Raw genomic sequence first — 54561 nt, 5'->3', positions numbered from 1 at the left:
GCCCGGAACACCTGCCAAGGATCTCCTCGACCGAACACTCGGGACCAACGATCCATGCGATGTGGCTGGAGGTCCGCTTTAGCGGCGAGGATGACGAGGACGTGAAGGCGAGGGCGACGCTAGGCGGAGATCGCGGAGCGGTCGCGGGCGATGCCGCAGGGCGAGGGACGGCAGCAAATCGCGCGCGGGAAGCGATGTCAAAGCAGGTGCCGGCAAATTTAAGCCTGGAGGTCGGACGGCGTTCAGCGCCGGGCCCAGTCTTAGTCGAGTGCATCGCGATCACCAGCGCCCAAAAGAAAAGCCCCCGGCACCGATCCTTGGCACCAGGGGCGTTCGATCGTTGAGCGCCCGCGCTTGGCCGCGGGCGTTGCTGACAAGCCTTACTGCTTGATTTCGAAGGTCACGTTGACCGTCACGTTGTAGCTGTTTTCGCCGGTTGCGACCGGAACGGCGTCGGCGGCATATTCCTTGGCCATGCCGGCGCGCATCATCGGCACCGGCTCGGGGCGGAAGCCCTGCTCGGAGATGTTGACGATCTTGCCGACCGAGACGCCGGCCGCTTCGGCCAGCACCTTGGCCTTCTCAACCGCATCGGCAACGGCTGCCTTGCGCGCTTCGGTGATCACGGCTTCCGGCTTGTCGTTGGTGAACTGTACGCCGCCACCTTGGTTGACGCCGAGCGAAACCGACTTGTCGATCACTTCGCCGAGCTTGGCGAGATCGCGAACGCGGACGCTGACGCCGTTCGTCACCTGGTAGCCGATCAGCTCCGGCGCGCGGTTGCTGCCGTCGGTGTTGGTCGGGTAGCTGTATTGCGGGTTGAGCATGAAGCCGCTCGTCTGCAGGTCGCGATCGGCAATGCCACCGTCCTTCAGCGCCTTCAGCACTTCGGCCATGGTCTTGTTGTTGGCGTCCAGCGCTTCACGCGCGGTCTTGCCATCCTTGACGACGCTCAGCTGCAGGACTGCCATGTCCGGCGCGGTCGTCGCGCGGCCTTCGCCGGCAACGACGATGGTGGCCTTGTCCTTGTCCGTCTCCTGCGCCTGAGCGGCGGCAACGCCAGCAAAAGCTGCAGCGAAGGCGGCGATCGAAAGCGTGCGGGCAGTGCGTGTGGAAATCATCTTCAATGTCTCTCCGGTTGTTCCGTCCCAAGCGTCTTCTTGGCTATCGATTGTGTGAGCATTGCGGCAATGGCTTGTCCGCAAAAAGGTTTTCCGCTAGAGCCTTGGCCACCCGCAAACTGCCATTGGTTCGCGGGCCTGGATCACGACGGTGCCACGCCTCGTTCAGAAGCGCAAAGGCCACCGTAGCACTTAAAGTTGCTGCCCCGTGTCTTATCCCTGGACCGTTACGGTTTAAGGACAGGAGCGGATCCAGAGTGGGCCTGTAGCTCAATGGTTAGAGCCGGCGGCTCATAACCGCTTGGTTGGGGGTTCGAGTCCCTCCGGGCCCACCAGTCACTTGCGAACATTGAATTTTCTAGGTTTTCTGGCTGATTTTTGCCCAGATTTGATGTGCGCGCAGGTTTGGGACATTTCCAGCGATTTTGTACGACGCGAAATTGCGCACGGCATGTTCCGCCAACGTCGGATAATCCAACCCTCTCCCTCGTGGTTTCTGCTAGGATGGCCGGCCAGGCAGCAATGGAGAATTTCGATGGCTGGTCCGGGCGCGGAAATGGTGCGAATCGTACGTCGCAACAAGCTGGTTGGCTTTTGGGCGGCGGAGAAACTGGCCCTTGCCGGCGAAAATGCCAAGACCTACTCGGATGGTCTTGCGATGGCGGCGCTGGACGTCGAACGCAGCGACATTCTTGCGATCATTCGAAGAGACTTTGACGCGGCAGGCGTGGTCCAATCCGACGACGACATTCTGGCGGTCATGAACGTTTGCTGGCTGGAGGCGGGAAAACGAACAAAGGGGTCAGACGGCAGCGATGCAGCGCTGGTGCAGATTGCACGTCACCTCATGCAAGGATCGTGAGCGACGGATCCTCTCCGGCGCAACAGCTATTCGGGTGCCACGAACGTCGATGCCGGCAAGCTGCTGGTCAACGGCAACCAGTCGATTGCAACCGGACTGACGACGGTTGGTTCTGGTGCCGTGCCCGGCGGCAGCGGCACGATCGGCGGCAGCGTCGTCCTGAACGACCGCGGCACGCTGGCGCCCGGCAACAGCCCGGGAACGTTGACGATCAATGGCAATCTGTCGCTCGCTGCCGCTTCCTTCCTCGATTTCGAATTCGGCCAGGCCAATGTCGCCGGTGGCGCGCTCAACGATCTTGTCGATGTCGGTGGCAACCTGGTGCTCGACGCCACGCTCAACGTTTCCGTCCCCTCCGGCGGCAGCTTCGGCGCCGGCATCTACCGGGTCTTCAACTGCGGCGGCACGCTGACCAACATTGGTCTACAAAGCGCTCGCCTGTCACGACCGCTTTGTCAGGACATACCCTTTCCGAGGCCACGTTCGCAGTTGTCTCCGCTAACGCGGCCAGATCCTTAGCCGGAAGCGGGGATGGCCCGGGGCTTCATCGTGGCCCTCGGGGTGCTCGAGTTTTCCAGTGCCGAGAGCGCCACGGCGTCCCATTGGGAGAGGATATGTTCGGCGTCGTAGCGTCGGACATTGGCTTCGGCGTTGTCCGCGAGACGGGCGCGCAGGGTCTCGTCGCCCATCAGGTTGGAGAGGGCTTCGGCCAGGGCGTTGATGTCGCCGTTTTCGACGAGGATGCCGTCGTCGCCGTTGGCAATCATGTCGGTCGGGCCCCATTCGCAGGCGAAGGAGACGACGGGGAGGCCTGCGGCCATCGCTTCAAGCAGGGCGATGCCCCAGCCTTCGTAGCGGGATGACAGGACGAAGAGGTCGGCGGTTTCGACCCAGAGGCCGGGTTTCGCGGTGACGCCGGGCATTTCCACCCGGTCGGCCAATCCGAGCGCGTTGCGCTGGGCTTCCAGCGCTTTTCTCGCCTCGCCTTCGCCCCAGATGACGAGCTTCCATTCGGGGTGGTCGCTGGCCGCCTTGGCGAAGGCTTCGAGCAGCAGATCGAAGCCCTTTTGCTCAGTCAGGCGCCCGACGGCGGTGAGCACATTGTTGCCGCGCTTCTTTTGCCAGCCGTCGGGCAGATTGATCGCATTGGCGATCACCCGGCTGGAGCGGCGAACATTCGGCGGGAAATAGTCCAGCGCGCCCTTGGTCATCGTCACCAGCGCAAAGGCGCGCGGGTAGAGACGAAGCTGCAGCCATTTCCAGAAGGGGCCGAAGGGCTGCGCCGCCGGGTTGTTGCGCTCGGACACGATCACCGGGAGCCTGAGGCCTCGCGTTGCGAGCAGCGTCAGCACGTTCGTGCGCGTCAGGAAGCTCAGCACGAAGTCGGGACGGGTGCGGCTGATCGTCGAGCGCAGTCGGTAGAGCCGCCTTGCCACCAGCCAGGCGGCCCGCAGCTTGCCAGCCTTCTGAACCGGCACGTCGAGCCGCTCGATGGTGACGCGCGGATCGAGCCTGTAATAGGGTTCGGAGGTCGGCGCTTCGAGCGTAATCACCGTGACGGTGCAGCCGAGGCGGGCCCAGTGGCTGGCAACGAGACTGACGACGTGCTCGGTGCCGCCGGCGCCGAGTGCAGAAACAATGATGGTTATGCGCGCGCCAGCGATGCCGGCGGCTCCGACGATGTCGGCACCTGTATCTTGATCCAATTTGGATTGCCCCTCGCTCTCCGCTTTCTATTATTAACAACTCCTTAAATTCTCGCAATGGGACTTTCGCAGTGTGGTAAACGCGCTGGCGAACAGCCGATCGCGGCTGGCCGGCGCGCAGTTCGCATGTCCCATCGGCAAGGCAAGACCAGACGTTGGAAGGCCTCAGCCCGTGCAATGGGCGCCGAGGATGGGGCGGGTTGAAGCGGCGCGCGGGGGAAGGTGTCGTCTCTGGGAATACCGGGCGGCTGGTGCTCGCAGGGCTACCGTGCGCGCAAAAAAAATGCCCGCGGGAGGCGGGCAGTTTTGGAGTGGGCGCATACGCTCAAACATGTTGCGCCTCGCTCCAAGGTGGCCGTCAGAGGTCAAGGATCCGTAAATGCGCGATAGCTAAAAATAGCGAATGGCAGCGGCCCGTCGTCCCCGCCAGCCGCCGCCGTCCGGATTCCAGCGGAGAACCGGTGGCTGGGGTCGTTTTTTTGTCCGGGGATATCAGCCGTAGCATCGGCCGGATATTGCCACCGGGCGTGGTGGCGCGGAAGCGGCAGAGACGGGTCGCCGTTCGCCGATGCCGTGATACAGGGGCCGGCAAGCCTTTGCTTTTCCGTATTTGTTTCGCTCATAGCCCACGCCGATGCCTGCGTCCGCCGTCCGCAAGGCGTCGATGTTCGCCAGCGCAAGGCGAAAGCGGCGGCACAACCATGGCGGAATCTCTAAGAAAGGAATTGTTAATTTAAGCAATGAATAATGAAAAAGGGGGTTGAAGATCGCCACCTTTTCGCCCAAAGGAAGCCCCAGGCGGCTGGACCGCTATTCGAAAGGACGTTTATGCGAATCAAAACCGCATGTGCCGGCGTAGGCCGCACCGCCGTTTCGGGTTTCAAGTTTCTCGTACCGACGACATCAGTTCTAAGCCTCCTGCTTCTGTCCGCCGGCTGCTCGTCGACGGTCGTCAGCGAAACGCCGCTGTTTGCATCGGGCCATTCGAGCGCCTATGCGAGCCCTTCGATCAAGGTCCGCAAGGAAGAGAAGCAGCTGAAGATCGCCGAGGCGGATGAAGACATCGTCGAGCCGGCACCGACGCGCAGGCGCACGGCAACCTACCTCGGCCGCGCGCCCTATATCTGCTCGCCGAGCGGCTTCGGGCGCACGTCGCACTGTTTCCTCAGAGCCTCGCTCTAACGGTCTGTCGCGTTCGGGAAGGCAGGCGCAATCGATCATGGAGACGGGGCGGTTGCCAGCCTTGGCGGCGGCCTTTTTGCCATCCGGGCATGACGCCCACGGCCTCGCGATCGCACCGGCTTCCAGCGCGCAGCAAGCCATGTCTGGTTTTATGCGGTGCCAGATGTGGCACGCCGGAGAAAATCGTTGCCTATTGCTGTCCCGAGATCGGTCCTCGGTGCTGGCGCGCTGGCGCTTCTGGCGGTTGCCGGAGTCACGCCGGGCCGCGCGCAGGATTCCGTAGACGGTATCGACCGGTCGCTGACGACCGCCGCCATCACGCCTGAGGCAAGGGAGCGGGAAACACGCACGGTCGAAATCGGCGTTTACGATCCGCATGATGCGGTCGCATCCAGCGACGCGCTGACACTTGAGCATGTCTTCGTCTACTGGCAGAAGCCGGATCGGGCGCAGCTGAAACGGAAGTTCGCAAATGCCGCGCGACAGGGGCGGGCGCTGATGCTTTCAGTCGAGCCCTATACCCATGCCGCCGACTGGCGCGCCGGCGGCAACCGGCTGTTTGCCGATATCGGCAACGGCCGCTTCGATCGCGAGATTACCGATATTTGCACGCGCGCCGCCGACTTCCGCGGGCCGGTCTACGTTCGCTGGGGCCATGAGATGGAAGAGCCCGGCGAGCGCTATCCCTGGGCGCGGCGCGACAGCGAAGGCTACAAGACGGCGTTCCGCTACTTCGTCAGCAAGTGCCGGGAACTCGCGCCGGCCGCCCGCTACGTCTGGTCGCCGAAGGGCCATCGCAATCTCGCGGCCTATTATCCGGGCGACGATGTCGTCGATGCGATCGGCATCCCTGTCTGGGGCCTGCAGAAGATGGACGTCGACTATTGGGGTCGCGAGCGTCGCTTCGGCGAAGCGCTCAAGGAAAAGTACCAGCGCGTTTCGCGTTACGGCAAGCCCGTGATCGTTGCCGAACTCGGGGTCTCCGGCTCGGCCGATTACAAGCGTGCATGGTATGCCGAAATCCTGGATCAGCAGACCTACCGCCAGGCCTTCCCGCTTCTGACGACCGTCGTCTTCTTCAACGACAAGGAGCCGTACAAGTGGCCGCTCGGTTACGGCGCGCCGGACTGGCGGCTCGACAAGGCGGCGCTCAAGGCGCTTGCCGACCGTGGACCGAAGGAAGCGGCCGAACTCGCCGACTGATCACCGCGCGTGGCATGAAATCTTGCTGATCGCAGCTGAGGTGCTTTCGGTCGGGGCGATGCGCCGATCGTCCTTCGGCGCATCGTGAAAGCTTCAAACGCCGAGCCCTTGATATCCCGGATCACCTTTGCGGTTCCGGATCATCCCGGTCGCCCGGATCAGGCCAGCAACAGGCCCGATTCCCGGGCGGCTGCGGCAAAGCAGCGGCTCGCCCGGTCCGTACTCGTCAATCCATCCAGCGCATCCAGGCAGCGCCTGAGGGCTGCGCGATATTCCCGGCCACGACGGCCCGGCCACTGCCTGAGCAGTTCCACGGCTTCGAACACCGTTCTGACCACGGTCTGCCGTCGTGCCGAAAGTTTCAGGGGGATGGGAGTGGGAAAGAGTTTCTCGCTCATTGCATTCCTCGTTCACAGTCTTTTCGAGCGAGAGGGCAACGCGAGAGCAGCGGGATGGTTCCATGTTGTCTACCGATTTTATTCGCGCTGACGGCAGGCGAGTTCTCTCCGGCTTTGCGAACCTGATCTTTTGGTTGCGTCGCTTTTGCCGACGGCGGACGAAGGGAGGTGCGGCGGGGAGCTCCATCGGGCTCGGACCGGTGTTGAAAAGCTTTGAAAATCCAGGCCCGGCGCAGGTGGCGGCACTAGAGTTCCAGCGCTGCCTTGAGGTCGGTCGACTTCAGAACGCGCAGGTCGAGGTCGGCTTCGATATGGTCGATGTGGTGGACCATCAGCCGCGCGGCCGCGTCGATGTCGCCACGCTCGATCGCGTTGACGATCTCGTCGTGTTCGCTGTGGCCGCAGCTCGAAACGGTCGATTGTCCGTAAAGCGCGATGACCAGCGAGGAGCGGGCGACGAGCTCGTCCATGAAGCGGCGCAGAATGGTGTTGCCCGAGAGGTCGGCAAGCGCCAGGTGGAAATCGCCCGATGCCTTGATTTCCGCACGACGGGCCGATTGACCGCGCTGTTCAGTCAGTTGGCGCTCGGCTGCCAGCATGCGCCTGAGTTCGGAAAGCTCCGCCTTGCCGATCTGGGCGGCGGCGGCGCGCACGACGCCGGGTTCGATCAGCCGGCGGGTCGCAAAGATCTGGCGCGCCTCGTCGATCGAAGGGTGCGCAACGAAGGCGCCGCGGTTCTTCTCGACGTTGACGAGGCCCTCATAGGACAGCGCCTGCAGGGCGGCGCGCACCAGCGTTCGGCTGACGTTGAACAGTTCGCCGACGTCGCTTTCCGAAAGCTTCGTGCCAGGCGCAAGCCGCCGCTCGACGATCGCATCGCGCAATGTATCGCGGATGTGCTGACTGCCGGTGTCGGTGGTCGGGTCTGTGGCCAGGTCGGCCTGATGGGGCGTGGTGGTCAAGGACATGAATCGATCCGCGAAGCAACGCGCCATCTTATCGTCGGACGAAGCGAAGGGAAACGACAATCTGACGCGCAAAGGTTGCGGGGGCATCGTCCGGTCTAGCGAGGCTACTTGTCGAGCTCCGGATAGACCCGGTCGAGGAAGCCCGGCCGCAATTTCTCGCCGATCAGGCAATCGGGCGCCGGGAAGGCATCGACATAGCGTATGGTCGGCGGCGGTGGCAGGCCGCTGACTTCGAGCACCAGTTTCTGGCGGATCGCGATGGAGAAATCTTCGGGCTCGTGCACCGGCAGCACGAAGGAGCCGGGGCCGCCGATGACACATTCGGCATAGTATTGGTCAAGCGGGCCGGTCGAAACCGACGGGCGGATGAGGATGGCAAGCCCGTTGATGGTGATGCCGCGCGTGATCGCGATCTCGCGGGCTGGAAGCACCGGCGGGCCGATGTTGTTCGGCCCGTCGCCGGAGATGTCGATGACCCTTCGCACGCCGCTGAACGCGTTGGAATCGATCAGCGCCGTGCCATAGGTGATGGCGTTGGAGATGGAGGTGCCGCGGCGTGTGCCGACCGGCCGCGCTTCGATCAGCTTGGCGAAGGCGTCGGCGTCGGCGGCATTGTCGATGACCTTCCAGGCGACAACGGAGGACTCGTTCACCGTTCCGGCCCATTCGAAATAGCCGATGGCGATCTTGCCCAGCTGGCCGCTTTCGACCGCATCAAGGAAGTCGCGATGCCGGAGTGCCTCGACATAGCCGGCCCGCTGGATGCGGGCCTCGTCGAGATCCATCGAGCCGGACATGTCGACCGCCAGGATCAGTTCGACGTCGACATTCGTCGCCTCGGCGGTCGATGGGCTCGGGCCACCACTCAATGAAAGGAGTAACGCCAACACGCTCAACATCGCTTCAACCAGTCATTGCGCGCGGTCAGATTAGAAGACTGTAACACAAGATTGGATTTCGGCGACCGTTTGGGTGTAGTTGGCCTTCACTAAAGAGTGATTTTGCCGGTTCCTGCATGAGGCCGGATGTCGGACAGGAAAGGCGAAATGCCGCAGCGTACGGAAAATACTGAGCGATTTCAGATTGATCGATTGCAGCAGGCGGCGTTCGGGTATTTCCTCGAACATTCGGATCCGGTCACCGGACTGATCGCCGACACCGCGTTGCCGGGCGCGCCGGCGAGCATCGCTGCGACCGGCTTCGGCCTTTCCTGCTATCCCATCGGCGTCGAGCGCGGCTGGCTCTCGCGCAGCGATGCCGCGCGGCGGGTGGCGACGACGCTGCGCTTCCTTGTCCAAAGCCCGCAGTCCCGCCACCGGCAGGCGACCGGCTATCGCGGCTTCTACCATCACTTCCTCGACATGCGGACCGGCGAGCGCACCTGGCAGAGCGAGCTTTCGACCGTCGATACGGCGCTGCTGATCGCCGGCTGCCTGACCGCCTCTGCATATTTTTCCGGTAGGGATGCGGACGAATGCGAGATCCGCGCTCTTGCCGATCGGCTCTATGCGCGGGTGGACTGGCGCTGGGCGCTCAATCGGGGCGACACGCTGACGATGGGCTGGCGGCCGCCGGGGCGGTTCTTGAAGCATCGCTGGCGGGGTTACAGCGAAGCGCTGCTGCTCTATGTGCTGGCACTCGGCGCGCCCGGCCATTCGATCGAACCGGAGCACTATGCGGCCTTTGCCGAGGGCCATGACTGGATTCCCGTCGACGGCCGGCCGCATCTGCATGCGGCGCCACTCTTCATCCATCTCTTTCCGCAGGCCTGGCTCGATCTGCGCGGGCTTTCCGACCGGCCGATGCGGGAGCGGGGGACGGACTATTTCGAGAATACCCGACGCGCCATCGCCTTGCAGCGGGACCATGCGCGCTCCAATCCCGGCGGTTTCGCCGGATATGGCGAGGACCTGTGGGGCCTGAGCGCCTGCCATGCGCCCCGCGGCCGGCTGCGGCTTGCGGATGGGCGCCAGCAGCGGCTTTTCGGCTATGTGAACCGCGGCGCACCCTACGGCCTTGATGACGGCACGCTCGTGCCCTGGGCGCCGCTTGCCTGCCTGCCGTTCGAGCCGGATGCGGCGCAGGCCTCCCTGGTGCATATGGCAGACAGTTATCCGGGACTTTTGAGCGAAGGGCGCTTTCCCGGCGGCTTCAATCCGAGCCTGGCCGCCGGCGCAGGCCCGGAGGGCTGGATCGATGCGCGTGTCGTCGGTCTTGACCAGGGCATCGTTGTCATGATGATCGAGAACTGGCAAAGCGGCCTTAGCTGGGCGCTGATGCGCAGCATGCCGGCGATCCGTCTCGGCCTTGAGCGGGCGGGCTTCGACGGTGGCTGGCTGCAGGAGGGGGAAGGCGCGTGTGGTAATCCGCCCGCATCCCGCGCCAGAGGATGAGAATGGACGACGGAGACGGCATGCGCTTGAACGACCACCGGCCGACAGCGGAGACCGCGGCGTTTGCGCCGCAGGCGCTGGCCGTCGCCGACCATCTGCGTGCCCAGTTTCCCGAGGCTGCCGTCTCGCTCGGGCCGGCGGCCAGTGATTTCAGCGCGCCGGGCGACTTCTGGGCTGCGGGCAGCGCTGGCCTTGAGGCGGGGCTCGCCTATCAGGATTTCTTCGGGGTCGGCATGACCGACCGGATCCGGGCGGCGCATCTGATCGCCTTCTATAGCCGCCAGCTGAGCGTAGTCCTTGGCGCGTTCCATCTCGGCGCCGGGTTGCAGGCGGAGGTGGCCGGCATTCGTTTCGAGGATTGGACGCGGCTTCACCGTGGCGTCGAAGTCGCGGGCAAGCGCTATCATTTTCGCTTGCATCCGCCGGCGACGGAGCGCCAGGGTGGCCAAGGCGTCAGCGCATTCGAACAGGGCTTCATCGCCCATCTGGCACCCGTCGTTGCGGTTCTGAAAGCGCGAGCAGGGCTGTCGAGCGGGGCGCAATGGCGGCTCGCGGCTGATGCCCTGGCCGGTGCGTTCCTGGAAATCGGCCGCGCGATCGGCGACGAGGCGCGCGGCATGGCCGAGGCGCTGGCGATCGTCAAACGACCGGGTTCGCGGCTCTACTCAGAGGAGCTCTGCTACGAGCAGATCGCGGCTCTCGATCCGGCAAGCGGCGCTGAGCTGTCGCGCCAGTATCGGATCCGTTGCGGCTGCTGTCTCTACTTCAAGACGGAAGGGGGCAGCTTCTGCGACACTTGCGTGCTGCTGGAGCCGGAAGATCGCCGCGCGCGGCTGGCGGCGCATCTCATGCAAAACGGCGGGACCTGAACCCCGCCGTCGCTTTGCTGACGATCTGTGATCAGTGATCACTGTGCCTTGACGAAGCGCTCGTTGATGAAGCCGGAGACGACGCCGAGCACGATCCAGAAGGCAAGCGTGGTGGCGAGTGCGGCAACCGCAAACTCGGCGCCGAGCACGGCCGGAACGTTGCTGGTGATATCGAGCGGCTGCGGCGCACCGTAGACATGGGGTGCTGCGATCGCCACCAGGCCTGCGACCTTGGAGACGATCTCCTCGCGCAGGACGACGAGATAGAGGCCGACGGCGGAGAGCGCCACGGTCACCAGCCACCAGGTCTGGCGGTCGCCGAGTTCGGCTGCCGGAAAGCCCGGCAGTTCCGGCGGTAGACCGATCGCCGGCAGCATGTGCACGGCAAGCCAGCCGCAGGCGCCCCACAGCGCGCCGTTCCTGAGCGTGATCGGGTAGCCGATCACCAGGCTGACGCCAGCGAGCAGCAGGCCGAAGCCGGAACCTGTCACGAGGTTCGCCATCAGCGTGCCGGAGAAGCGGCTCATGCCGAACATGATGCCGCCTTCCTCATGCTCGCCCTCATGGGCATAGGCCGGGGTGATCGGCGACAAAGCGTCGAGGAAAGCGCCGAACGGCGACACGGCTTTGAGCGACGAATGCTGGTCGTGGTTTTCTGCGGCCGGCTGTGCCGCACCCGGCTGGGCGGCGGGCTGTTCGGTGGCGGCCGGTGCCTCGCCTTCGAATTCTTCTGCATGCAGGATCAGCGGTGTGACGCGCAGTTCCTGGGCGCCGGTCATGAAGACACCGGCAATCAATCCAGCCACGATCGCGGCCAGAAGCGTTCTGACAATCATCTTGAAATCCCTCGATAACGACAAAAGCCACGCCCTGTGGCGTGGTCCTTGAGCCTTCCCATTTTCCCTATGCTGCGGATGGCCTTCGCGCGCCGGAAAAACCGGGATGCACGCAGGCCTCCATCCGGCTCGGGCCGGATGCGTTCAGGTCCGCAGATTGTTCGATGCGGAACGTTGTTCACGTTCCGGCGCATCGGTCAGTGGCAGGGGAAGCCGTAGGAGTGGCGGGTGTCGTGCGCCGTGTCGTGCAGCACTGCCGAGTTGGCAAGGCCGGCGCCAAAGACGAGGAATGCGCCGATGAAGAGCGCGATGACGCCAGCGGTCAGACGATCGCTGAGGGAGAGCGGGGTGCTCGAAATGGTAGACGTAGCCATGACAACCTCCGTGATGGCATCGGGAAATTCCCGGTTGGGCCCTATGCCCGTATCGAGTGGCAGGTTTCCTGGCTCACGGCGTTGGGCTCGATGCCCTCGATCTGCCTCGCCTTCCCAGCTCGGCCGCCCTCTCGCGGTCTTGCCAGTGGCTTCTTCCGGATCGCTCCGGAACGGTGGATCGACGTCGCTCTACAGTCGCGGGGTCGGCCGTGATTTGAATGCCCAGCTTGGGTCCATCCGTCACATTCCCGTTTACTCCCGAAACACGTTCGCGTCCCGGGAACCAATCGATCCCAGATGATTAGGATTGTGTCATGGAGTTGTCAATTGAGTGCGCGCCGCCGCGCGGTCCATCCGCGACAAAATCCTTGATGGTCATGCGTTTGTAGGCTTCGACGATCTGGTCACCCTCGGCCCGGTCGACCGAGACTGCAAGTCGCATGGTGCAGTCGCCGAGATGCATGATCAGGAAGGCGGCGCTGTCGATCTCTTCGCGCGGCGTCTCCGGCACAAGGCAGGCCCAGACATCGGCAAGCAGCTTTCCGCCGGCGCGGCTTTGCGCAAGATCGATCTCGCGCAGTGCCTTGTCGGCCTGCATCGCCGACCAGATGTCGCGCATGACCGGCTCGGCGAGGAACATGTCGTAGTAGATGTCGAACAGCAGCGAGAAGGCGTCGCGCAGTTCGGCTATCGACGTGACCTTTGCCAGTTCGGCCGCGATGCACTCGTTGCAGACCGCATTGTAGCGCTCGGCCAGCGTGCGCACGATTGCCGCCTTGTCGGGGAAGTACTGATACAGCGAGCCGATCGAAATCCCCGCCTTTTCAGCGACTTCGCTCATGCGCATGGCGTCGCTGCCCTTCTCCTGGATGAGCGCCGTCGCGCAGGCAAGGATCTGCTCGACGCGCTCGCGGCTGCGCTTCTGGCTCGGCGTCCGGCGCAGCGCAGGCTCGTCGTCGGCGGGAAGCGTGGCGGGACTTGCATCTGGAATCATGAGTAATGCTCACATTTTGACTTGACTCCTAAAATACGAGGATTTATCACATTTGCAAATGTGAGAGATGCTCATGTTTGTTGGTGGAACCTCAGGAGGAAACGATGTCTCAGAAAGTCACACTGGTTTTGGGCGGTACCGGCAAGACGGGGCGGCGGGTGGCCGATCGCCTTCGGGAGCGGGGCGTAGCGGTCCGCATCGGCGCCCGTTCGGCGTCGCCTTCCTTCGATTGGACGGATGAGGCGACCTGGACGCCCGCCCTTGAAAATGTCGATCGCATCTATGTCTGCTACCAGCCCGATCTGGCGGTGCCGGGCGCCGTCGAGGTCATCGCCAAGTTCTCGAGCCTTGCCGTTCGCTCCGGCATCAAACGGTTGGTGCTCCTGTCGGGCCGCGGCGAGGACGAGGCGGAAGCCTCCGAGCGTGCGCTGCAGGCCTCCGGCGCCGACTGGACGGTCATCCGGGGCAGCTGGTTCTTCGAGAACTTCGACGAAGGCTTCCTGGCCGACGGCGTGGTGAGTGGTTCGGTCTTCCTGCCGGTGGACGAGGTCACCGAGCCCTTCGTCAGTTGCAACGACATTGCCGACGTGGCGGTTGAGGCCCTTCTGGACGATGCGCATATCGGCAAGGTCTATGCCTTGACCGGCCCGCGCCTGATGACCTTTGCCCAGGCCGTCGCCGAGATCGCCGCGGCCGCCAACCGTCGGATCTCTTATCAGGCCATTCCGGTTTCCGACTTCGCAGCGCATCTCAAGGCGGACGGCGTGCCGGATGACTATGTCGAACTCATCCGCTATCTCTTCACCTCGGTGCTCGACGGACGCAATTCCAGCATGACGTCCGATGTCGAGCGCGTGCTTGGGCGGCGTCCGCGCGACTTTGCAGATTACGCCCGGGAAACCGCAGCAACTGGTGTTTGGAGTCTTGCCGCATGATCCCGTTGATCCCCGCTCTGGCGTTTGCCGCCGCGATCGGTTCCGGCCTGATGGCCGGGCTGTTCTTCATCTTCTCGGTTTGCATCATGCAGGCCCTGTCGCGGCTGCCGCCGGAGCAGGGGATCGCCGCGATGAACGCCATCAATGTCGTGATCCAGAACCCGATCTTCCTCAGCGCCTTCATGGGCACGGCGCTGCTCGCCCTGGCGCTCGTCGTCGTCGCCTTCATCTCGGGGGGCGAGGGCAGGTGGTGGCTTGCCGCCGGTGGCATTGCCTATGTCGGTGGCGTGCTGCTGGTGACCATTGTCTTCAACGTGCCGATGAATGACGCACTCGCCGCGGCAGCCCCCGGTCAGGCGGCGACCGATCTCTGGCGTGAGCGCTATCTGACCGATTGGGTCTGGTGGAACCACGTGCGCACATGGGCCTCGATCGGCGCGCTGGCGTTTTTCGTTCTCGGTTTCGCCCGAGCCTGACGAAAAGCGCCGGCAAGTCGATCCTTGCCGGCGCCTGCACGCGTCCTGACCTTCAAGCCCATCCCGCCGTCAGGGCTTCGGAATACGCGCGTCGTATTGCGCTTCAAGGTCGGCAAACTTGCTCCAGAAGGCTGCCGGCTTTTCGCCTTCGAGCAGAGCGCGCAAAATGTCGAGGTGCACGTGCCAGCCGGCGGAGAAGCTGGTCATGACCGCGCGGTCGGCGATGCGCTTATGGGTGACGACGAGCAGCACCTTGTCGCCGCGGGGGCTGAGCTCGAAGCGGACCTCCGACGGGGTGCCGGTCTCTTCGTTCCAGGTATAGGCCAGTAGTCGTGGCGGCTCCCAGGCGAGCACGTGGCCGTAATTGCGCACCTCGCCGGCGTGCTCGGCGTATTTCTGCGGTGGCCGATCGTCCTCCGTCGTCAGTTCCGAGTGGCGGAAGACGTGCTCGACCTCGGCCCCTTCCTTCGATCCGATCGTTCCGGACGCCATCCAGAGCCGGCGCTTGCTTTCCTCCGTCAGATAGGACCAGACCCGCTCGATCGGGCCGGGAAGCAGGCGCTCGATGCGCACCGCGTCCGGTGCGACGACACGGCCGTAGTCGGCGCCGGCAAAGGCTGTGGCAGACGAAGTCATGGCTTTTCCTCCGGATCAGTTTGGATTGTGGCGTCTTCGGCGAGAAGCAGCGCCTCGAGTGCGTCGATGCGGGGGCGCCAGAAGGCTTCGTAGTGGCGCATCCATTCCATGCCTGCATGCATCGGCGCGGCATCGAGCCGGCACACATGCATGCGACCTTTCACTTCGCGGCGCACCAGACCTGCTCCTTCCAGCACCTTTATGTGCTTCGATGCCGCGGCCAGCGAGATCGAGAACGGCGCCGCAAGCTCGCCTACCAGTCTTTCGCCCTGCGAAAGGTCCTGGAGCATGGCGCGCCGCGTCGGGTCCGAAAGCGCGTGAAACACGGCATCGAGATGTGCGTTCTGATATTCAACCATATTGTTGAATATCCTCTCGGTCGACCTAATTGTCAACCGTTCGGTTGAATTTAAAAGTATCGCGACAAGAGACCAGGCCGCGGTGGGTCGTCGTGGATGCGCCGTCCCTTCCAGGCGGCAAGCGCATCGGCAAGATCGTCGGTCGGCACCATCTGGGCAAACTGTTCGCTTTCGACCAGCAGCCCCTCGGCGATCGACATGTTGAGGCCGCGGGTGACGGCGGTGATGATCGAGCGCACTGCAAGCGGGGAGTGGCCCATGATGCGTTTTGCCAGGTCACGGGCGGCCGACATCAGTTCCTCATGAGCGACGACGTGGTTGACGAGCCCCAGCTCCAGCGCGCGATCGGCCAAGAAATCCTCGCCTGTCAGCAGCAGTTCAAGCGCGCGCTTGCTGCCGGCGAGCCGCGGCAGGCGCTGGGTGCCGCCGAAGGTCGGCGGCATGCCGAGCTTGATTTCCGGTTTGGCAAAACGCGCCCGGTCGCTTGCAACAGCGAGATGCACCGCTTCGGTGATCTCGCATCCGCCGCCATAAGCAAGCCCGTTGACGGCAGCGATGACCGGCTTCGGAAAGGCTTCGAGCCGGGCCGTCAGGCCCTGGCCGCGACGGACGAAATCGCGCACGGCCGGGTTTACGCCCTTGGCCACGCTTTCCGAGAACTCATGGATATCGCCGCCGGCGGAAAAGGCGCGGTCGCCGGTGCCGGTGATGATCACGGCGCCGACGCCGTCGTTCGCCTCGATCTGGTCGAGAAGGCTCATGAGCCGGTCGATCAGCTCGTAGTTCAGCGCGTTGAGTTTCTCAGGGCGGTTGAGAGTGAGGAGGGCGATGCCCTCGGAAATCTGCATCAGCACGGTGTTCGACATGGTTGCTCTCCGGCAGGTGTTGACGGGGGGAGGCTAGGTGAGGGAAGATGCCATGTATATTCACTAGTCGGTATACATGAGAGATGGCGAAAGCAGAGAAATCGACCCGGGAGCTGATCGTCGCAGCGGCGGAAAAGCTGTTTTATGCCGAGGGCATCCGCGCCGTCAGCGTCGATGCGGTGGCGGAAGCCGCGGGCGTGACCAAACGCACGCTCTACTATCATTTCGACAGCAAGGACGAGCTGATCGCCGCCTATCTCGAAGGCCGCGACCAGCCCAATCTGAAACTCTTCCGCAAGTGGTTCGACGCGGGCGACGGGGACATTGCCGACAAGGTCGAGGCGATCTTCGTCAACCTGGCGCGGGCGGCGCGCCATCCGAAATGGAAGGGCTGTGGCTTCCTGCGCACCTCCGCCGAGCTTGCCAACATGCCCGGTCATCCGGCGATCCGCATCGGTGCCGCCCACAAGAAGAAGTTCGAGGCCTGGATTGCCGAGACCTTTACCGAAGCCGGTGTCGCCGAGCCGGCCATGCTGGCAAAGCAGATCCTGCTGCTGCTCGACGGCAGTTTCGCGGTCGTGCTGCTGCACCGGGATCCAAGCTACATGGAGGTGGCGGGCAAGGCTGCGGCGACGCTTGTGCGGGTGGCGCTTGCCGGAGCAAACCCGAAGGCGCCATCGGAACATGCGGCGGCTTCATTCTGAAGCGAGGCGATTTCCGCTTTCAATCGGCTGCCGTTGGCGGGCAGTATGGGCTGTATCGTTATTAGCCGAACAACCAGTAAGCGTCGATGCTGCCGCGTTGCGGCGCGTCGAAGGGAGCAGAATTCCATGACAATCAAGCGTATCGTCTCAAACCTCTACGCCCCGGACCCGCAAGTGGCGCGCGCCTTCTACGGCGACCTGCTTGAACTCGACGTGGTGATGGATCACGGCTGGATCCTGACCTTTGCCGCGGAGGGCAAGGCCGCGATGCCACAGGTGAGCATCGCCAGCGAGGGCGGCAACGATACGCCGGTGCCGGTGCTTTCGATCGAGGTGGACGATGTCGACCGGGCCTATCAGCGAGCCAAGGCCGCCGGTGTCGAGATCGTCTACGACATCACCAACGAGCCCTGGGGCGTGCGCCGTTTCTACATGCGCGACCCGTTCGGCAATATCGTCAACATCCTGGCGCACTGAGCAGTTCCAGGAAAAGTGCGCAGCGGTTTTCCGTCCGGAATTGCGTCCTTGCGAACTCGCGAAGGATGCCACCGGCTGGACCGGCGGCCTCTTGCATCAGGCGAGCGACAGCGCGTTTGAAAGATCGGCCACGAGGTCGTCGGGATGCTCGATACCGATCGACAGGCGGATGGTCGATTCCAGCACGCCGATGCGGTGGCGCACCTCGATCGGCACGCCGGAATGGGTCATCGCCGCCGGGTGGCTGGCGAGCGATTCCGTGCCGCCGAGGCTGACGGCGAGCTTGAAGATCTGCAGCGCATTGAGGAAGCGGAAGGCCGCCTCCTGGCCGCCAGCGATATCGAAGGAGAAGGTCGAGCCAGCGCCGGTGCACTGCGTCTTGAAAGTGCGGCCGACCGGCGTGTCCTCGCCGTGGAAGGGCAGGTAGTGGATACGCTCGACCTTCGGGTGGTCGTGCAGGAATTCGGCGACGATGCGGGCATTGTCGTCGGCCTTCTGCATGCGCACCGCCAGCGTTTCGAGCGAACGGCCGAGCATCCAGCAGGAATGCGGATCGAGCTGCGTGCCGATCGCACCGCGTAGCGCCTTTACCTGCTTCATCACCGCCTTGGAGCCGAGCGCGGCGCCGGCGATCAGGTCGGAGTGACCACCGACATACTTGGTCAGCGAATAGAGCGAGATGTCGGCGCCGTGCTCGATCGGCCGCTGGAAGACGGGCCCAAGCAGCGTGTTGTCGCAGGCGACGATCGGGGTATGGCCCTGCTTCCTGCCGATCGCATCGGCAACGCGGCGGATCATGGCGACGTCGACGAGGCTATTGGTCGGGTTCGCCGGCGTCTCGATCAGGATCACCGAGACCCGGCCCTTGGCCATCGCCTCTTCTGCGGCGGCGCTGACGGCCGCCTCGTTCACGCCATCGGCAAAACCGACGGCGGAAACGCCGAGATTGAGGAAGGTGCGGGCAAGCAGCGTCTCGGTGCCGCCATAGAGCGGCTGGCTGTGCAGCACCGCGTCGCCCGGCTTGACGAAGGCGAGCAGCGTCGTGGCGATCGCCGACATGCCCGACGAGAACAGTGCGCAGCTTTCGGTGCGCTCGTAGACGGCGAGACGGTCTTCGACGATCTCGCTGTTCGGGTGGTTGAAGCGCGAATAGACGAGGCCGGCGCCGACACCCGCCGGCGGTTCCTTCCGGCCGGAGACAAAGTCGAAGAAGTCGCGGCCCTCTTCGGCGGAGCGGAAGACGAAGGTGGAGGTCAGAAAGACCGGAGGTTTGACCGCGCCCTCCGACAGTTCCGGATCGTAGCCATAGTTCAGCATCTGCGTTTCAGGATGCAGCTTGTGGTTTCCGATGTGGGTTTTGGAGGGATGCGGTGCGGTCATGGCTTGTCTCCTCAAGCGAAGCGGACTCGACTGACAGGCAAATTATATCAGATGCTTGGACCGATCCTTGCTATTTCCGGCGGGATCGCCTTGAGTTGCGCAAAGATTTGGCTGAGTTGAGAAGATATGGCGCAGAAAATTGCCGACGAGACGGATCGCAGGATTTTGAAGGAACTGGTGGCGGATGCCCGCCTGACCAACAACGAGCTCGCCGAGCGGGTGGGGCTCTCGGCGTCGCCCTGTCTGCGTCGGCTACGGCGGCTGGAGGAGACCGGGGTCATCCGCGGCTATACGGCTTTGGTCGATCCCGCAGTCGACGGCTGGACGATGACGGCGATTGCGACCGTCACGCTCAGCCGCCAGCACGAAGACGAGATCGTCATGTTCGAAGAGGCGGTGCGCGGCTGGGACGAGGTGCTCGAATGCCATCTGGTGACCGGCTCGCGCGACTACGTGCTGAAGGTGATGAGCGCCGGCCTCGATCAGTACGAGCGTTTCATCAAGGAGAAGATCGCAAGGCTCAAATGCGTCGCCTCGATCGAGACGAGTTTCGTGATGAACACGATCAAGGAGCGGCGCGTCTAGTGCCAACCCCTCCATAAGCCTCTGAAGCGGTTCGATAATCGTCCATCCGGCTTTGAAACCATCAGGGATGCCCTAGATTCGAGTTAGGAGGGCGTCCCACACGCTCGGCGGGCGCCTTGCTCTCTCGGAGAGAGACGATGGATTTCGCAACAGCGCTCGATGCCGCCGCTTCCTGGCTACAGACGGTCTTTTTGAACGAGTGGACCTATTATCAGCTCGCCATCATCGTCGCCGGCTACCTGGTCTGCGGCGCACTGGCGAAGCGGATAGAGCCGCGGGTCGAAGCCCGAGCCCGTCTGATCAAGGGCAACCCGGATCTCTTGCGGGTCATCATCGCCTTCATGCGGCGGCTGCGGTGGCTGTTTCTGATCGTCTGGCTCTGGATTGCCGACGGCATGATCCTGCGCTTTGGCTGGCCGTCCTATCGCTGGCTGGTGGCGACCGCGCTGACGCTGACGGCGGCGTGGTTCGTCATCTCGGTGCTCACACGCATCATCCGCAACCAGATGCTGGCGCGCGTCACCGCCGTCGTCGGCTGGATCTATTTTGCGCTCTATGCGGTCGGGCTCGACCGGGTGATCCTGACGACACTTGATGGCGTTGCCATCAATCTCGGTGCGGTTCGCCTGTCGCTGCTGCTCGTCCTGAAAGCCATCGTGCTCTCCGCCGCGCTGATCTGGCTTGCCGTTTTGATCGGCAATGTCTCGTCGCACTGGATCCAGCGGTCAGCGGACCTGACACCCTCCTTCAAGGTTCTGATCAGCAAGCTGGTCAAGATTGCACTGATTGGCTTTGCCGGCGCAATCGCGCTATCGGCCACCGGCATCGACCTGACGGCGCTGACGGTTTTCTCCGGGGCGGTCGGTGTCGGCATCGGTTTCGGTCTGCAGAAGGTGGTTTCCAACTTCATCTCCGGTATCATCATCCTGCTCGACAAATCCATCAAGCCGGGCGACACGATCACGCTCGGCGATACCTTCGGGTCCGTGCGCGACCTGCGCTCCCGCTTCGTCTCCGTCATCACCCGGGACGGCAAGGAATACCTCATTCCAAATGAGGACTTCATTTCGCAGCAGGTGGTGAACTGGTCGTTCTCCAGCGACTTCGTCCGCATCGAGGTCGATTTCGGCACCTCCTATGACAGCGACCCGCACGAGGTGGCGCGCATCGCCATCGAGACCGCCGCATCGCTGCCGCGGGTGGCGAGCAGCTACGCCCAGCCGGTGTGCTGGATGACGGGTTTCGGCGCCTCGTCGCTCGATTTCAAGCTGAGGTTCTGGATTTCCGATCCGAGCAACGGGCTCACCAACATCCGCGGCCAGGTGCTGATGGCGCTCTGGGATGCGTTCAAGGCGGCGGGCATTTCGATCCCGTTCCCGCACCGTGAAATCATCATGAAGACGCCGGTCGAGGTCACCCGGGTTTAGGGGCCGAAGTGCCCGTCGACCGGTTCGCGTCAGGGTGTCGTGCGGTTGTGGCGATTGACTGGACACGCCGGGGAAGCGACATTGCCGGCGCCGGAACAGCCCGCAGTTGTTCCGGTGACCGTGCCAGCATCAGTGGGGACCCGACGCCATGGACCATCTTCAACAGACGCCGCTGTCGAGGTTGCCGATGCCGCGTTTTCTCTCGACGCTGCTGGCATCGTTCTCGACCACGGGGCTCATCGTCGGCGTCTTCTTCTTTGCCATGTCGCTGACGCCGAGCCTCATCCCGCGGCCCTATGTGGTGCAGGCGGTGATTTCGGGCCTGTCGCTTTCCGCCGGCTATGCGATCGGCGTACTGTTGCGCTGGCTGTGGTCCTTGCTCGACCTGCCGGAGATCCGCGGCCGCACAGGCCTTACGGTGAAGGTGCTAGCGGCGCTCGGCTGCACCGCGGTTGCGCTCGCCTTCCTCTGGCGCACCGCCTACTGGCAGAACACGGTGCGGCAGATCATGGGGCTCGACCCGGTCGAAAGTGCTGAGCCGTTCAAGCTCGGGCTGATCGCGGCCCTCGTGTTTGTCGCCATCGTGCTCATCGCGCGCCTATTCCGCTTGACCTTCCGGTTTCTGACCCGCCGCTTCGAGCATGTGTTGACCCGGCCGCTGGCAAAGGTCGCAGCCGTCGTTGCCGCCGTCGCGCTGTTCTGGTCCGCCGTTGACGGCGTCATCTTCCGCTTCGCGCTGCATGCGGCCGACAGCTCGTTCCAGCGGTTGGACGCGCTGATCGATCCGGATGTCGCGCCGCCGACCGATCCGTTGAAGACCGGCAGCAACGCGTCGCTGATGACGTGGGACGAACTCGGCCGCCAGGGCCGCCAGTTCATCGCTTCCGGTCCGGCGGCGAAGGACATCGCCGGCTTCTTCGGCGGAGAGGCAAAAGAGCCATTGCGCGTCTACGCCGGTCTCAACTCGGCCGAGACCGCCAAGGAGCGGGCGAAGCTCGCGCTGGAGGAATTGAAGCGCGTCGGTGGTTTCGAGCGATCGAACCTTCTGATCGTGGTGCCGACCGGCACCGGCTGGATCGATCCGCCGGGCCTCGATTCGCTCGAATATCTGTTGAAGGGCGACGTCGCCAGCGTCGCGGTGCAGTATTCCTATCTCACGAGCTGGCTGTCGCTGCTGGTCGAGCCGGAATATGGCGCGGAGACTGCCGATGCGCTCTTCGATGCGGTCTATGGCTACTGGACGACGTTGCCGAAGGACAGAAGGCCGAAGCTCTATCTCTATGGCCTCAGCCTCGGCTCGATGAACTCGCAAGGCTCGGTCGATCCCTTCGATATCATCAGCGATCCGTTCCAGGGCGCGCTCTGGGTCGGCTCGCCATTCCCGACCAAGACCTGGCTGCAGATCACCCGAAACCGCAATCCGGGCTCGCCGGAATGGCGGCCACTTTATCGCGACGGCTCGGTGATCCGTTTCACCAATCAGGAGAATGCGCTGAACATCCCGGGCGCGACCTGGGGCAATGTCCGCATCGTCTATCTGCAATATGCCAGTGACCCGATCACCTTCTTCGATCCATACTCCTTCTACCGCGAGCCCGACTGGATGAAGGCGCCGCGCGGTGCCGACGTCTCTCCTGCGCTCAGATGGTTCCCCGTCGTCACCATGTTCCAACTGCTCGCCGACATGGCGCTCGCGACGACCTCGCCGATCGGCTACGGCCATGTCTATGCGCCGGAGCACTATATCGACGCGTGGATGCAGGTGATGGCACCGGCTGATGTCAGCGAGGCGGACGCCGAGCGGCTGAAGGCGCTGCTCAAGGGTCGCTACTGAGCCTGCTTGTCGCCGGACCGCTCGCCACGCAGGTGCGCGGCGATCTGGTTGGCGAAGGCCTGGATCAGCGGCTCCTCCGCCTTTTCCGTCGGGCAGAGCAGATAGTAGCCGGCCGAGGCCGGTATCGCCGTCGGGAAGGGCTGGATCAGGCGTCCTTCGTAGAGATAGGAGCGTGTCAGCACGTCGGAGACGAGCGCGATGCCCTGGCCCTGTAGCGCCGAGGCGACGGCGATCGCGACCGATTGCACCCGCACGCTCCGGCTGCCTTCGAGCGAGATGCGCGAGGCGGCCGACCAGCGCGTCCATTCCCGGCCGTCATCCTCATGCAGCAGCGTGACGTCGCGCAGCTTCCGCTCGCGCAGCGGGCCTTCGAGCCGCGGAAAGAGCAGCGGCGAGCAGACCGTCCTGAGCTTCACGTCGCTGACTGCCTGCCACCACAGGCCGTCGAAGGGCGGATTGTCGTAGACGACGGCGAGATCGACATCGTCCCAGACGACGTCGCTGGCGCGGATGCAATTGCGCATCGAAAGATCGGTGACGCCGCGCGCACCCGCGAACTGTACGAGGAGGCCGGCCATCCAGGCAATCGCGAGCGCCGGGGGCAGGCCGACCGTCAGCTTGCCCTGGTGGCTTTCGAGCCGTCGGTCGGTGCCGTCCTCGACGGCGGCGGCAAGGTTGCCGATCGCGTGGGAAACCGTCTGCGCGAACTCGCGGCCGGCGGCCGTAAGCCTGATGTTGCGGCCGGATTTTTCAAGCAGCGTCAGGCCGGTCGTCTCCGAGAGCCGGCGCAGCTGCAGCGACACGGCGCCGGGACTCAAGCCCAGCTCATCCGCCGCCTGGCGCACGGAACCGATGCGCGCGACCGCCTCGAACGCCCGGATATAGGGCAGGAAATGCAACGCCTTCACGTGAGCCCTCCCGCTCTGATCGCGCCCCTCACGGCGTGAAATCGTTTAGCCAGACTGCACAATATCAAGCATAAAAAATCGCTATTCCCAATCGATTTTTGCTCCTATGAATCGGACCGGAGAGAGGGAGGACTACGATGATCGAGGCACAACCGTTTGATTTTCCTTATGATGGAAAGCTGGTTCCGGCGCAGACGGCGCTGATGGTGATCGATTTGCAGATCGACTTCTGCTCGCCCAACGGTTACTTCGCCTCGATGGGCTACGATCCGGCGCCGCTGGCCGCGATCGTGCCCGCGGTCAACCGGGTGATTGCGGCGGCACGGCAAGCCGGCTGCCTGATCATCCACACGCGCCAGGGCTACCGCGCCGATCTCGCCGACATGACGCCTTACGAGAAATGGCGGCGCAAGCGCTCGGGACTTGAGAACACGCAGGTGCTTTTGCGTTCCAGCCCCGGCTTCCAGTTGCTCCCGGAACTCGATGTCGCCGAGACCGACGTCATCATCGACAAGACCTGCAACAGCTCCTTCACCTATACGGATCTCGAGCATGTCTTGAGATCCCAGGGCATCACCCACATGCTCTTTACCGGCTGCACCACTGACGTTTGCGTGCATACGACGCTGCGCGAAGCCTGCGACCGCAATTTCCAGTGCCTGACGATTTCGGACTGCTGCGCCAGCGGCGAGCAGTGGGCGCATGAGGCGGCGATCAACATGATCTCGATCGAGAACGGCATCTTCGGCACGGTCTCGACCAGTGATGCCGTAATTGCCGGACTGGCCAAGGCCGCCCGCTAGCGCTCTGGCACCGCGCAATTCCGGACGAAAAGCCGCTTCAGGCTTCTCCTGGAATTGCTCCAGGCGCGGTCCTCACATTTCCAAAGCCTTTTGCCAACCGTTCAACGGAATGATGCCCCATGCAAAGATACATCTCGCTGATGCGACTGACCTCGAAGGGACTGGCCGAGCTTGCCGATAGTGGCAGCCGGCGCAAGGTGAGCGAGGATCGGGTCGCAGCGCTCGGCGGCCGCTCGGTCGCCTTCTATGCCACGCTCGGGACCTATGACTTCGTCCAGGTTTTCGAGATGCCGGACAATGCGTCGATGATGCAATACGCGCTGACGGCGCGGCGCGACGGCTTTGTGGATCCGCTCATCCTTCCCGCCTTCGACAGCCAGACCTATGGCGACATCGTCGGCCGCGTTTCACCAGCACAATGAGGGGAATGAAGATGATCAGACTGGCATCCTGCGCAACCCTTCTGACGACCGCCGTGCTTTCGGCCGGCGCCGCACAGGCCGAGCCGCCGGCTTTCGCCGCCGATGGAGAGGTTGGCGTGTGCACCACCGCGGCCTTTCCGCCGCTCTCCTTCAAGGAACATCCGGCCGATGCGAAGCCGACCGGCATCGACATCGAGATCGCCGAAGCGTTGGCCGCGCAATGGAATGCGAAGGTGAACTACACCGTCACCGAATTCGCCGGCCTCTTGCCGACGCTCGGGGCAGGGCGCTGCGACGTCATCGTCAGCGGCATCTACATCAACGCCAAGCGGCGCGAGACCTATGACGGCGTGCCCTACATGAAATCGGCGACCGCCATGGTCACCAAAGCGGGCAGCGATACGATCAAGGCGCCGGAGGATCTCAGCGGCAAGGTCATCGCGCTCGAAGCCGGCGCCTACTACAAGGAAGAGCGGATCGGGCCCTTAAACGAGGCGCTCGCGGCCAAGGGCCTGCCGCCGGTCGATGTGCAGGAATACCCGACCCAGCAGGCCGCCTACCAGCAGGTGCTCGTCGGCCGCGTCGATGCGACCGTAACGGAAGAGGCGGAGGGCGCCTATCGCGCGTCGCGCTCCGACGGCGCGCTCACGCTCCCCTATATCTGGGCCTCGGACTTCAAATACGGCATCTACAGCCGCCGTGACGGTGGCGATGCAGCCGCGGTGAAGGCAGGGCTGAAGGCGCTCAAGGAGAAGGGCTTCTTCGGCGATCTCGCCAGGAAATACGGGCTCGATCCGGCGCTCTTCGACGTCGACTACGACTCCTGAGCGAAAGGAGGCGGGGCATGAACTTCGATACGAAACTGTTTTTCGATGCCCTGACCATGCCCGTCATGTTGCAGGGGGCGGGCATCGCCATCCTGCTGTCGATCCTGGTGCAGGCGGCGTCGTTCCTGCTCTGCCTGCCGCTGGCCGTCGCGCTCAATTCGATGGCGGCGGTCAGGCGCACAGCGGCGCAGGTCTATGTCTGGCTGTTTCGCTCGGCGCCGCTGATACTCGTGCTCCTGATCGTCTGGAACGGCGCACCGCAGCTCTTTCCGGGGCTCACGCGGGCGCCCTGGTACACGCCCTTCGTCGCTGCCTTCATCGCGTTTACGCTGGTCACGGCCGCCTATATGGCGGAGGCGATGCGCGGGGCGCTTGCGGCGATCGGCCAGGGGCAGACGGATGCCGCCCGCGCGCTCGGGCTCAATCGCTGGCAGACCTTCTTTCTGGTGGTTCTGCCGCAGGCGCTCAGGATCGTCATGCCGGTGCTGGTCAACGAATTCATCAACCTGATCAAGCTGACCTCGCTTGCCTATGTAATCTCGATGCGCGAGATCATGGCGGTCGTCAACGACGCGATCGCCTCCAGCTTCCGCTTCGTCGAGTGGTATTCGGCAGCGCTGGTCTACTATCTCGCGATCGTTTCGATCCTGATGTTTCTGCAGCGGCTGATTCAACGCCGCATGGCTTAACCCGTTTCCGAATTCGGCACCGGCAGCGTTGCAAGCAGATCGGCCATGGCGGCGATGATCTTGCGGTGCTGGTGGGCGTGGCGGGTGCGCAGGCTGGTGGCGGCATAGACCGTTTGCGGGATGACGGGCGCGTCCTGAACGCGCGCAGTAAATCCATCGTCCGCCAGCCGCTCGGCCGTTGCTGCCGTCACGTAGGCCGATCCGCCGAGTGTGCGAAGCAGCCGGGTGATCGCCATGTTCTGGCCGGCGGCAAGCAGCGCTGCGGAGAGATGCGGCAGCGCCAGCCGGTGGGCGCGATCGAAGCCTGGCGAATAGCTCGAGCGGATGTAGCTCTCGGAGCGGATCTCGGCGAGCATCTGCGCCTCCGTGCTCACCATCACGTAATGCAGATCGCCGATCCTTTCGTAATAGAGATCGGGCAGGTAGTGGGGCGTGTAGAGGATCGCCAGATCCAGCTCGCCAGCGCCGAGATCGCGGTTCATCTGGTTGGAGTAGTCCGCCTCCATATAGATCTCGATGCCGGGCAGCTCCCGGCGGATCGTCGCCATCCATTCCCCGGCAAAGGCTTCCGCCAGATCATGCTGGACACCAAGCCGCATGGAGCGCTCCAGCGCGCCGGCGTTGGTGACCGCGCGTGTGGCCTCATGCCATTGGTTTTGCAGGGCTTTTGCGTAATCTAGAAAGCGCAGGCCGGCGGCCGTCGGCACGGTGCCGCCCTTGTTGCGGGTAAAGAGCTTGCGGTTGAACTGCGCTTCCAGTGCCTTCACCCGATGTGAGACGGTCGACTGGGTAAGGTTCAGGCGCTCGGCGGTGCGGTTGAAGGAGCGGCTCTCCATCAGGTCCAGGAAGGTTTCGATCAGCTCCACCTGCATGCCGTTCTCTCCCGCTGCAATCGCTCCAATCTAATCGAAAACATCGATCAATAAAGCCTGTTTCCGTTGCTTGATGGCGCCCGGCTTCACCGGCAAGAATTCGCCAAAACGAGGGAACAGTTAATGTCGAATTTGCCGTCGCACGCACGCGTCGTGATCATCGGTGGGGGAGCGATTGGGGCTTCCTCGCTTTACCACCTTGCCAAGGCCGGCTGGACCGACTGCGTGCTTCTGGAAAAGAACGAGCTGACGGCGGGCTCCACCTGGCATGCCGCCGGCAACGTGCCGACTTTCTCGTCCTCCTGGTCGATCATGAACATGCAGCGCTATTCGGCGTCGCTCTATCGTGACCTCGGGGCGCTCGTCGACTATCCGATGAACTATCACGTCACCGGCTCGATCCGGCTCGGCCACTCCAAGGAGCGGCTGCAGGAGTTCAAACGCGTCGTCGGCATGGGGCGCTACCAGGGCATGGATCTCGATATCCTGTCGCCCGACGAGATGCGCGCCCGCTATCCCTTCCTCGAAACCCGCGAGCTGACCGGCGCGCTCTACGATCCCTATGACGGCGACATCGACCCGGCGCAGCTGACCCAGGCGCTCGCCAAGGGTGCGCGCGACATGGGCGCCAAGATCATCCGCTTCTGTCCGGTGACGGGCGCGCGCCGCGAAAACGACGAATGGGTCATCTCGACGCCGCAGGGCGAGATCCGCTGCGAATACGTCGTCAACGCCGCCGGCTACTACGCCCGCGAGGTCGGCAAGATGTTTGGCCGCGACGTGCCGATGATGGTGATGAGCCATCAGTATATCCTGTTCGACGAAATCCCGGAACTCGCCGCCTGGTCGAAGGAGGCCGGCCACAAGCTGCCGCTCCTGCGGGACGTCGACAGCTCCTACTATCTGCGCCAGGAAAAGAACGGCATGAACCTCGGCCCCTACGAGCGCAACTGTCGCGCCCACTGGGTAACGCCCGACGACCCGATGCCGGAAGACTTTTCGTTCCAGCTCTTCCCGGACGATCTCGACCGGCTGGAATGGTACCTGAACGACGCCGTCGAGCGCGTGCCGATCCTCGGAACGGCCGGGCTGTCGCGGATCATCAACGGCCCGATCCCCTATGCACCCGACGGCAACCCGCTGATCGGGCCGATGCCCGGCGTGCCCAATGCCTTCGAGGCCTGCGTCTTCACTTTCGGTATCTGCCAGGCGGGTGGCGCCGGCAAGGTGCTCGCCGAATGGATCACCGAGGGCCAGACCGAGTGGGACATGTGGTCCTGCGATCCGCGCCGCTACACCGACTACACCGACCAGGATTATTGCATCGCCAAGGGCATGGAGATCTACGGCCATGAATACGCGATGCACTTTCCGAAGCATTACTGGCCAGCCGGGCGCGGCAAGAAGTTATCGCCGATCCACGATCGCATCGCCGCACTCGGCGCCCAGTTCAAGCCCTATAACGGCTGGGAGCGTGCGATGTGGTACGCCAAACCAGGCGATGACACCTCGGAAGAGGCGACGCAGACCTGGGGCCGCGAAGGGCCTTGGGCCAAGCGCATCGAAGAAGAGTGCCTGGCCGTGCGCGATGCCGCCGGCATTCTCGACCTGCCGGGCTTCTCGCGCTTCCGGGTAAAGGGCGAGGGCGCGACCGCATGGCTCTCAGGCCTCATCACAGGCCGCGTGCCGAAGCCTGGGCGCATCGGCCTGGCCTATTTCGCCGACGACAAGGGCCGGATCGTTACCGAGATGTCGGTGATGATGCTCGACGAAGACTTCTTCTTCCTCATCACCGCCGCAACCGCGCAGTGGCACGATTTCGAATGGCTGATGAAGCACCGGCCGGCAGACGCCGCCTTCACCATCGACGACGTCACCAAGTCCTTCTCCTGCCAGATCCTCACCGGGCCAAAATCGCGCGCGATCCTCGCCGAGGTCAGCGAAGCGGATCTCGCCAAGGGCTGGCTCACGCACCAGACGGCGCAGATCGCCGGGCGCTATTGCCAGCTCGTGCGCGTCTCCTTCGCCGGCGAACTCGGCTGGGAGATCCATACCAAGGTCGAGGACACGGCCGCCATCTTCGACGCCGTCTGGGCGGCCGGTCAGAAGCATGGCCTCAAACCCTTCGGCATGGAAGCGCTCGACAGTCTGCGCATCGAGAAGGGCTACCGTGCCTGGAAGGGCGATCTGTCGACCGACTACACCATCCTGCAGGGTGGGCTGGAGCGCTTCGTCGACTGGGGCAAGCCCGGCTTCAATGGCAAGGCGGCGCTGGAGCGTGAGAAGCAGCAGGGCGTTTCCAAACGCTTCGTGACGCTGACCGTCGCCGCCGACGGCTGCGACGCGCCTTACATGTCGACGCTCTGGTCCGACGGCCAGGTTGTCGGCGAGACGACCTCGGGCAACTGGGGCTACCGCGTCGGCAAGTCGATCGCGCTCGGCATGCTGCGCGCCGACCTTGCCGTGCCCGGCAAGGAAATCGAGGTCGAGATCTTCGGCGATCGCTTCAAGGCGACGGTCGAGGCGGACCAACCGCTCTGGGATCCCTCCAATGAAAGACTGCGCGCATGAGCAAGCCCATTCCCTCGAAAGCCCGCGCAGTCATCATCGGTGGCGGCGTCTCCGGCTGTTCCGTCGCCTATCACCTCGCCAAGCTCGGCTGGACCGATGTGGTTCTGCTTGAGCGCAAGCAGCTGACCTCCGGTACCACCTGGCATGCGGCCGGCCTGATCGGTCAGCTTCGCGCCTCGCAGAACATGACGCGGCTCGCGAAATACTCGGCCGACCTCTACGTCAAGCTCGAGGCCGAAACCGGCATTTCCACCGGCATGCGCCAGAACGGCTCGATCACCGTCGCGCTGACGGAGGAGCGCAAGGAGGAGATCTATCGCCAGGCGTCGCTGGCGCGTGCCTTCAATGTCGACGTGCGCGAGATCACGCCTGACGAAGTAAAGGCGATGTATCCGCACCTCAACACCTCGGATGTGAAGGCGGCGGTGCATCTGCCGCTCGATGGCCAGTGCGACCCGGCCAACATCGCCATGGCGCTCGCCAAGGGCGCCCGCCAGAACGGCGCAACGATCATCGAGGGCGTCAAGGTGACGTCCGTCCTGAAGAAGGACGGCCGGGTCACCGGCGTCACCTGCGAGCAGAACGGCGAGAGCTACACGATCGAGACCGATCATGTCGTCAACTGCGCCGGTATGTGGGGCAGGGAGTTTGCGCGGCAATCCGGCGTCACGGTGCCGCTGCACGCCTGCGAGCATTTCTACATCGTCACCGAGGCGATTCCGGAGCTGAAGCGCCTGCCGGTTCTGCGCGTGCCGGACGAGTGCACCTATTACAAGGAAGATGCCGGCAAGATGCTGATCGGGGCCTTCGAGCTCAAGGCCAAGCCCTGGGGAATGGACGGCATCCGCGAGGATTTCTGCTTCGACCAGTTGCCGGACGATTTCGACCACTTCGCGCCGATCCTCGAAATGGCGGTCAACCGCATGCCGATGCTGGAAACGGCTGGGATCCATACCTTCTTCAACGGCCCGGAAAGCTTTACGCCCGACGACCGCTACTATCTCGGCGAAGCGCCGGAGGTGAAGGGATACTGGGTCGCGGCCGGCTACAATTCGATCGGCATCGTTTCCTCGGGCGGCGCCGGCATGGCGCTCGCCCAATGGATGAATGACGGCGAGCCGCCCTTCGATCTCTGGGAGGTGGATATCCGCCGGGCGCAGCCGTTCCAGAAGAACCGCGCGTATTTGAAAGACCGCGTCTCGGAAACGCTCGGCCTGCTCTACGCCGACCATTTCCCCTATCGCCAGATGGCGACCGCGCGCGGGGTGCGCCGTTCGCCGCTGCACGAGCATCTGAAAGCCCGCGGCGCTGTCTTCGGTGAAGTCGCCGGATGGGAACGCGCCAACTGGTTTGCGAAGGAAGGCCAGGAGCGCGAGTACCGCTATTCATGGAAGCGGCAGAACTGGTTCGAGAACCAGAGGGACGAGCATCTTGCGGTGCGAAACGGCGTCGGCCTGTTCGACATGACCTCCTTCGGCAAGATCCGGGTCGAAGGGCGCGATGCGCTTTCCTTCCTGCAGCGGCTCTGCGCCAACGAGATGAACGTCGAGCCCGGCCGGATCGTCTATACCCAGATGCTCAACGCCCGCGGCGGCATCGAGAGCGACCTGACGGTGACGCGGCTGTCGGAAACCGCCTTCCTGCTGGTCGTGCCCGGCGCCACGCTCCAGCGCGACCTCGCCTGGCTGCGCAAGCATCTGACGGACGAGTTCGTGGTGATCACCGATGTCGGCGCTGGCGAAAGCGTGCTCTGCGTCATGGGGCCGAAGGCGCGTGAGCTCATGCAGAAGGTGAGCCCGAACGATTTTTCCAACGCGGGGCATCCGTTCGGCACGGCGCGCGAGATCGAGGTCGGCATGGGCCTCGCCCGCGCCCACCGCGTCACCTATGTCGGCGAGCTCGGCTGGGAGCTCTATGTCTCGACCGACCAGACGGCGCATGTGTTCGAGGCGCTGGAGGCGGCGGGGCAGGACCTGGGCCTCAAGCTCTGCGGCATCCACACACTGGATAGCTGCCGCATCGAAAAGGCCTTCCGCCATTTCGGCCACGACATCACCGACGAAGATCATGTGCTCGAAGCCGGGCTCGGCTTTGCGGTCAAGGCCGACAAGGGCGATTTCATCGGCCGCGAAGCGGTGCTCGCCAAGCACAATCGCGGGCTTTCGCGCCGGCTGGTGCAGTTTCGGCTCTCGGATCCAGAGCCGCTGCTCTTCCACAACGAGGCGATCGTTCGCGACGGCAAGATCGTCGGCACGATCACGTCAGGCAATTACGGCCACCACCTCGGCGGTGCCATCGGGCTTGGCTACGTGCCTTCGGAAGGCGAGAGCGCAGAGGAGGTGCTCGGATCAAGCTTCGAGATCGAGATCGCCGGAACGCGGGTGAAGGCGGAGGTGTCGTTGAAGCCGATGTACGACCCGCGGGCGGAGCGGGTGCGGATGTAGGCAGGCGTTTGGGTGGCGTGCCTGGCGCTTGAGACAGCCCCTCACCGCGCGGATGAGGGGCCTTTCGAGGCACAACGAAAATACGCGTGCCGGATCGCGGGTTTCCGGTCTTCTTTCTGGAGTTCAGTCCATGCTCGCATCGGAGCTTAAGGATACGACAGTTGCGGGCGACCGCATCGATCAGCTGGTCGCCGGCCATCGTCCGGGCCATGGGCTTGCCCGCGCCTTCTACCTCGACCCGGAGATCTATGAACGGGACCTCGAGCGGGTTTTTCGGCGTCACTGGCATTGCGTCGCCCATGAAAGCGCGATCCCCAACGCCAATGATTTCGAGGTCTTCCGCATGGCGTCCGAGCAGGTGATCGTCACCCGTACGGCAAGCGGCGAGATCCATGCGATGCTCAATGTCTGCCGTCATCGCGGGGCCGAGGTCTGCACCAAGGACAAGGGCAATGCCCGTGCCTTCATCTGTCCCTACCATGCCTGGACCTATGGCAATGATGGCGCGCTGAAGGCGGCGCGGCTGATGCCCAAGGACTTCAAGCGCGAGGACCACGGCCTGAAGAAGCTCAACGTGCGTGTCGTCGAAGGATTGATCTTCATCTCCTTTGCCGCCGAGCCGCTTGATTTCTCCGAAGTCGAGCGCCTGTTGCGTGCGACTTGCGGCCAGTATGGCTGGGGATCGGCGAAGATCGCCCATCGTCAGAGCTATGCGATCGACGCCAACTGGAAGCTTGCGGTCGAAAACTATGTCGAGTGCTACCATTGCGGGCCGGCGCATCCGGAATATTCCGAAACCCATGCGCTGGAACAGCCGCTGCACCTGATCGAGGAACTGAACGCCAGGATGGAGGCGCGCACCTGCGCGCTCGGCATCGAGGTCGCCTCCGGCAATCACTGGCAGAATTCCACCGGCGGCAAGGAGACCATTCATGCCTTCCGCTACGCGCTCTATGATGGCGTCCAGACCGGCAGCAAGGACGGGCAGGCGCTGAGCACGCTGATGGGCCGCTTCACCGATTTCGACGGCGGCGTCACCTCGATCCATCTGGGCGGCACCACCTTCCTCGTCTGCTATCCGGACCACGGCATGATCTACCGCTTCATCCCGAAGACGGCCGAAACCTCGGAGATGGAGCTGATCTGGCTCGTCGACGGCAAGGCCGAGGAGGGGCGCGACTACGATCTGGAAAAGCTCACCTGGCTCTGGAAGGTGACGACCGACGAGGACAAGGCGATCATCGAGCACACCGCTCGGGGCGTGCGCTCGCACTACTTTGTGCCAGGCCCAATCGCGCCGATGGAGCAGAACGAGCTGCGCTACATCAACTGGTATCTCGACGAGATCAGCCGGCCGGCCTGAGCGGCAAGCTGCAGGCAAATCGCGTCGCCGTTGCAAGCGTGCCGGCGACGCATTTCGTTTGCCTAGTCCCGCCGGTTGAAATGCGTCCTCAGCGCCACGTGCGTCTGCACCGTCGCGACGCCCGGGATGATCGATATCTGGCGGCGGATGGTGTCGAGATCGCCGTTGGAGGCGCATTCGACCAGCACCATCAGGTCGGTGGCGCCGGCGAGCGACCAGCAGGTGACGATGGGCGGCATGGCCGAGAGATGCGGCACGATATGGTCGCAGTTCTTGCCGGGCTGGAAAGTGATCGCGATCAGCGATTTGACGGTCGGGCTCTGGTCTTCGATGCCGAGGCGGATGGTGTAGCCGGCAATCACGCCCTTGGATTCCAGCCGTCGCAGCCGGTCATGGGCCGCGCTGCGCGAAAGGCCGCTGTGGCGGGCCAGTGCCACCAGGCTCTGGCGCGAATCCTGCCTGAGCGCTGCCAAAAGCAGGCGATCCTTTTCATCGATTTCCGTCAAAACGTCGCCTCCTTGTCGCCATTTCCGGACATATGTCCGGTCAGGCGTCATCGTGTCCAGTGAAATCGGACGATAGGCAAGATAGCGTCTCCCTACAACCAAGGAGCCTTGCCATGCCCAAAATGAGTGTCCCCGACAACGCCGTGCTGCTGCCGATCGACATGCAGCAGGCCTTTGACAGCGCCCCCTGGCCGCGTCGCTGGAATGAGGCGGTCGATGAAAACGGCCTTGCGCTTCTTGCCGCCTGGCGGGCAAGCGGCCGACCAGTCATTCACGTGCGCCACGACAGCGTCATGCCCGGCTCGACGCTTTCCCTCGGCGCGCCCGGCAACGGCTTCCGGCCGGGCTTCGGACCGATGGGAGACGAGGCACTCGTCACCAAGGGCGTCAACGCCGCCTTTATCGGCACCGACCTCGACTTGCGCCTGCGTCGTCTCGGCGTCGAGACGGTCGTCGCCTTCGGCATTTCTACCGACATGTGCGTCTCGACCTCGGTGCGCGTCGGCGCCAATCTCGGCTACCGAATGATCCTCGTCGAGGATGCCTGCGATTGTTTCGACCAGCCGGACGGCGAAGGCGGAGTCATCTCGGCGCGCGAAATCCACCGCGCCCACGTGGCGACCTTGCGGGCGGAATTTGCCGAGGTGTTGTCGACGGCGAAGCTCGTCGAGGCGTTGCAGCGACCGGCAGCGGCTTGACGGTCGGGCGAGGGCAGACGGGGGCTACCGTTCAGGCGCTTCCGCTCCCGCGCCGCCGACTACCGGTTGGCGCCGCGGACTTCCTGGATCTCGGTCGTCCATTTCGGCGCCGTCAGGCTTTCGCCCTCGCGGTTGGGGAAGGTGAGGAAGGTTTCGAACGAACGGCTCTGGCCCGCCGGCACGCGGGCGAGGATGAGTGCGGTGTCATTGCCGATCGTCTCGCAATTGCCGTCAGGGCAGTTTTCGAGCGTTACCGCGAGGCGGAAATATTCGAGCAGTTGCGGCCCTTTATTCGTCACCGTGCCGCGCAGCCGGAAGCTTCTCTCCGGCTGGCTCTGTTCGAAGGTCAGGCCTTCGAGGGCAACGTCGGCGGCCGTGAGGCCGGCCGGTTGGGTCGTCTCAACGGGCGGCGGCGCGGCCGGCGTGCGACCGTCGCGGTCGGCAAACCAGATGATGAAGGCGACGAGCAGGCCGAGCGCCACGGCGACGGAGAGGATCGGTTCGGCCCAATGACGAAAGCGGCTGAAGCGCGCTGCCAGATACACCACGACAAGACCCAGCGGTAACGCGATCAACCATAGCATCAAGATCCTCCTCAACCCCGCATCATTCCTTGGTCCGGAATCGACGCAACAGAGAAATCGTGCAGCCGATCAACGTGTTACAGCGACGCTCGCCTTTTGGAACGGCGCGCTACACCACCTGGCCTTTATATAGGGTGGGCGCCGACTGGCAACACGCCGGGGCGTCGGACGAAAGGAAGCACCCTGACGAATTGGTGAACACGCGTGACGATGCCGTGTGGGTCCGCGCTCGCGTGTGCAGGGCGTCTCCCTATCTGGCGGGTGTCAGGTCCACCCAGTAGGTGCCCTCGAACGGCACCGCGGCGAAGCGGGCGTTGATCTCGGCAAGGCTCTTCTGGGGGTCGAGATCGCCAAACAGATCCGGCCGGATCCAGGTGGCGAAGGCTTCGGCGGCGACGATGTTGAGCGGGATCGCGTTGAAGAAGTTCCAGAGACCGTGCACGCGCTTTTCCTCGACGGCGCGGATGGTCTTCAGCGCCGGCGCCTCGATGGTGCGGGCCAGCGTCTCGCGCGCTTCGTCTTCGCTGACGCCGGGGCCGATCGAGAGCGTGCCGTATTTGCCGCCGGGCGAGGAGGTGGCGATATAGATTTCCGGATTGGCGGCCATGATCGCCTCGGCGTTGACGGTCCCGCCCGGCCGCGGCAGCACGCCTTCGGCAAAATTGCGGCCGCCGGCCACCGTCAGGAATTCGCCGAGACCGCCGGTGCCATAGGCCCAGCAACAGCGGTCGGGTTGGGGGAAGGCGTCCATCAGCACCAGCGGGCGCGGTTCCGGCTTGGCGGCGATGCGGTCGCGGATCAGCTTGAGCTTGTCCTCGTAGAACCGGGCGAAAGCTTCTGCCTGTTCGTCCCGTTCGAGGATGCGGCCGAGCAGACGCATCATGCGCGGCGTGCCGGTCAGCGCGTCGTTGTTGAAATCGACCACCACCACGGGCACGCCGATGCCGGTCAGATACTCGATGGCGCGCCTGCCGGACTCAGTGTCGGATTGCCAGTTATTGAGCAGCGCGAGATCGGCCTTCACCGTCAGCAGCGTCTCGAAGGAGAGGCCCGGGCCGGTGCCATCGTCGATCTGCGGCACGTCGGCGATATCAGGAAACTTACGCCGGAAGCTCTCGTAGATCTCGGGGTTGTCGGTCTTCATGTCGCCGGACCAGGCCGCAAGCAGGCTGACGGGATCGGGATGGATGAGCGACAGGGCGACGAGATTGAAGCCGCTTCCAAGCAGGATCGCCTTCGGCTTTGCCGGTATCGTCACCTCGCGGCCGACCGCATCGGTGACGGTCATCGGCCAGTTGCTTTCGGCGCGGGCGGAGACAGCAAAGAGCAGGGCGGTGATGAAAACGAGCGTCAGCCGCAGGGCGGCCGGGAAGAGGAAGCGGGAAGACAAAACCTATTGGTTCCTTTGGCTTGGGAGGGCGCAGAGGCTGCCGCAGCTCGGGACGCCGGGCAGCAGATAGCGCAGGCAGCAGATCTTGCGCCGGCAGACACGGGCGCCATCTTCCTCCTCGTGCCGCAGGCAATCGAAGAAGGGATTGGGTGTGCCGTCCGGCAGGGACTTGCTGCCGATCAGCGCGTCGGCTTGCGCGTTCAGCGGCTCGATGCCGGAGGCGCGCAGCGCATAGTCGATATAGACGAGCGCATTGTTCCAAGCGAGCTTCGGGGCTATGCCGCCGACGGACTTGAGATAACTGACGACCTCACGCAGATGCCCCTGCATCAGGGGGGCAAGCGTGGCGAAAACGTCGCTATCGTCCGCTTTCTGCCAGTCGCCCAGTGTGGCGACACCGAAGGTTCGCGGCAGGCCATCCTCGGCGAGCGCCACCTTCATCTGATCGAAGGCGACGGGCAGCACCTGATCGTCAAGCACGCGCGCGACGAGATAGGGAATGGTGAGGCTCGAAAAATAGTAGAGCGACCACATGGAGGCGACGGCACGGCGGTCGCTGGCGCCGGATTTCTCCGTGTAGATATCGAGCGCGCGGTCGAAGGCGCCGGAGGCAAAGAAGTCCGGCAGCGCCATGCCGTCGGAAAGCTCGTCCGAGAGCACCATCTTCTCATTGCACCAGGCATGGGTGCCGGCAAAGGCGACCGACAGCGCCTTGGGGCCGCCTGTCGCGACGACCGGTTCGGACACGGCCGCCGTCAAGACGTCACCCGCGCGCGGGTAAGCCCGATCGGTAATGGAGCCTTGGAAGAACGCCGTCCTGCAAGCATGCGATACCTTCTGAGCGTGGTCAGAAACTCATAAGGTGATCGTGTTACTCAAGATTTTTTCCGGTGCAAGTCATTTATGAGTTTTGTATTCATGATTTGAAGCCAAGAGACGATGGCCGGAAGCCGAAGCCTGCGGCCATCGAAGCGGCGAAACCGCCGCTCGGCTCGCCTACTGCATCAGACCGAGCTGCTTGTAAAAGCCGAGCGCGTCGTAATAGTCATTCTGGGCGGCGATCTTGCCATCCTTGACGGTGAAGACCGAGGCGCCGGTGAACTTGAAGCTCTTGTTGGTCGCGGCCGTGCCGTCGGCCCAGGCGCCCGAATTGGTGCCGGAGAACTCCCATTCGAAGGAGACCTTGTCGCCGCTAGCGATCGGATCACCCTTCATGGTCCAGACGGCATCAGGCACCGCGTTCAGGAAATTGTCGATGACGCCGGTCTTGGCTGCATCCTTGCCGGTGACCGGCTTGCCGACCGACGCGTCGTAATAGGTGACGTCATCGGCGAAGTAGGATGCGGCCTTGCTCGAGTCATGGGCATTCCAGGCCGCGACATAGGCCGCGACCACATCCGGCGCCGCGTCGGCGGCAAACGCCGCCGGCGTGAGCACGAGGGCGCTGAGGCCGAGGGCTCCAGCGGCAACAAGCAATTGACGACGGTACATCGCAAACTCCTCCCGTTTGTTTCGTTTGCATGCATTCTCCGCGCCCGGGGCGGTGAGCCTCAGCCGTGGTTGATCATGATGTGGCGAACGGCGGTGTAGTCCTCGAGCGCGTAGACCGACATGTCCTTGCCGTAGCCCGACTGCTTGACGCCGCCATGCGGCATCTCGTTGGTCAGCATGAAGTGGGTGTTGATCCAGGTGCAGCCGTATTGCAGGCGGGAGGCGGCCTTCATCGCCCGGGAAATGTCCTTGGTCCAGACGGAGGAGGCGAGGCCATAGTCGCTGTCGTTGGCCCAGGCGACGGCATCGTCCTTGCCGGTGAAGCGGGTAACGGAGACGACGGGGCCGAAGACTTCGCGGCGCACGATCTCGTCTTCCTGCGTGGCGCCGGCCACAACCGTCGGCTGGAAAAAGAAGCCGTCCGAGCTGCCGGCGGCACCGCCGGTGGTGATCTCGATGTGCTTCTGGTCGGCGGCGCGCTCGACGAAGCTCGCAACGCGATCGCGCTGGCGGCGCGAGATCAGCGGGCCGATCTCGTTTTCGGTGTCGTCGGCGAGGTTGTAGCGGATGGTCGAGACCGCCGAGGTGAGGTCGGCGACCAGCTTCTCGTAGATACCGGCTTCGGCATAGATGCGGCAGGCGGCGGTGCAGTCCTGGCCGGCATTGTAATAGCCGAAGGTGCGGATGCCGTTGACCACCGCTTCGAGGTCGGCGTCGTCATAGACGATGACCGGGGCCTTGCCGCCGAGCTCCAGATGGGTGCGTTTCACGGTCTTGGCGGCCGCCGCCAGCACTTTCTTGCCGGTAGCGATATCGCCGGTGATCGAGACCATCGAAATCTTCGGATGGTTGATCAGCGCATTGCCGACGGTTTCGCCGCGGCCGCTGACAACATTGACCACGCCTTCCGGCAGGATGTCGGCAAGCACGCGGGCCAGCTTCAGCGCCGTCAGCGGCGTCTGTTCGGATGGCTTGAAGACGACGGTGTTGCCGCCGGCGATCGCCGGCGCCAGCTTCCAGGCCATCATCATCAGCGGATAGTTCCACGGCGCGATCGAGCCGACGATGCCGATCGGATCGCGGCGGATCATCGAGGTGTGGCCGGGCAGGTATTCGCCTGCGGTCGGGGCGTGCAGGTTGCGCACGGCGCCGGCAAAGAAACGCCAGCAGTCGACGATCGCCGGCAGTTCGTCGTTCTTGACCGCGTTGATCGGCTTGCCGCAGTTGAGCGCCTCGAGGGCTGCAAAGCCGTCCGCATCCTTCTCGATCGCATCGGCGATCTTCAAGAGATAGTTGGAGCGTTCGGCCGGTGTCGTCTGCGACCAGCTGGTGAAGGCGCTTTCAGCAGCGTCGACGGCCGCCTCGACCTGGGCATGCGAGGCTTCCGGCAGATCGACGATCTTGCCGCCCGTCCGCGGGTTCAGGATGTGTTCGTCGACCTCGGTGCCGGCCTCGAAGCGCGATCCGATCAGCAGTTGGGTGTCCATGTCTGTTCTCCCTTGATAGTCGAGTTATTTGCCGGCGCCGGCGATCTGGTCGCCGTCGCGGGTGAGGTAGTAGGCGCCGAGGATCGGCAGGAAAGTGACGAGCACCACGACCATGGCAACCACATTGGTCACCGGCCGCTGGCGCGGGCGGATCAGCTCTTCGAGCATCCAGATCGGCAGCGTGGACTGCTGGCCGGCAGTGAAGGTGGTAACGATCACCTCGTCGAAGGAGAGCGCGAAGGCGAGCATGCCGCCGGCAAGCAGAGCCGTGCCGATGTTGGGCAGGATGATGTAGCGGAAGGTCTGGAAGCCGTCGGCGCCAAGGTCCATCGAGGCCTCGATCAGCGAGCCGGAAATCCGCCGGAAGCGTGCGACCGCATTGTTGTAGACGACGACGATGCAGAAGGTCGCGTGGCCGAGCACGATGGTCCAGAAGGAAAACGGAATATCGGCCATCGAGAAGGCGGAGCGCAGCGCAATGCCGGTGATGATGCCGGGCAACGCGATCGGCAGGATGACGAGCAGCGAGACCGTCTCGCGGCCGAAGAAGCGCGTCTGGCTGACGGCTGCGGCGCAGAGCGTGCCGAGCACCAGCGCGACCGCGGTTGCGATCGAGGCGACCTTGACCGAAAGCGTCAGCGCCGCCCAGACGTCGGGCCGGTTCCACGCAACGGCGAACCATTGCGTCGTCAGCCCCGGCGGCGGGAACTGATAGCTCTTTTCCTCCGTCGTGAAGGCATAGAGGAAGATCAGGAGGATCGGCAGGTGCAGGAAGGCGAGGCCGGCGGCGGCCGCAATCTTCAGGCCCATCGGTGAGCGGTTTCGTTCAGAGCGCATCGAAGGCTCCCATGCGTTTGGCGACGAAGAGGTACGCGCCCATGATGACGATCGGGACGACCGTGAATGCGGCAGCCAGCGGGATGTTGCCGGCCGTGCCCTGCTGGGCATAGACGGCCTGGCCAATGAAGAGGCGCGACGAGCCGACGATCTGCGGGATGATGTAGTCGCCGAGCGTCAGCGAGAACGTGAAGATCGAGCCGGCGACGATGCCGGGCAGGGCCAGCGGAAAGAGCACGTAGCGGAAGGTCTGGGCCGGCGTGCCGCCGAGATCGGAGGAGGCCTCGATCAGGTTGCCGGGCACGCGCTCCAGCGCTGCCTGGATCGGCAGGATCATGAAGGGCAGCCAGACATAGACGAAGACGATGAAGGTGCCGGTGTAGCTGACCGAGAGCGAGTTGCCGCCGACCACGGGTAGCGACAGCCAGCCGTCGAGCAGCCACATGAGATGCAGCTTTTCGAAGAACCAGGTGAGGATGCCCTCCTTGGCCAAAATCAGCTTCCAGGCATAGATCTTGACCAGATAGCTCGACCAGAGCGGCAGCATCACGCCGAGATAGAAGAGCACCTTCCATTTCCCCTGTGCGTAGCGCGCGGCGTAATAGGCGATCGGGAAGGCGATGACGGCGGAAGCGACGGTGACGGTCGCCGCCATCAGCACGGTGCGCAGGATAATGTCGAGATTGGTTTCGCTGAGCAGTTGGCGATAGGTCGCGAGCGTGAACTCGTAGTTAATCAGGCCCGAGAAATCGTCGATCGAGAAGAAGCTCTGGAGCAGAAGCGCAAACAGCGAGCCGAGATAAACGACGCCGAGCCAGAGCAGCGGCGGGGCGAGCATGATCAACAGAAGCAGATGCGGGTGCTTCCAGAAGAAGTCCGACAGGCGGCCGGCGGGGCCTCGGCGTTCAGGCAGAACGAGGGGTTCGGCAAAGGCGGTCATGCGTCCTCCATCGGGTGCAGCTCGTTTGCGGCAAAGCTGATGGTGACGGGGCTGCCGAGCGCGGGCACGGCGAGCGCTGCGGGGCTGGCGACCGCGACGCGGGCGCCATCGACATCGACGACGACACGGTTGACGGCACCGAGGAAGCTATGGGCCGAGACGGTGCCCGAGAGGCTGAGCGCGCCATCTACCGGCTGGGCGAGGACGATCGCTTCGGGACGCAGGCTCGCAAAGGGTGCCTTCAGCCCGAGCCGCTGGCAGAGCTTTTGCGGCAGCACGTTGGACGAGCCGACGAAATCTGCGACAAACCGCGTCTTCGGCTGCTTGTAGACGTCTTCCGGGCTGCCAAGCTGCTGGATGCGGCCATCGTTGAAGACGGCGATGCGGTCGGCCATCGACAGCGCCTCGCCCTGGTCGTGGGTGACGAAGACGAAGGTGATGCCCAGCGACTTCTGCAGGCTCTTCAGTTCCTCCTGCATCTGCTCGCGCAGCTTCAGATCGAGCGCGCCGAGCGGCTCGTCGAGGAGCAACACCTTGGGCTTGTTGACAAGTGCCCGGGCGAGCGCCACGCGCTGGCGCTGGCCGCCGGAGAGTTGCCCGGGACGGCGGGTGCCATAGCCCGGCAGCTTCACCATGGCGAGTGCGTCCTCGGCCGCCTTGCGCCGCTCCTCGCGGCCGACACCCTTGACCATCAGCCCATAGGCGACGTTGTCGAGGATCGAGAGGTGCGGGAAGAGCGCGTAGTCCTGGAAGACGGTGTTGACGCTGCGGCGATAGGGCGGCACGCCCTCCGCCGTTTCGCCGAAGATCTCGATATGGCCGCCGGTCGGCTGCTCGAAGCCGGCCATCAGGCGCAGGCAGGTGGTCTTGCCGGAGCCTGAGGGGCCGAGCATGGCGAAGAACTCGCCCTCGGCAATCTCGAGGTTCACGCCATCAACGGCGCGCACGGCGCCGAAGTGGCGGGAAACATTGTCGAAGAGAACGGCGGTGGTCATTGTATGGCTCCGGGAAATGTGGCCCCTCATCCGCCCTGCCGGCGCCTTCTCCGCGCAGGCGGGGCGAAGGGGACATGCGGCGGGCGTCTTGCCTCAAGTTCACGCCCTACGGTTTGGCCGGGGGCGTTCCCTCTCCCCGCGTGCGGGGAGAGGGTCAGGGTGAGGGGCAAATGCTTGCGATAGGTCTGACGGCTTAGCGGCCGCCGATCACGCCGATATAGTCGGAGACCCAGCGGTGATAGGGCACGCATTCGCCCTGGCTTTCACACTTCGTCACCGGCGTCTTCCAGAACTTGACCTTGTCGAAGTCCTCGTAGCCGTTGGTCTTGCAGCCGGCGTCGGTCAAGAGTTCGTTGCCCTTGCAGGCCGCACCGACCGACGGGTTGGCGCCGAACCAGGCGGAGACGTCGCCCTGGACCTTCGGCGACAGCGAGTGCTCCATCCACATATAGGCGCAGTTCGGATGCTGGCTGTCGGCGTGCAGCATGGTGGTGTCGGCCCATCCGGTCACGCCTTCTTCCGGAATGGTCGAGGCGATCGGCAGCTTCTCGGCTTCCATCAGGTTGACCTGGAACGGCCAGGAGCCGGAGGCGACGACGCCTTCGTTCTTGAAGTCGTCGATCTGGATCATTGCGTCGTGCCAGTAGCGGCCGACGATCTTGCGCTGGCCGCGCAGCAGCTCGAGCGCTGCCTTGTACTGGTCTTCATTGAGTTCGTAGGGGTCCTTGATGCCGAGTTCCGGCTTGTGCTTCATCAGGTAGTTGGCAGCGTCGGCCACATGGATCGGGCCGTCATAGGCCTGGACGCGGCCCTTATTGGACTTGCCGTCGGGCAGGTTCATTTCCTCGAAGACGACGTTCCAGCTCTTCGGCGCTTCGCCCTTGAAGGCGTCCTTGTTGTACATCAGCACGTTCGGGCCCCAGACGTAGGGCGTGCCGTAGTGGACGCCATTGACTGTGTACCAGGGCGCGTTCTGCATGCGCTCGTCGATCGTCTTCCAGCTCGGGATGAGATCGGTGTTGATCGGCTGGACGCGCTTGCCGGCGACGAGGCGCAGCGAGGCGTCGCCCGAGGCGGTGACAAGGTCGAAGCCGCCTTCGTTCATCAGCGCCACCATTTCGTCCGAGGTGGCGGCGGTCTTGACCGAGACCTTGCAGCCGGTCTGCTTTTCGAAATCCGTGACCCAGTCATAGGCCTTGTCGGTCTCGCCGCGCTCGATGTAGCCGGCCCAGGCGACGATGGAGAGTTCGCCTTCGCCCTTGCCGAGTTCCTTCAGCGGCTCCTGCGCGAAGGCCGGGGCGACAAGGCCGAGCGACAAGGTCAATGCCGTGCAGGATTTGAGCATCTGCTTCATCTGAATTCTCCCAGTTTTGAGCCGCGTTTTGCGGCTTCGTTCCCAGGATGAAGCGTGCCTTCATTTCACCGTATTCGCAAATTCATTAAACAGAATGTCGCTTTCGGTTTTTCCGATATCGGTCACCCACCGGCACGCCAAAGGTGTGGCCAGTGTCGGGAGAAGACTAATAAATCTAGTGAATTAGCGCGGTCTGGCGCTTCTCAGCGCTTCGGCGATGCCGACGAAATCGCGCGCCGATTGTGGCAGGCCGGAGCCCTTGCGCCAGACCATGCCGACCTGCACGACGGGAAGCGCGCCCGACACGTCGCGACTCTCGATGCGGTCGCCTTCCAGCGACCAGGGGCGGTAGACGAGGTCAGGCAAAAGCGCGATGCCGGCGCCTGTCGCCACCAGGCTGCGCACCGCTTCGACCGAGCGGGTGCGGAAGGCGACATGCGGGCGGGCGCCAAGTGCGGACAAAAGCTTGCCGGTGTTCTCCTCGATTTCGTCCACTGTCAGCATGATCAGCGGTTCCTTGGCGATATCGCTGACGGAGATGATGTCGGCGCTGACCAAGGGATGTCCGATCGGCAGCCATAGGCGATAGGGCGAGGTCTCCAAAATCTCCGCCTGCAGCGCCATGCGGTCGCGCAGGTTGGATATGACCATGACGGCGACATCGAGCTCGCCGCCGATCAGCAGATGTTCGAGATAGGAGCCGTTGTCCTCGATGGCGCTGACTTCCACGCCGGGGCAGGCGCGGCGATAGCGGGCGAGCAGATCGGAAAGCACGTAGCCGGCAACCAGCGAGGTGACGCCGAGATTGAGCTTGCCGCCGGTTTCCTCGCGGCTGTCGGAAAAGCTGCGGCGGGCGTCCGAGACATTGGAGAGGATCTTGGTGGCGTGGCGCAGGAACTGGTGGCCGTTGTGGGTGATCGACAGGCCGCGCGGATGCCGGTCGAAGAGCTCGACGCCGAGATCGCCTTCCAGCTCCTTGATCGCCTCGGTGATCGAGGATTGCGAGATCGACAGGTTCTGCGCCGCACGGGTGATCGACCCCTGTTCGGCAACGGCGACGAAATACTGCAACTGTCTGAAAGTGAAGGCCATGGCGCGAGTTAATAGGTGCGAGGCCGGGCTGGCAAGCGGGTGGCCGATGCAACCGGATCGACCGCCGATTTTTTCCCGTCATGTCGGTTTTCGGACAGGGAGCCGGAACGCCGGTGCTAAGCTGCAGGCGACTTCGGGATTGCAGGGAGGACGACGTGGATCAGGTGACCAAGCGGCCGATGCCGACGGAGGAGGGGATCCTCGCCTTTCATCGCCGCTGCGAGGACTTCTATCCCGCCGACGCGGTCGATGCCTCGATCGAACAGCAGCGCAAATGGTATGACGCGCTCTGCGCCGAGTTCGATGCGCCGAGCCCGGCCGGGCTGACGCGCATGGATGAACTCGTCGACGGCCGTATCCCGACCCGGCGCTACCGGCCGGCCAAGGTCTCGAGCGAAACGCGCATCTATTACATCCATGGCGGCGGCTTCGTCGTCGGTTCGCTCGACAGCCATGATGCGATCTGTGCCGAGCTTGCGAATTTCGCTCAGGCCGAGCTGGTCTCGGTCGATTATCGGCTCGCGCCGGAGCATGTCTGGCCGGCTGCTTTCGACGACAGCTACGCCGTGCTGCAACACCTCCTGTCCGACGGCCGCCCGGTCGTCGTGGCCGGCGACAGCGCCGGCGGCAATCTCACGGCTGGCATCGTTCTCAAGGCACGGGCGGAAAGGCTTTCCGGCATCGTTGGCCAAGTGCTGATCTATCCCGGCCTTGGCGGCGATCTCGTGTCGGGTTCCTATGCCGACATGGCCGAGGCGCCGGGGTTGACGACCGCCGATGTCAGCTATTATCGCGATATCCTCAAGGCGCCGGCGGACAATCCCTTCGCCGCGCCGCTGGCGGAAACGGATCTCTCGGGCCTGCCGCCGAGCTATGTAACCGGCGCCTTCTTTGACCCCTTGCGCGACGATGCCCGCCTCTATGCGGCGCGGCTTGCCATGGCCGGCGTGAACGTCACCTTCCGCGAGGAGCCGCAGATGATCCATGCGTGGCTGAGGGCGCGGCACATGAGCGAGGGCGCGCGCGACGGGTTTCGCCGGCTGGCGGAAGGCGTGGCGGTCCTTGTCGGAACGCGTTGACGACCTGGTGTGTCCGTTTGTGAAGCGGGCCTAGCTCTTCGGCTTGAACACCAGCGCCGGATTTGCCTGGAAGGCCTCGGGGAACAGGGTTCTCAAGTTCTCGATCTTCGGCAGGTCGTTGTAGACGATATAGGGGTGCGTCGGGTTTCGCGTCAGGAAATCCTGATGATAGTCCTCGGCAGCGTAGAAGCCCTTGAAGGGCGAAACCTGCGTGACGATCCTTGCCGGGAAGGCGGCTGATTTGCCGAGCTGGGCTATATAGGCATCGGCGATCCGCTTCTGTTCATCGGTGACGGTAAAGAGCGCCGATCGATACTGCGGGCCGTGATCCGGCCCCTGATAGTTGAGTTGGGTCGGATTGTGGGCGACGGAGAAGAACACCTGCAGCAGCCGGCCATAGGTGACGTCGCGCGGATCGAAGGTCACTTCCACCGCCTCCGCATGGCCGGTCTTGCCGCCGCTCACCGTCTCGTAGTCGGCGGTTGCCGCGGTGCCGCCGGAATAGCCGGAGACCGCTTTCTTCACGCCCTTAAGGTGCTGGAAGACGCCCTGCACGCCCCAGAAACAGCCGCCGGCAAAGACGGCGATTTCGGTCGAAGCGGATGACTTCTCGTCGAGTGACGGCGGCGGGATGACGACGGCCGGCTCCTGGGCGGCGGCGATGGGCGAAAACGCCAGCAACGCGGCGAAGGCCGCGGTCAATCTTGTGAGGGATCTGTCAGAGGTTTGTACCGACTTGCTGCGCGCCATCGCGTCCTCCCGTCGCCCGGCTCCAGCGCCGGCGTTCGATGACCTCATGTTTTCATGGGATTGGCAACGGTCAAATCGCGATCGCGTGCTTCACGCCAACGTGACGATCCGATACCAGTGGGCAAGCACGAGGCGCCGAGAACGAGGGACGATGACATGGCCGGAGAAACGGATCTCGCGAAACTGCTTTCGACGATGAACCCGGTGCTGTTTCCGCAGACCTACGTCTATTGTACCGTCGCCTATCAGGATCAGGCGCGCTACCAGGCGCTGGAGGCGCTTGCCACCTATCGCGAGGACGAGGGGCTGACCCTGGTCGTTACCCGCGCGGCCGCTGACGAGGCCGGGCTCGCCTATGGTCCGCTGCTTCGCCGCATCACGCTCAACGTGCATTCGGCGCTCGAGGCCGTGGGGCTGACGGCGGCCGTTTCGGCAGCGCTGACGCGCGAGGGCATCAGCGCCAATGTGATCGCCGCCTATTACCATGACCACATCTTCGTGCCGGAAGCCGATGCCGAGCGAGCGCTCGATGCGCTCCGGGCGCTGACCGTCGCCTGACTGGCCGTGTACGCTCACATGAAGCGCGTGTCGGCGGGTGCGTTGAAGTGGTCGTCATCGCGGCCGTTTTCGTAGATGATCGGCGCATCGGCGAGTTCCGCGTCGCTGACGCCATCGAGGCAGGCGACATTGACCGCGTAGAAATGGCCGATGAAATCCTTGTGGTAGCCGCGCGAGAAGGGCCGGACACCGCAGCGGCTGCAAAAATAATGATCGACGTCGCCTTCGATCCAGCTCGAATTGTCGGCCCGGTAGCTCGTCAGCCGGTCCTTGCTTGACGTGATCTCGAATTCTTCGCGCAGCGCAAAGGCCTTCTGCATCCGTGTCTTGGCGCAGAAGGAGCAGTTGCAGCGGCGGATGCCCTCGGCGAGATCAAGCTGGCATTCGAAGGCGATGGCGCCGCAATGGCAGCTGCCGCGATAGAGCTTCTTCATCGGTTTCCTCCTTGGGATTGGACGCAGATCATCGCCCGCCGGCCATATGGCCGGCGCCGCTTGAGATTTGCGCCACTTTGCGTTTCCGGCCCGGCGCCTGGCGCCGGGCACCGTTAACCGGAGTTGCCCGAAGGCGCCGGCTGATCGGCGGCCACCTGCGCCTTGCCGTCACCGTCATCGCTGGCCTTGCGCAGGAGCAGGAAGGCGATGAGTGCGGTGCCGAGCGATAGCAGCACGCAGATCGAGGCGGTGAAGGCGAAGGACTGAGTGAAGACGCCGCGCGCCGCCGTCAGCAGCCGTTCGGCTTCTGCAGGTGGCAGGTCGGCAGCCACCGCGACCGCTCCGCCGAGCGTCTGCCGGGCGGCGGCAACGGTTTCCTCCGGCAGGCCGGTGACCACCAGCTGGTCCATGCGGCCGCGATAGGCCGAGGTCAGCAGGCTGCCGAGCACGGCAATGCCGAGCGCGCCGCCGAACTCGAAGCTGGTCTCCGAGATCGCCGAGGCGGCGCCGGCGCGCTCCGGCGGGGCAGAGCCAACGATCATATCCGTCGTCAGCGTGCCGACCGGGGCAAAACCGAGGCAGAGCACCACGAGGCCTGTGGTGACGAGAAGCGGGCTGCTTGTGGTGCCGACCTGGGTGCAGATGGCAAAGCCGATCGCCGTCAGCACGAAGCCCGCTGCAATCAGGTTGGAGGCGGCAAAACGGGTGGCAAGCATAGGCACGGTCATCGAGGCGACGATCATCGCCACACCCGTCGGCACCGACCAGAGACCGGCGACGAAGGGCGTGAGCCCGAGCACCAGCTGCAGGTACTGCGCCACGAACAGGAAGGCGCCGAAGCCGACGAAGAGACCGAGGATATTGACGCCAAGGGCGGCGCTGAAGGCCGGCGTCCTGAACAGCGCGAGGTCGATCAGCGGATCGGCGAGACGAAGCTGGCGCCGCGCAAACAGGATCGCGACGACGATGCCGAGCAGGATGAAGAAGACTGCGATCGTATCGAACCCGGCCTCGGCGATGTGCTTCATGCCGTAGATCACCGAAAGCACGGCGACGAGCGACTGGGCGGCGCTGACGAGATCGATCCGGCCGGCCTCGGGATCGCGGAATTCCGGCAGGAGGATCGGCCCGAGGATGAGGATCAGCACCATGACCGGCACGGCGAGCAGGAAGACCGAGCCCCACCAGAACTGCGACAGCATCAGCCCGCCGACCACGGGGCCGATGGCGCCGCCGGCCGAGAAGCTGGCGATCCACACCCCGATCGCAAACGTGCGCTGGCGGTCGTCGAGGAACATGTTGCGGATGAGCGAGAGGGTGGAGGGCGCAAGCGTTGCTGCCGCGACACCAAGCACCGCGCGCGCGATGATCAGCGTCTCGGCATTCCAGGCGAAGGCGGCGAAGATCGACGCCAGGCCAAAGGCGACCGAGCCGATCATCAGCAGGCGCCGGCGGCCGATGCGGTCGCCGAGCGTGCCCATGGTGATCAGCGAGCCTGCGACCATGAAGCCGTAGATATCGATGATCCAGAGAAGCTGGGCGGCCGAGGGCTTGAGCTGTTCGGCAAGCTGCGGGACCGCGAGGTTCAGCACCGTCAGGTCCATGGAATAGAGCATGCAGGGCAGCGCCAGCACGGCGAGCCCGATCCATTCGCGCCGGGTCGCCTTCGGACCGGGCGCGTTTTCGGTTTCAAGGTTCGAAATCTCAGACATGGTCGACGTAATCCCTGAGCCGCTCGAGGCACTCGCCCCAGCCATCCTGGTGCGAGTCGCGCTCTTCGACGGTCTCGAATGGTGTTTGCTGGAAGGTGAGCCGCGTCTTGCCGCCGATATCGGCGAAGGAAACGGTGATCAGCGTGTCGCTGCCGGGCTCGCCGTCTTCGTCCCAGGCGAAGGTGAAGACCAGCTTCTCGGGCTCGCGCACTTCGCGAAAGATGCCGCTCATCCAATAGTCCTGGCCTTCGGGCGAGCGGATGCAGGCGCGCCAGGCCCCGCCCGGACGGAAGTCCATGTTGACCGAATGCGGCGTGAAGTCCTGCGGTCCCCACCAGCGCAACAGGTGCTCCGGCGTCGACCAGACCTTGAAGACGAGGTTTATCGGCGCCTCGAAGTCGTGCACGATTTCCAGGCTGATATCCTTGCGTGCTGCGTTTGCGGTCGCCGCTTTCATGAATCCTCCTCCTCCGGGCGCCCCAATACGCCCAGTCTTTAACCGTAGAGTTATTTAACTTAGCGGTTAATATCCGTGCGAAAAGGCGATTGTCAAGGCAGGCTCAAGCCCCGATCTGATTTTTGTCAATTTGGGCGGGGGAGGAAGGGTGGTCGCTTGCTTTTACGATGATACGGGCAGGCGCGCCTTGAGGCGGGCCAGCACCCGGACGAAGGCGCCGGGGTCCTCGAGGCTTCGGGCAAGGATCAGCGCGCCCTGGATGCCGCCGACGATTTCCTCGGCAAGGCCGTCGCACTCGGCGGCCGGTATGCCGGCGCGTTCAAGCGTTGCGGATAGATCGGCACGCCAATCGGAGAAATAGCGGTTGAGTTCGCGGGCGAAGCGGTCGTGTGCGCCGCTCGTAGCGATCACCCCCATCAGGCAGAGGCGTCGGCCCTGGCGAAAGTAGCCGTCGACGGCGGCAAACATCGCGCCCAGCGCTGCGGCCGGGTCTTCCGCATTGCGTAGTGGCTCGAAGATGTGCGTGCGGAACCAGGCGGCGATATCGCCAAGCACGGCCTCTGCCATCTCCTCCTTCCCGCCGGGGAAGAAGTGGTAGAGGCTGCCTTTGCCAAGCCCGGTCTTCTCGGTGATCAGGCTGAGGCTGGTGCCGTCATAACCGTGCTCGCGGAAGATTTCCGCAAGCATGGCGATCACGTCCTTTCGCTCAGCGACGACGCGGCTCATGCGGGCTTCCTCACCAGCGGATACTCGACCTTGGCGAAACGGTGGAACAGCGCGCCAATGGCGACGAGAATAAGCGAGCCGGTCAGCACCGGGAAGAGCAGGAATTCGAAGCCGGGATCGGCGGCGAAGACGACGAGCGGGTTGGCGCCTGCCGGCGGATGGGTGATGCGCAATGCCGCCATCAGCGCGATCGCCGCGCCGACGGCGATGGCGACCGCCCACCATTCATTCGGAAAGACGGTTCTGAGGATCAGGCCGACGAGGGTGGCGACGAAGTGGCCGCCGACGACGTTGGCCGGCTGCGACAGCGGGCTCGCCGTGACGGAAAAGATCAGCACGCAGCTGGCGCCGAAGGGCGCCATCAACATGGGGTGGCCGACAAGGCCTGTGAGGGCGCCGACGGCGGCGATGGCGACGAGGCCGCCGATGCCGGCAATCAAGCCGCGGTTGATATGAACGGGAGGCTGATGACGCGAGAAGAAATGGCGCATGGGTGTACCAATCAGTAAATTATTTACCGATTGGTACACTGACTTGTGTGAGATGTCAATGCGGGGGCGGGGCAGCGCGTTGGAACCGGCCGCCCGTGCCCTTCACATGAAGTCGCGGGGGATGCGCTTCTTGAAATGCTTCTCGAAAATCCGTGTCTCGCCCTCATAGGCGACGACCTCCGCCTCGGTGATCCACTCGCTTTTCGTGCAGTGGAGCGTCGAGGTCGAGACGGTACGCACAGACCAGCCCTCGCGCTTGGCAACACAGGTCCAGGTCGAGGTTCCGATCATCGACGAGGGGTCGTCCGGCGCGATCGACCAGGTCTCGTCGCGGATATCCTGGGTGGCAAGGCCCGTATCCGGATGTTCTGAAAGCCCGGTGTCCTCGTAGATCCGGTAATGGGTCATGCCGTGGGTCATGTCGCGCTCGACGGTGCGGCTCGAAATACCGCGCGTCAGCTCGCGATACTTTGGCAGCGGGTCGGGGTTCTCCGGCTCGGGCACGGTGATCTCCCTGTGGGCGCCGAGCAGGGGAAGGGCGAGCGAGAGGCTTGCTGTGTCGATCGAAAGACCCGGATCGGTCGGGGTGGGAAGGATCAGCGGCCAATAGGAGGTCGAGAGCGACACCCGGATGCGATTGCCCGCGCGGAAGCGGTAGCCGCAGGCATCGAGCGTAAGCGTGATGCGCGTCTTGCGCCCGGGCTCCATGGCGCGCGGCTGGGCGTTGCCGTCGCGATGCGAAAGGTTGAGCACGCCGAAGGCGACGCGGGTGGCGGTACCGTCCGGATGCACGTCGACGAGGCGCACGGCGAGATTGGCGGTCGGCTCCTGGCAGGTGACGTCGACGGTCAGCGTTGGCTGGCCGAGATAGTCGGCGGCTTCCAGTAGCGGTGCCGTCTCGAAGGTGAGCGAGCCGGCATCGTCGATGCGCTGGTCGCCGGCCATTTCGGCATCGGGCTTCAGCGTGAAATACTCGCCGGATGCCGTGCCGGTATCGAGCGGCGATTTCAGGTAGACCTCGCCGATGCCGGTGCCGCCGGCCGACGGCGTCAGCCGGCCGTCATGGGAGATGCCGAAGAGCTGCATTTCCGGCGTTGCCCAGGCGTCCTTCGCCACCCAGCGGCCGGGATCGCTGTCACGCCGGAGCGACGGGCGGGGCCCGTCGAGAATATAGGCGCGCACCTGTGGCCCGTTCTCGGCGCCGTTTTCCTCGTCGCGCAGCCAGCGGTTCCACCAGCGGATCGCCTCGCCGTGGAAATCGGCGCGCGGCTTCGGAAAGGCGAAATGCGGGTACTTGTGCACCCAGGGGCCGATCAGCGCCTTGGCCTTTTCCCCAAGGCCTTCGACCGCCTTCAAGGGCGTGTTGCGGTAGCCGTCGGCCCAGCCGGCGATGACCAGCGCGGGGATCCCAACCCTGTCGAAATCTTCGCAGATCGATCCGTGCTGCCAGAATTCGTCTCGACGCTGGTGCTCCAGCCATTCCTCCATGAAGAAGGGCTCTTTCTCCAGCCGCTCCATCCACATCTGCTTCCAACGGTCGCCGACGATGGCGGGATCCGGCGAGCGCGACTGGTAGCCGAGCATGGTCGCCGCCCAGGACAGCTGGGCGGAGAGGTGGCAGCCGTTCTTGTAGTGGATGTCGTCGTTGTAGCGGTCGACGGTCGAGGCGATGGAGATGACGGCTTTCAGCGCCGGCGGCTTCAAGGCCGCGACCTGCAGGCAGTTGAAGCCGCCCCAGGAGATGCCCATCATGCCGACCTTGCCGTTTGACCAGGGCTGGGCGGCGATCCATTCGACGATCTCGCAACCGTCGGAAAGCTCGCGCGGCGTATATTCGCCGTCGATCACGCCTTCGCTTTCGCCGGAGCCTCTGATGTCGACGCGCACGCCGGCAATGCCGGCGGCGGCAAACACGGGATAGGTGGATTCGTCACGCAGGCTCGTGCCGCCCTGCTTGCGGTAGGGCAGGTATTCGAGCACGGCCGGAACCGGATCGGCCTCCGTGCCGGCCGGCATCCAGATGCGGGCGGCAAGCTCGGTGCCGTCCTTCAGCCGGATCCATTCGTTTTCGATGACTGTGAATTCGCGCTCTGACATGTGGTTCTAACGATCTCTTTGTTTTCTCGGGAAATGCCGGACGCGAGCCCGCGTCCGGCATTCGTCGCAATGGCTTAGCTGTCGAACCAGACGCGGCTGCCGACGTAGCCGTTCGAGAGATCGTTGCCGATGTCGTCGACGAAGCCCTTGAGCGAAGCCGAGGCGGCGTTCACGTAATCGTTGAAGACGGGCAGGATCAGGCCGCCTTCGTCGCGCACGGTCATCGCCATGGTGCGGTACATTTCCTTGCGCTTGGCCTCGTCGAGCTCGGAGCGGGCCTGCAGCAGGAGCTTGTCGAAATCCTCGCGCTTGAAGCGGGTGTCGTTCCATTCGGCGGTCGAGAGATAGGAGGTCGAGTAGCGCGAATCCTGCGTCGGCCGGCCGCCCCAATAGGAGGCGCAGAAGGGCTGCACGTTCCAGACATTGGTCCAGTAGCCGTCTTCCGGCTCGCGGCGCACTTCGATCTCGATGCCCGCCTTCTTGGCGCTTTCCTGGAAGAGCACCGCGGCGTCGGCAGCACCCGGGAAGGCGGCGTCGGAGGTGCGCAGCAGGATCGGCCGGTCATGGCCGGACTTCTTGAAGTGGAAGGCCGCCTTGTCCGGGTCATAGGCGCGCTGCTCGATGCCTTCGGGTGCCAGCGCATAGTTGCCGTTGACGGGATAGTCGTTGCCGAGGGTGCCGAAGCCGCCGAGCACCCGGTCGAGGATCGCCTGTCGATCGACCGCATATTTCAGCGCCAGTCTGAGGTCGTTGTTGTCGAAGGGCGCGGTGTCGCAATGCATCAGGAAGCTGTAGAAGCCCTTGCCGGAGGTCCTGAGGATCTCGACGCGCGGGGCGCGCTTCAGGAGCGGCACGGTCTTCGGGTCGATGTTGTTGATGAAGTGGACCTGGCCGGAAGAAAGTGCTGCGATGCGCGCCGTCGTGTCGTTCATCACGATGATCTCGACACTGTCGACGAAGCCGCGGTCCGAGCGCCAGTCATCGGCGTTCTTCTCGAAGGTGGCGCGCAGGCCTGCCTCGTAGCTTGCAAGCTTGTAGGGGCCGGTACCAACAGGCGAGGCCGGATTGTCGACGCCGCCCTTCGGCTGGATGATCAGGTGATAGTCGGTCAGAAGCAGCGGCAGGTCGGCATTGCCTTCGGTGAGCGTCAGCACCAGGCTGCCTGCCTTCTCCTCGATCGTCTTGATCGAGCGCATCAGCCCGAGCGCGCCGGACTTCGAGCCTTCGTCCGCATGGCGCTTCAGCGTGGCGACGACGTCGGCAACGGTCAGCTTGCTGCCGTCGTGGAAGCTCACGTCGCCGCGGATCTTGAAGGTCCACTCGGACGCATCGGCCGAGGGCTCCCAAGATTCGGCAAGCGCCGGCAGGGGCGCGCCGGTCTTCGGGTCGGATTCGACCA

General features: G+C 64.0%; 57 protein-coding genes, 1 tRNA gene and 1 riboswitch (1 of these 59 only partly in view). Of the genes, 24 read left to right on the top strand and 34 right to left on the bottom strand.

The annotated features are described in order from the left end of the window. Window positions 1–380 precede the first annotated feature (380 nt). Complete coding sequence (locus BLU15_RS04415; RefSeq protein ID WP_034803426.1) at window positions 381–1121, bottom strand: SIMPL domain-containing protein; 741 nt, start codon at window positions 1119–1121, stop codon at window positions 381–383. A 259-nt stretch (window positions 1122–1380) separates the two neighbouring features. On the opposite strand from BLU15_RS04415, the gene BLU15_RS04410 reads away from it, so the two are divergent. From BLU15_RS04410 to BLU15_RS04400, 3 genes are all read left to right on the top strand, one after another. After that, window positions 1381–1456: transfer RNA gene (locus BLU15_RS04410), tRNA-Ile, on the top strand. A 200-nt stretch (window positions 1457–1656) separates the two neighbouring features. Next, the gene (locus tag BLU15_RS39440) at window positions 1657–1983 is read left to right on the top strand and encodes an ATPase inhibitor subunit zeta (RefSeq protein ID WP_060515850.1); all 327 of its coding nucleotides are present in this window, start codon (window positions 1657–1659) and stop codon (window positions 1981–1983) included. A gap of 120 nt (window positions 1984–2103) precedes the next feature. Beyond that, window positions 2104–2502, top strand: coding sequence for a hypothetical protein (locus BLU15_RS04400; protein WP_090294399.1), 399 nt, complete (start codon window positions 2104–2106; stop codon window positions 2500–2502). On the opposite strand, the gene BLU15_RS04395 is transcribed toward BLU15_RS04400, so the two are convergent. Continuing rightward, window positions 2499–3689 (bottom strand): glycosyltransferase family 4 protein, encoded by a 1191-nt coding sequence (locus tag BLU15_RS04395; protein WP_090294396.1) that lies wholly within the window; start codon window positions 3687–3689, stop codon window positions 2499–2501. The genes BLU15_RS04400 and BLU15_RS04395 overlap by 4 nt on opposite strands. Before the next feature lie 492 nt (window positions 3690–4181). Beyond that, entirely contained in the window at window positions 4182–4475 is a 294-nt protein-coding gene (locus tag BLU15_RS38865; RefSeq protein WP_143034197.1) for a hypothetical protein, read from the bottom strand. A gap of 42 nt (window positions 4476–4517) precedes the next feature. Between BLU15_RS38865 and BLU15_RS04390 the strand changes: the two genes are divergently transcribed. Continuing rightward, window positions 4518–4871 (top strand): hypothetical protein, encoded by a 354-nt coding sequence (locus BLU15_RS04390; protein WP_034791958.1) that lies wholly within the window; start codon window positions 4518–4520, stop codon window positions 4869–4871. A 186-nt stretch (window positions 4872–5057) separates the two neighbouring features. Then, on the top strand, window positions 5058–6074 hold the full coding sequence (locus tag BLU15_RS04385) for a glycoside hydrolase family 26 protein (protein ID WP_090294394.1): 1017 nt from the start codon (window positions 5058–5060) through the stop codon (window positions 6072–6074). A gap of 158 nt (window positions 6075–6232) precedes the next feature. Here the strand turns inward: BLU15_RS04385 and BLU15_RS04380 are convergent, their stop codons facing one another. From BLU15_RS04380 to BLU15_RS04370, 3 genes are all read right to left on the bottom strand, one after another. Further along, the gene (locus tag BLU15_RS04380) at window positions 6233–6472 is read right to left on the bottom strand and encodes a DUF982 domain-containing protein (protein ID WP_034791960.1); all 240 of its coding nucleotides are present in this window, start codon (window positions 6470–6472) and stop codon (window positions 6233–6235) included. A 245-nt stretch (window positions 6473–6717) separates the two neighbouring features. Further along, entirely contained in the window at window positions 6718–7440 is a 723-nt protein-coding gene (locus tag BLU15_RS04375) for a GntR family transcriptional regulator (protein ID WP_090294484.1), read from the bottom strand. A 104-nt stretch (window positions 7441–7544) separates the two neighbouring features. Continuing rightward, window positions 7545–8339 (bottom strand): DUF1194 domain-containing protein, encoded by a 795-nt coding sequence (locus BLU15_RS04370; protein WP_034791962.1) that lies wholly within the window; start codon window positions 8337–8339, stop codon window positions 7545–7547. 147 nt (window positions 8340–8486) lie between these two features. Here BLU15_RS04370 and BLU15_RS04365 point away from each other — a divergent pair, with 147 nt between their 5' ends. Continuing rightward, the gene (locus BLU15_RS04365; RefSeq protein WP_090294392.1) at window positions 8487–9833 is read left to right on the top strand and encodes a glucoamylase family protein; all 1347 of its coding nucleotides are present in this window, start codon (window positions 8487–8489) and stop codon (window positions 9831–9833) included. A gap of 2 nt (window positions 9834–9835) precedes the next feature. Then, window positions 9836–10702: a ferric iron reductase gene (locus BLU15_RS04360; RefSeq protein WP_244546703.1), complete on the top strand. Its 867-nt coding sequence runs from the start codon at window positions 9836–9838 to the stop codon at window positions 10700–10702. A 38-nt stretch (window positions 10703–10740) separates the two neighbouring features. On the opposite strand, the gene BLU15_RS04355 is transcribed toward BLU15_RS04360, so the two are convergent. From BLU15_RS04355 to BLU15_RS04345, 3 genes are all read right to left on the bottom strand, one after another. After that, window positions 10741–11538 carry a CbtA family protein gene (locus tag BLU15_RS04355; RefSeq protein ID WP_034791964.1) on the bottom strand — a complete coding sequence of 266 codons (798 nt, stop codon included), beginning with the start codon at window positions 11536–11538 and terminating at the stop codon, window positions 10741–10743. 197 nt (window positions 11539–11735) lie between these two features. Continuing rightward, complete coding sequence (locus BLU15_RS04350) at window positions 11736–11912, bottom strand: CbtB domain-containing protein (protein WP_034791966.1); 177 nt, start codon at window positions 11910–11912, stop codon at window positions 11736–11738. A 40-nt stretch (window positions 11913–11952) separates the two neighbouring features. Then, window positions 11953–12215: riboswitch (cobalamin riboswitch) on the bottom strand. Further along, the gene (locus BLU15_RS04345) at window positions 12214–12906 is read right to left on the bottom strand and encodes a TetR/AcrR family transcriptional regulator (protein ID WP_051659240.1); all 693 of its coding nucleotides are present in this window, start codon (window positions 12904–12906) and stop codon (window positions 12214–12216) included. (Overlaps the previous riboswitch by 2 nt.) 104 nt (window positions 12907–13010) lie before the next feature. On the opposite strand from BLU15_RS04345, the gene BLU15_RS04340 reads away from it, so the two are divergent. Next, window positions 13011–13841: an NAD(P)H-binding protein gene (locus BLU15_RS04340; protein WP_090294390.1), complete on the top strand. Its 831-nt coding sequence runs from the start codon at window positions 13011–13013 to the stop codon at window positions 13839–13841. Beyond that, on the top strand, window positions 13838–14317 hold the full coding sequence (locus BLU15_RS04335; protein ID WP_090294389.1) for an anthrone oxygenase family protein: 480 nt from the start codon (window positions 13838–13840) through the stop codon (window positions 14315–14317). The genes BLU15_RS04340 and BLU15_RS04335 overlap by 4 nt, the downstream gene beginning before the upstream one ends. A gap of 69 nt (window positions 14318–14386) precedes the next feature. Here BLU15_RS04335 and BLU15_RS04330 read toward each other — a convergent pair whose 3' ends face one another. From BLU15_RS04330 to BLU15_RS04320, 3 genes are read right to left on the bottom strand one after another with little or no spacing between them, the layout of a single operon-like run. After that, window positions 14387–14953 carry an SRPBCC family protein gene (locus tag BLU15_RS04330; RefSeq protein ID WP_090294387.1) on the bottom strand — a complete coding sequence of 189 codons (567 nt, stop codon included), beginning with the start codon at window positions 14951–14953 and terminating at the stop codon, window positions 14387–14389. Next, on the bottom strand, window positions 14950–15312 hold the full coding sequence (locus BLU15_RS04325) for an ArsR/SmtB family transcription factor (RefSeq protein ID WP_090294385.1): 363 nt from the start codon (window positions 15310–15312) through the stop codon (window positions 14950–14952). The genes BLU15_RS04330 and BLU15_RS04325 overlap by 4 nt, the downstream gene beginning before the upstream one ends. A gap of 50 nt (window positions 15313–15362) precedes the next feature. Then, complete coding sequence (locus BLU15_RS04320; protein ID WP_090294384.1) at window positions 15363–16178, bottom strand: crotonase/enoyl-CoA hydratase family protein; 816 nt, start codon at window positions 16176–16178, stop codon at window positions 15363–15365. Window positions 16179–16261: 83 nt separating this feature from the next. Here BLU15_RS04320 and BLU15_RS04315 point away from each other — a divergent pair, with 83 nt between their 5' ends. Beyond that, window positions 16262–16882, top strand: coding sequence for a TetR/AcrR family transcriptional regulator (locus BLU15_RS04315; protein ID WP_090294382.1), 621 nt, complete (start codon window positions 16262–16264; stop codon window positions 16880–16882). Window positions 16883–17008: 126 nt separating this feature from the next. Next, window positions 17009–17359 carry a VOC family protein gene (locus BLU15_RS04310; protein ID WP_060605677.1) on the top strand — a complete coding sequence of 117 codons (351 nt, stop codon included), beginning with the start codon at window positions 17009–17011 and terminating at the stop codon, window positions 17357–17359. Between the two features lie 96 nt (window positions 17360–17455). Here BLU15_RS04310 and BLU15_RS04305 read toward each other — a convergent pair whose 3' ends face one another. Next, entirely contained in the window at window positions 17456–18739 is a 1284-nt protein-coding gene (locus BLU15_RS04305; protein ID WP_034792023.1) for a cystathionine gamma-synthase family protein, read from the bottom strand. 126 nt (window positions 18740–18865) lie between these two features. On the opposite strand from BLU15_RS04305, the gene BLU15_RS04300 reads away from it, so the two are divergent. The 3 genes from BLU15_RS04300 (at window position 18866) to BLU15_RS04290 (ending at window position 22585) form a co-directional block, all read left to right on the top strand. Next, entirely contained in the window at window positions 18866–19324 is a 459-nt protein-coding gene (locus tag BLU15_RS04300) for an Lrp/AsnC family transcriptional regulator (RefSeq protein WP_034792047.1), read from the top strand. Window positions 19325–19461: 137 nt separating this feature from the next. After that, window positions 19462–20751: a mechanosensitive ion channel family protein gene (locus tag BLU15_RS04295; RefSeq protein WP_060515860.1), complete on the top strand. Its 1290-nt coding sequence runs from the start codon at window positions 19462–19464 to the stop codon at window positions 20749–20751. Between the two features lie 148 nt (window positions 20752–20899). Then, complete coding sequence (locus tag BLU15_RS04290) at window positions 20900–22585, top strand: alpha/beta hydrolase (protein WP_090294380.1); 1686 nt, start codon at window positions 20900–20902, stop codon at window positions 22583–22585. Here the strand turns inward: BLU15_RS04290 and BLU15_RS04285 are convergent. Beyond that, complete coding sequence (locus BLU15_RS04285; RefSeq protein WP_090294379.1) at window positions 22579–23493, bottom strand: LysR substrate-binding domain-containing protein; 915 nt, start codon at window positions 23491–23493, stop codon at window positions 22579–22581. The genes BLU15_RS04290 and BLU15_RS04285 overlap by 7 nt on opposite strands. A 137-nt stretch (window positions 23494–23630) precedes the next feature. Here BLU15_RS04285 and BLU15_RS04280 point away from each other — a divergent pair, with 137 nt between their 5' ends. The 4 genes from BLU15_RS04280 (at window position 23631) to BLU15_RS04265 (ending at window position 26234) form a co-directional block, all read left to right on the top strand. Beyond that, window positions 23631–24296 carry a cysteine hydrolase family protein gene (locus BLU15_RS04280; protein WP_090294377.1) on the top strand — a complete coding sequence of 222 codons (666 nt, stop codon included), beginning with the start codon at window positions 23631–23633 and terminating at the stop codon, window positions 24294–24296. Between the two features lie 119 nt (window positions 24297–24415). Further along, a complete protein-coding gene (locus tag BLU15_RS04275) occupies window positions 24416–24718 on the top strand; it encodes a GYD domain-containing protein (protein WP_090294375.1) in 303 nt (100 codons plus the stop codon). An 11-nt stretch (window positions 24719–24729) separates the two neighbouring features. After that, window positions 24730–25545, top strand: a complete 816-nt coding sequence (locus BLU15_RS04270; protein ID WP_176960265.1) for a transporter substrate-binding domain-containing protein — start codon at window positions 24730–24732, stop codon at window positions 25543–25545. A gap of 17 nt (window positions 25546–25562) precedes the next feature. Beyond that, on the top strand, window positions 25563–26234 hold the full coding sequence (locus BLU15_RS04265) for an amino acid ABC transporter permease (RefSeq protein ID WP_034792072.1): 672 nt from the start codon (window positions 25563–25565) through the stop codon (window positions 26232–26234). On the opposite strand, the gene BLU15_RS04260 is transcribed toward BLU15_RS04265, so the two are convergent. Next, a complete protein-coding gene (locus BLU15_RS04260) occupies window positions 26231–27106 on the bottom strand; it encodes a LysR family transcriptional regulator (RefSeq protein WP_090294373.1) in 876 nt (291 codons plus the stop codon). The two genes, BLU15_RS04265 and BLU15_RS04260, sit on opposite strands and share 4 nt — an antisense overlap. A 123-nt stretch (window positions 27107–27229) precedes the next feature. Here BLU15_RS04260 and BLU15_RS04255 point away from each other — a divergent pair, with 123 nt between their 5' ends. The 3 genes from BLU15_RS04255 to BLU15_RS04245 all read left to right on the top strand — a co-directional run bounded on the left by BLU15_RS04255 (window position 27230) and on the right by BLU15_RS04245 (window position 33484). Next, on the top strand, window positions 27230–29677 hold the full coding sequence (locus BLU15_RS04255; RefSeq protein ID WP_090294372.1) for a GcvT family protein: 2448 nt from the start codon (window positions 27230–27232) through the stop codon (window positions 29675–29677). Further along, the gene (locus BLU15_RS04250) at window positions 29674–32121 is read left to right on the top strand and encodes a GcvT family protein (RefSeq protein ID WP_090294370.1); all 2448 of its coding nucleotides are present in this window, start codon (window positions 29674–29676) and stop codon (window positions 32119–32121) included. The genes BLU15_RS04255 and BLU15_RS04250 overlap by 4 nt, the downstream gene beginning before the upstream one ends. 130 nt (window positions 32122–32251) lie before the next feature. After that, window positions 32252–33484 (top strand): aromatic ring-hydroxylating oxygenase subunit alpha, encoded by a 1233-nt coding sequence (locus tag BLU15_RS04245; RefSeq protein ID WP_090294368.1) that lies wholly within the window; start codon window positions 32252–32254, stop codon window positions 33482–33484. Window positions 33485–33546: 62 nt separating this feature from the next. On the opposite strand, the gene BLU15_RS04240 is transcribed toward BLU15_RS04245, so the two are convergent. Then, window positions 33547–33990, bottom strand: a complete 444-nt coding sequence (locus BLU15_RS04240; RefSeq protein WP_226020607.1) for an Lrp/AsnC family transcriptional regulator — start codon at window positions 33988–33990, stop codon at window positions 33547–33549. A 113-nt stretch (window positions 33991–34103) separates the two neighbouring features. Here BLU15_RS04240 and BLU15_RS04235 point away from each other — a divergent pair, with 113 nt between their 5' ends. Further along, window positions 34104–34688, top strand: a complete 585-nt coding sequence (locus tag BLU15_RS04235; protein WP_089043398.1) for a cysteine hydrolase family protein — start codon at window positions 34104–34106, stop codon at window positions 34686–34688. A gap of 59 nt (window positions 34689–34747) precedes the next feature. Here the strand turns inward: BLU15_RS04235 and BLU15_RS04230 are convergent, their stop codons facing one another. From BLU15_RS04230 to BLU15_RS04185, 10 genes are all read right to left on the bottom strand, one after another. Then, window positions 34748–35272: a hypothetical protein gene (locus tag BLU15_RS04230; protein WP_060515871.1), complete on the bottom strand. Its 525-nt coding sequence runs from the start codon at window positions 35270–35272 to the stop codon at window positions 34748–34750. Window positions 35273–35522: 250 nt separating this feature from the next. Next, window positions 35523–36632 (bottom strand): ABC transporter substrate-binding protein, encoded by a 1110-nt coding sequence (locus BLU15_RS04225; protein WP_034793544.1) that lies wholly within the window; start codon window positions 36630–36632, stop codon window positions 35523–35525. Between the two features lie 33 nt (window positions 36633–36665). Then, window positions 36666–37325 carry a siderophore-iron reductase FhuF gene (gene fhuF, locus BLU15_RS04220; protein ID WP_090294481.1) on the bottom strand — a complete coding sequence of 220 codons (660 nt, stop codon included), beginning with the start codon at window positions 37323–37325 and terminating at the stop codon, window positions 36666–36668. 333 nt (window positions 37326–37658) lie between these two features. Further along, window positions 37659–38153 (bottom strand): ester cyclase, encoded by a 495-nt coding sequence (locus BLU15_RS04215; RefSeq protein ID WP_060515873.1) that lies wholly within the window; start codon window positions 38151–38153, stop codon window positions 37659–37661. 59 nt (window positions 38154–38212) lie between these two features. Further along, complete coding sequence (locus BLU15_RS04210; RefSeq protein WP_090294366.1) at window positions 38213–39640, bottom strand: gamma-aminobutyraldehyde dehydrogenase; 1428 nt, start codon at window positions 39638–39640, stop codon at window positions 38213–38215. Between the two features lie 24 nt (window positions 39641–39664). Then, window positions 39665–40477, bottom strand: coding sequence for an ABC transporter permease (locus BLU15_RS04205; RefSeq protein WP_034792091.1), 813 nt, complete (start codon window positions 40475–40477; stop codon window positions 39665–39667). Further along, window positions 40467–41417, bottom strand: a complete 951-nt coding sequence (locus tag BLU15_RS04200) for an ABC transporter permease (protein ID WP_060515874.1) — start codon at window positions 41415–41417, stop codon at window positions 40467–40469. The genes BLU15_RS04205 and BLU15_RS04200 overlap by 11 nt, the downstream gene beginning before the upstream one ends. Next, window positions 41414–42412: an ABC transporter ATP-binding protein gene (locus tag BLU15_RS04195; RefSeq protein WP_029742593.1), complete on the bottom strand. Its 999-nt coding sequence runs from the start codon at window positions 42410–42412 to the stop codon at window positions 41414–41416. Before BLU15_RS04195 ends, BLU15_RS04200 begins: the two co-directional genes overlap by 4 nt. 193 nt (window positions 42413–42605) lie before the next feature. Then, window positions 42606–43766 (bottom strand): ABC transporter substrate-binding protein, encoded by a 1161-nt coding sequence (locus BLU15_RS04190; protein WP_029742594.1) that lies wholly within the window; start codon window positions 43764–43766, stop codon window positions 42606–42608. 183 nt (window positions 43767–43949) lie between these two features. Then, window positions 43950–44858 (bottom strand): LysR family transcriptional regulator, encoded by a 909-nt coding sequence (locus tag BLU15_RS04185; RefSeq protein ID WP_029742595.1) that lies wholly within the window; start codon window positions 44856–44858, stop codon window positions 43950–43952. Between the two features lie 179 nt (window positions 44859–45037). Here BLU15_RS04185 and BLU15_RS04180 point away from each other — a divergent pair, with 179 nt between their 5' ends. After that, the gene (locus BLU15_RS04180) at window positions 45038–45937 is read left to right on the top strand and encodes an alpha/beta hydrolase (RefSeq protein WP_090294479.1); all 900 of its coding nucleotides are present in this window, start codon (window positions 45038–45040) and stop codon (window positions 45935–45937) included. 30 nt (window positions 45938–45967) lie between these two features. Here the strand turns inward: BLU15_RS04180 and msrA are convergent, their stop codons facing one another. Beyond that, entirely contained in the window at window positions 45968–46687 is a 720-nt protein-coding gene (gene msrA / locus BLU15_RS04175; protein ID WP_090294364.1) for a peptide-methionine (S)-S-oxide reductase MsrA, read from the bottom strand. A gap of 156 nt (window positions 46688–46843) precedes the next feature. On the opposite strand from msrA, the gene BLU15_RS04170 reads away from it, so the two are divergent. Further along, window positions 46844–47245: an ACT domain-containing protein gene (locus BLU15_RS04170; protein WP_029742599.1), complete on the top strand. Its 402-nt coding sequence runs from the start codon at window positions 46844–46846 to the stop codon at window positions 47243–47245. A 14-nt stretch (window positions 47246–47259) separates the two neighbouring features. Here the strand turns inward: BLU15_RS04170 and BLU15_RS04165 are convergent, their stop codons facing one another. The 7 genes from BLU15_RS04165 to BLU15_RS04135 form a co-directional block, all read right to left on the bottom strand. After that, on the bottom strand, window positions 47260–47679 hold the full coding sequence (locus BLU15_RS04165; RefSeq protein ID WP_090294362.1) for a GFA family protein: 420 nt from the start codon (window positions 47677–47679) through the stop codon (window positions 47260–47262). Between the two features lie 113 nt (window positions 47680–47792). Beyond that, window positions 47793–49391 (bottom strand): MFS transporter, encoded by a 1599-nt coding sequence (locus tag BLU15_RS04160; protein WP_090294360.1) that lies wholly within the window; start codon window positions 49389–49391, stop codon window positions 47793–47795. Next, the gene (locus tag BLU15_RS04155; RefSeq protein WP_090294358.1) at window positions 49384–49848 is read right to left on the bottom strand and encodes an SRPBCC family protein; all 465 of its coding nucleotides are present in this window, start codon (window positions 49846–49848) and stop codon (window positions 49384–49386) included. Before BLU15_RS04155 ends, BLU15_RS04160 begins: the two co-directional genes overlap by 8 nt. Before the next feature lie 162 nt (window positions 49849–50010). Then, a complete protein-coding gene (locus BLU15_RS04150) occupies window positions 50011–50574 on the bottom strand; it encodes a TetR/AcrR family transcriptional regulator (RefSeq protein ID WP_090294357.1) in 564 nt (187 codons plus the stop codon). Next, entirely contained in the window at window positions 50571–51065 is a 495-nt protein-coding gene (locus BLU15_RS04145; RefSeq protein ID WP_090294355.1) for an HPP family protein, read from the bottom strand. Before BLU15_RS04145 ends, BLU15_RS04150 begins: the two co-directional genes overlap by 4 nt. Window positions 51066–51167: 102 nt before the next feature. Next, the gene (locus tag BLU15_RS04140; RefSeq protein WP_090294353.1) at window positions 51168–53162 is read right to left on the bottom strand and encodes a CocE/NonD family hydrolase; all 1995 of its coding nucleotides are present in this window, start codon (window positions 53160–53162) and stop codon (window positions 51168–51170) included. A gap of 74 nt (window positions 53163–53236) precedes the next feature. Beyond that, window positions 53237–54561: the 3' portion of an ABC transporter substrate-binding protein gene (locus tag BLU15_RS04135; protein ID WP_060605627.1), read on the bottom strand. The gene runs 280 nt beyond the window's last position; 1325 of the gene's 1605 nt are visible here — the last part of the coding sequence; the start codon falls outside the window, past its right edge; it ends in the stop codon at window positions 53237–53239.

The organism is Ensifer sp. YR511 (genome assembly GCF_900103045.1).
Classification (GTDB): Bacteria; Pseudomonadota; Alphaproteobacteria; order Rhizobiales; family Rhizobiaceae; genus Ensifer; species Ensifer adhaerens.
This window is presented reverse-complemented; position numbering and strand designations above follow the sequence as displayed.

What these genes read in the sequence shown, in the direction of transcription:
- BLU15_RS04415 (WP_034803426.1), bottom strand. Translation starts at nt 1,121, where the DNA reads ATGATTTCCACACGCACTGCCCGCACGCTTTCGATCGCCGCCTTCGCT.
- BLU15_RS39440 (WP_060515850.1), top strand. Translation starts at nt 1,657, where the DNA reads ATGGCTGGTCCGGGCGCGGAAATGGTGCGAATCGTACGTCGCAACAAG.
- BLU15_RS04390 (WP_034791958.1), top strand. Translation starts at nt 4,518, where the DNA reads ATGCGAATCAAAACCGCATGTGCCGGCGTAGGCCGCACCGCCGTTTCG.
- BLU15_RS04380 (WP_034791960.1), bottom strand. Translation starts at nt 6,472, where the DNA reads ATGAGCGAGAAACTCTTTCCCACTCCCATCCCCCTGAAACTTTCGGCA.
- BLU15_RS04375 (WP_090294484.1), bottom strand. Translation starts at nt 7,440, where the DNA reads ATGTCCTTGACCACCACGCCCCATCAGGCCGACCTGGCCACAGACCCG.
- BLU15_RS04370 (WP_034791962.1), bottom strand. Translation starts at nt 8,339, where the DNA reads ATGTTGAGCGTGTTGGCGTTACTCCTTTCATTGAGTGGTGGCCCGAGC.
- BLU15_RS04365 (WP_090294392.1), top strand. Translation starts at nt 8,487, where the DNA reads ATGCCGCAGCGTACGGAAAATACTGAGCGATTTCAGATTGATCGATTG.
- BLU15_RS04360 (WP_244546703.1), top strand. Translation starts at nt 9,836, where the DNA reads ATGGACGACGGAGACGGCATGCGCTTGAACGACCACCGGCCGACAGCG.
- BLU15_RS04355 (WP_034791964.1), bottom strand. Translation starts at nt 11,538, where the DNA reads ATGATTGTCAGAACGCTTCTGGCCGCGATCGTGGCTGGATTGATTGCC.
- BLU15_RS04350 (WP_034791966.1), bottom strand. Translation starts at nt 11,912, where the DNA reads ATGGCTACGTCTACCATTTCGAGCACCCCGCTCTCCCTCAGCGATCGT.
- BLU15_RS04345 (WP_051659240.1), bottom strand. Translation starts at nt 12,906, where the DNA reads ATGATTCCAGATGCAAGTCCCGCCACGCTTCCCGCCGACGACGAGCCT.
- BLU15_RS04340 (WP_090294390.1), top strand. Translation starts at nt 13,011, where the DNA reads ATGTCTCAGAAAGTCACACTGGTTTTGGGCGGTACCGGCAAGACGGGG.
- BLU15_RS04335 (WP_090294389.1), top strand. Translation starts at nt 13,838, where the DNA reads ATGATCCCGTTGATCCCCGCTCTGGCGTTTGCCGCCGCGATCGGTTCC.
- BLU15_RS04330 (WP_090294387.1), bottom strand. Translation starts at nt 14,953, where the DNA reads ATGACTTCGTCTGCCACAGCCTTTGCCGGCGCCGACTACGGCCGTGTC.
- BLU15_RS04325 (WP_090294385.1), bottom strand. Translation starts at nt 15,312, where the DNA reads ATGGTTGAATATCAGAACGCACATCTCGATGCCGTGTTTCACGCGCTT.
- BLU15_RS04320 (WP_090294384.1), bottom strand. Translation starts at nt 16,178, where the DNA reads ATGTCGAACACCGTGCTGATGCAGATTTCCGAGGGCATCGCCCTCCTC.
- BLU15_RS04315 (WP_090294382.1), top strand. Translation starts at nt 16,262, where the DNA reads ATGGCGAAAGCAGAGAAATCGACCCGGGAGCTGATCGTCGCAGCGGCG.
- BLU15_RS04310 (WP_060605677.1), top strand. Translation starts at nt 17,009, where the DNA reads ATGACAATCAAGCGTATCGTCTCAAACCTCTACGCCCCGGACCCGCAA.
- BLU15_RS04305 (WP_034792023.1), bottom strand. Translation starts at nt 18,739, where the DNA reads ATGACCGCACCGCATCCCTCCAAAACCCACATCGGAAACCACAAGCTG.
- BLU15_RS04300 (WP_034792047.1), top strand. Translation starts at nt 18,866, where the DNA reads ATGGCGCAGAAAATTGCCGACGAGACGGATCGCAGGATTTTGAAGGAA.
- BLU15_RS04295 (WP_060515860.1), top strand. Translation starts at nt 19,462, where the DNA reads ATGGATTTCGCAACAGCGCTCGATGCCGCCGCTTCCTGGCTACAGACG.
- BLU15_RS04290 (WP_090294380.1), top strand. Translation starts at nt 20,900, where the DNA reads ATGGACCATCTTCAACAGACGCCGCTGTCGAGGTTGCCGATGCCGCGT.
- BLU15_RS04280 (WP_090294377.1), top strand. Translation starts at nt 23,631, where the DNA reads ATGATCGAGGCACAACCGTTTGATTTTCCTTATGATGGAAAGCTGGTT.
- BLU15_RS04275 (WP_090294375.1), top strand. Translation starts at nt 24,416, where the DNA reads ATGCAAAGATACATCTCGCTGATGCGACTGACCTCGAAGGGACTGGCC.
- BLU15_RS04270 (WP_176960265.1), top strand. Translation starts at nt 24,730, where the DNA reads ATGATCAGACTGGCATCCTGCGCAACCCTTCTGACGACCGCCGTGCTT.
- BLU15_RS04265 (WP_034792072.1), top strand. Translation starts at nt 25,563, where the DNA reads ATGAACTTCGATACGAAACTGTTTTTCGATGCCCTGACCATGCCCGTC.
- BLU15_RS04260 (WP_090294373.1), bottom strand. Translation starts at nt 27,106, where the DNA reads ATGCAGGTGGAGCTGATCGAAACCTTCCTGGACCTGATGGAGAGCCGC.
- BLU15_RS04255 (WP_090294372.1), top strand. Translation starts at nt 27,230, where the DNA reads ATGTCGAATTTGCCGTCGCACGCACGCGTCGTGATCATCGGTGGGGGA.
- BLU15_RS04250 (WP_090294370.1), top strand. Translation starts at nt 29,674, where the DNA reads ATGAGCAAGCCCATTCCCTCGAAAGCCCGCGCAGTCATCATCGGTGGC.
- BLU15_RS04245 (WP_090294368.1), top strand. Translation starts at nt 32,252, where the DNA reads ATGCTCGCATCGGAGCTTAAGGATACGACAGTTGCGGGCGACCGCATC.
- BLU15_RS04235 (WP_089043398.1), top strand. Translation starts at nt 34,104, where the DNA reads ATGCCCAAAATGAGTGTCCCCGACAACGCCGTGCTGCTGCCGATCGAC.
- BLU15_RS04230 (WP_060515871.1), bottom strand. Translation starts at nt 35,272, where the DNA reads ATGCTATGGTTGATCGCGTTACCGCTGGGTCTTGTCGTGGTGTATCTG.
- fhuF (WP_090294481.1), bottom strand. Translation starts at nt 37,325, where the DNA reads ATGGTGCTCTCGGACGAGCTTTCCGACGGCATGGCGCTGCCGGACTTC.
- BLU15_RS04215 (WP_060515873.1), bottom strand. Translation starts at nt 38,153, where the DNA reads ATGTACCGTCGTCAATTGCTTGTTGCCGCTGGAGCCCTCGGCCTCAGC.
- BLU15_RS04210 (WP_090294366.1), bottom strand. Translation starts at nt 39,640, where the DNA reads ATGGACACCCAACTGCTGATCGGATCGCGCTTCGAGGCCGGCACCGAG.
- BLU15_RS04205 (WP_034792091.1), bottom strand. Translation starts at nt 40,477, where the DNA reads ATGCGCTCTGAACGAAACCGCTCACCGATGGGCCTGAAGATTGCGGCC.
- BLU15_RS04200 (WP_060515874.1), bottom strand. Translation starts at nt 41,417, where the DNA reads ATGACCGCCTTTGCCGAACCCCTCGTTCTGCCTGAACGCCGAGGCCCC.
- BLU15_RS04195 (WP_029742593.1), bottom strand. Translation starts at nt 42,412, where the DNA reads ATGACCACCGCCGTTCTCTTCGACAATGTTTCCCGCCACTTCGGCGCC.
- BLU15_RS04190 (WP_029742594.1), bottom strand. Translation starts at nt 43,766, where the DNA reads ATGAAGCAGATGCTCAAATCCTGCACGGCATTGACCTTGTCGCTCGGC.
- BLU15_RS04185 (WP_029742595.1), bottom strand. Translation starts at nt 44,858, where the DNA reads ATGGCCTTCACTTTCAGACAGTTGCAGTATTTCGTCGCCGTTGCCGAA.
- BLU15_RS04180 (WP_090294479.1), top strand. Translation starts at nt 45,038, where the DNA reads ATGCCGACGGAGGAGGGGATCCTCGCCTTTCATCGCCGCTGCGAGGAC.
- msrA (WP_090294364.1), bottom strand. Translation starts at nt 46,687, where the DNA reads ATGGCGCGCAGCAAGTCGGTACAAACCTCTGACAGATCCCTCACAAGA.
- BLU15_RS04170 (WP_029742599.1), top strand. Translation starts at nt 46,844, where the DNA reads ATGGCCGGAGAAACGGATCTCGCGAAACTGCTTTCGACGATGAACCCG.
- BLU15_RS04165 (WP_090294362.1), bottom strand. Translation starts at nt 47,679, where the DNA reads ATGAAGAAGCTCTATCGCGGCAGCTGCCATTGCGGCGCCATCGCCTTC.
- BLU15_RS04160 (WP_090294360.1), bottom strand. Translation starts at nt 49,391, where the DNA reads ATGTCTGAGATTTCGAACCTTGAAACCGAAAACGCGCCCGGTCCGAAG.
- BLU15_RS04155 (WP_090294358.1), bottom strand. Translation starts at nt 49,848, where the DNA reads ATGAAAGCGGCGACCGCAAACGCAGCACGCAAGGATATCAGCCTGGAA.
- BLU15_RS04150 (WP_090294357.1), bottom strand. Translation starts at nt 50,574, where the DNA reads ATGAGCCGCGTCGTCGCTGAGCGAAAGGACGTGATCGCCATGCTTGCG.
- BLU15_RS04145 (WP_090294355.1), bottom strand. Translation starts at nt 51,065, where the DNA reads ATGCGCCATTTCTTCTCGCGTCATCAGCCTCCCGTTCATATCAACCGC.
- BLU15_RS04140 (WP_090294353.1), bottom strand. Translation starts at nt 53,162, where the DNA reads ATGTCAGAGCGCGAATTCACAGTCATCGAAAACGAATGGATCCGGCTG.